Annotated in this window: 48 protein-coding genes and 1 other RNA gene (2 of these 49 running past the window's edge); 20 read left to right on the top strand and 29 right to left on the bottom strand. The window is 48.3% G+C overall.

All coding sequences use genetic code 11. The features are described 5' to 3' along the window. The 9 genes from ACYVF1_RS25470 to ACYVF1_RS25430 all read right to left on the bottom strand — a co-directional run. Nucleotides 1-506, bottom strand: partial view of a SanA/YdcF family protein gene (locus ACYVF1_RS25470; RefSeq protein ID WP_461084245.1) — the 5' portion only. The gene continues 196 nt to the left of window position 1, outside the view; 506 of the gene's 702 nt are visible here — the first part of the coding sequence; its start codon is at nucleotides 504-506; its stop codon lies off the left edge, out of view. Beyond that, nucleotides 507-872 carry a VOC family protein gene (locus ACYVF1_RS25465; RefSeq protein WP_461084243.1) on the bottom strand — a complete coding sequence of 122 codons (366 nt, stop codon included), beginning with the start codon at nucleotides 870-872 and terminating at the stop codon, nucleotides 507-509. A gap of 71 nt (nucleotides 873-943) precedes the next feature. Further along, complete coding sequence (locus tag ACYVF1_RS25460) at nucleotides 944-3,658, bottom strand: DNA gyrase/topoisomerase IV subunit A (protein WP_461084241.1); 2,715 nt, start codon at nucleotides 3,656-3,658, stop codon at nucleotides 944-946. Between the two features lie 177 nt (nucleotides 3,659-3,835). Further along, entirely contained in the window at nucleotides 3,836-5,236 is a 1,401-nt protein-coding gene (locus ACYVF1_RS25455; RefSeq protein ID WP_461084239.1) for an enolase C-terminal domain-like protein, read from the bottom strand. Nucleotides 5,237-5,243: 7 nt separating this feature from the next. After that, nucleotides 5,244-6,176, bottom strand: coding sequence for a D-2-hydroxyacid dehydrogenase (locus ACYVF1_RS25450; protein WP_461084237.1), 933 nt, complete (start codon nucleotides 6,174-6,176; stop codon nucleotides 5,244-5,246). A gap of 120 nt (nucleotides 6,177-6,296) precedes the next feature. Then, a complete protein-coding gene (locus ACYVF1_RS25445) occupies nucleotides 6,297-7,589 on the bottom strand; it encodes an acetylxylan esterase (RefSeq protein ID WP_461084235.1) in 1,293 nt (430 codons plus the stop codon). 96 nt (nucleotides 7,590-7,685) lie between these two features. Further along, nucleotides 7,686-8,813, bottom strand: a complete 1,128-nt coding sequence (locus ACYVF1_RS25440; RefSeq protein ID WP_461084233.1) for a lipoprotein N-acyltransferase Lnb domain-containing protein — start codon at nucleotides 8,811-8,813, stop codon at nucleotides 7,686-7,688. A 115-nt stretch (nucleotides 8,814-8,928) separates the two neighbouring features. Beyond that, entirely contained in the window at nucleotides 8,929-9,651 is a 723-nt protein-coding gene (rsmI, locus tag ACYVF1_RS25435; RefSeq protein ID WP_461084231.1) for a 16S rRNA (cytidine(1402)-2'-O)-methyltransferase, read from the bottom strand. A gap of 57 nt (nucleotides 9,652-9,708) precedes the next feature. After that, the gene (locus ACYVF1_RS25430; protein ID WP_461084229.1) at nucleotides 9,709-9,960 is read right to left on the bottom strand and encodes a 4a-hydroxytetrahydrobiopterin dehydratase; all 252 of its coding nucleotides are present in this window, start codon (nucleotides 9,958-9,960) and stop codon (nucleotides 9,709-9,711) included. Between the two features lie 164 nt (nucleotides 9,961-10,124). Between ACYVF1_RS25430 and ACYVF1_RS25425 the strand changes: the two genes are divergently transcribed. Beyond that, nucleotides 10,125-13,058: a YncE family protein gene (locus ACYVF1_RS25425; protein ID WP_461084227.1), complete on the top strand. Its 2,934-nt coding sequence runs from the start codon at nucleotides 10,125-10,127 to the stop codon at nucleotides 13,056-13,058. 104 nt (nucleotides 13,059-13,162) lie between these two features. Here the strand turns inward: ACYVF1_RS25425 and ACYVF1_RS25420 are convergent, their stop codons facing one another. The 7 genes from ACYVF1_RS25420 to ACYVF1_RS25390 form a co-directional block, all read right to left on the bottom strand. Continuing rightward, nucleotides 13,163-14,485, bottom strand: a complete 1,323-nt coding sequence (locus ACYVF1_RS25420; protein ID WP_461084225.1) for an ABC transporter permease — start codon at nucleotides 14,483-14,485, stop codon at nucleotides 13,163-13,165. Nucleotides 14,486-14,591: 106 nt separating this feature from the next. Continuing rightward, a complete protein-coding gene (locus ACYVF1_RS25415; RefSeq protein WP_461084223.1) occupies nucleotides 14,592-15,506 on the bottom strand; it encodes an ABC transporter ATP-binding protein in 915 nt (304 codons plus the stop codon). Nucleotides 15,507-15,782: 276 nt separating this feature from the next. After that, the gene (locus ACYVF1_RS25410; protein WP_461084221.1) at nucleotides 15,783-16,220 is read right to left on the bottom strand and encodes a chromate transporter; all 438 of its coding nucleotides are present in this window, start codon (nucleotides 16,218-16,220) and stop codon (nucleotides 15,783-15,785) included. A gap of 94 nt (nucleotides 16,221-16,314) precedes the next feature. Continuing rightward, nucleotides 16,315-17,559: a dicarboxylate/amino acid:cation symporter gene (locus ACYVF1_RS25405; RefSeq protein WP_461084219.1), complete on the bottom strand. Its 1,245-nt coding sequence runs from the start codon at nucleotides 17,557-17,559 to the stop codon at nucleotides 16,315-16,317. A gap of 132 nt (nucleotides 17,560-17,691) precedes the next feature. Further along, nucleotides 17,692-18,207 (bottom strand): hypothetical protein, encoded by a 516-nt coding sequence (locus ACYVF1_RS25400; RefSeq protein WP_461084217.1) that lies wholly within the window; start codon nucleotides 18,205-18,207, stop codon nucleotides 17,692-17,694. Then, nucleotides 18,204-19,199 carry a sulfotransferase family protein gene (locus tag ACYVF1_RS25395; RefSeq protein ID WP_461084215.1) on the bottom strand — a complete coding sequence of 332 codons (996 nt, stop codon included), beginning with the start codon at nucleotides 19,197-19,199 and terminating at the stop codon, nucleotides 18,204-18,206. The genes ACYVF1_RS25400 and ACYVF1_RS25395 overlap by 4 nt, the downstream gene beginning before the upstream one ends. A gap of 120 nt (nucleotides 19,200-19,319) precedes the next feature. Beyond that, on the bottom strand, nucleotides 19,320-20,024 hold the full coding sequence (locus ACYVF1_RS25390) for an aspartyl/asparaginyl beta-hydroxylase domain-containing protein (protein ID WP_461084213.1): 705 nt from the start codon (nucleotides 20,022-20,024) through the stop codon (nucleotides 19,320-19,322). A gap of 35 nt (nucleotides 20,025-20,059) precedes the next feature. Between ACYVF1_RS25390 and cysC the strand changes: the two genes are divergently transcribed. Further along, a complete protein-coding gene (gene cysC, locus ACYVF1_RS25385) occupies nucleotides 20,060-20,587 on the top strand; it encodes an adenylyl-sulfate kinase (RefSeq protein WP_461084211.1) in 528 nt (175 codons plus the stop codon). A gap of 192 nt (nucleotides 20,588-20,779) precedes the next feature. On the opposite strand, the gene ACYVF1_RS25380 is transcribed toward cysC, so the two are convergent. Then, nucleotides 20,780-21,235 carry an SRPBCC family protein gene (locus tag ACYVF1_RS25380; protein ID WP_461084209.1) on the bottom strand — a complete coding sequence of 152 codons (456 nt, stop codon included), beginning with the start codon at nucleotides 21,233-21,235 and terminating at the stop codon, nucleotides 20,780-20,782. On the opposite strand from ACYVF1_RS25380, the gene ACYVF1_RS25375 reads away from it, so the two are divergent. Beyond that, on the top strand, nucleotides 21,234-25,373 hold the full coding sequence (locus ACYVF1_RS25375; protein WP_461084207.1) for a hybrid sensor histidine kinase/response regulator transcription factor: 4,140 nt from the start codon (nucleotides 21,234-21,236) through the stop codon (nucleotides 25,371-25,373). The genes ACYVF1_RS25380 and ACYVF1_RS25375 overlap by 2 nt on opposite strands. A gap of 187 nt (nucleotides 25,374-25,560) precedes the next feature. Then, nucleotides 25,561-25,950, top strand: coding sequence for a LytR/AlgR family response regulator transcription factor (locus ACYVF1_RS25370; protein ID WP_461084205.1), 390 nt, complete (start codon nucleotides 25,561-25,563; stop codon nucleotides 25,948-25,950). Between the two features lie 105 nt (nucleotides 25,951-26,055). Here ACYVF1_RS25370 and ACYVF1_RS25365 read toward each other — a convergent pair whose 3' ends face one another. Beyond that, on the bottom strand, nucleotides 26,056-27,549 hold the full coding sequence (locus ACYVF1_RS25365; RefSeq protein ID WP_461084202.1) for a glycine--tRNA ligase: 1,494 nt from the start codon (nucleotides 27,547-27,549) through the stop codon (nucleotides 26,056-26,058). A 130-nt stretch (nucleotides 27,550-27,679) separates the two neighbouring features. On the opposite strand from ACYVF1_RS25365, the gene ACYVF1_RS25360 reads away from it, so the two are divergent. Together ACYVF1_RS25360 and ACYVF1_RS25355 are read left to right on the top strand one after the other, a co-directional pair. After that, a complete protein-coding gene (locus tag ACYVF1_RS25360; protein WP_461084200.1) occupies nucleotides 27,680-28,669 on the top strand; it encodes a ComEA family DNA-binding protein in 990 nt (329 codons plus the stop codon). A gap of 13 nt (nucleotides 28,670-28,682) precedes the next feature. After that, on the top strand, nucleotides 28,683-29,486 hold the full coding sequence (locus ACYVF1_RS25355; RefSeq protein ID WP_461084198.1) for a polysaccharide deacetylase family protein: 804 nt from the start codon (nucleotides 28,683-28,685) through the stop codon (nucleotides 29,484-29,486). 9 nt (nucleotides 29,487-29,495) lie between these two features. Here the strand turns inward: ACYVF1_RS25355 and ACYVF1_RS25350 are convergent, their stop codons facing one another. Continuing rightward, the gene (locus ACYVF1_RS25350) at nucleotides 29,496-30,695 is read right to left on the bottom strand and encodes a PKD domain-containing protein (protein ID WP_461084196.1); all 1,200 of its coding nucleotides are present in this window, start codon (nucleotides 30,693-30,695) and stop codon (nucleotides 29,496-29,498) included. Between the two features lie 149 nt (nucleotides 30,696-30,844). Then, nucleotides 30,845-32,293 carry a 23S rRNA (uracil(1939)-C(5))-methyltransferase RlmD gene (rlmD, locus tag ACYVF1_RS25345; RefSeq protein WP_461084194.1) on the bottom strand — a complete coding sequence of 483 codons (1,449 nt, stop codon included), beginning with the start codon at nucleotides 32,291-32,293 and terminating at the stop codon, nucleotides 30,845-30,847. 68 nt (nucleotides 32,294-32,361) lie between these two features. On the opposite strand from rlmD, the gene ACYVF1_RS25340 reads away from it, so the two are divergent. Then, the gene (locus ACYVF1_RS25340; RefSeq protein WP_461084192.1) at nucleotides 32,362-34,617 is read left to right on the top strand and encodes a gliding motility-associated C-terminal domain-containing protein; all 2,256 of its coding nucleotides are present in this window, start codon (nucleotides 32,362-32,364) and stop codon (nucleotides 34,615-34,617) included. A 36-nt stretch (nucleotides 34,618-34,653) separates the two neighbouring features. On the opposite strand, the gene ACYVF1_RS25335 is transcribed toward ACYVF1_RS25340, so the two are convergent. Further along, a complete protein-coding gene (locus ACYVF1_RS25335; RefSeq protein WP_461084190.1) occupies nucleotides 34,654-35,181 on the bottom strand; it encodes a hypothetical protein in 528 nt (175 codons plus the stop codon). Between the two features lie 153 nt (nucleotides 35,182-35,334). Here ACYVF1_RS25335 and ACYVF1_RS25330 point away from each other — a divergent pair, with 153 nt between their 5' ends. Continuing rightward, nucleotides 35,335-36,009 (top strand): TetR/AcrR family transcriptional regulator, encoded by a 675-nt coding sequence (locus tag ACYVF1_RS25330; RefSeq protein ID WP_461084188.1) that lies wholly within the window; start codon nucleotides 35,335-35,337, stop codon nucleotides 36,007-36,009. A 62-nt stretch (nucleotides 36,010-36,071) separates the two neighbouring features. Beyond that, nucleotides 36,072-37,403: an ABC1 kinase family protein gene (locus ACYVF1_RS25325; protein WP_461084186.1), complete on the top strand. Its 1,332-nt coding sequence runs from the start codon at nucleotides 36,072-36,074 to the stop codon at nucleotides 37,401-37,403. Between the two features lie 42 nt (nucleotides 37,404-37,445). Here the strand turns inward: ACYVF1_RS25325 and ACYVF1_RS25320 are convergent, their stop codons facing one another. Both ACYVF1_RS25320 and ACYVF1_RS25315 read right to left on the bottom strand, forming a co-directional pair. Beyond that, entirely contained in the window at nucleotides 37,446-38,360 is a 915-nt protein-coding gene (locus tag ACYVF1_RS25320) for a pirin family protein (RefSeq protein ID WP_461084184.1), read from the bottom strand. A gap of 54 nt (nucleotides 38,361-38,414) precedes the next feature. Beyond that, nucleotides 38,415-39,437, bottom strand: coding sequence for a Gfo/Idh/MocA family protein (locus ACYVF1_RS25315; protein WP_461084182.1), 1,023 nt, complete (start codon nucleotides 39,435-39,437; stop codon nucleotides 38,415-38,417). 72 nt (nucleotides 39,438-39,509) lie between these two features. Between ACYVF1_RS25315 and ACYVF1_RS25310 the strand changes: the two genes are divergently transcribed. Continuing rightward, complete coding sequence (locus tag ACYVF1_RS25310; protein WP_461084180.1) at nucleotides 39,510-40,634, top strand: glycerate kinase; 1,125 nt, start codon at nucleotides 39,510-39,512, stop codon at nucleotides 40,632-40,634. A gap of 60 nt (nucleotides 40,635-40,694) precedes the next feature. Here the strand turns inward: ACYVF1_RS25310 and ACYVF1_RS25305 are convergent, their stop codons facing one another. Then, nucleotides 40,695-41,507, bottom strand: coding sequence for a LytR/AlgR family response regulator transcription factor (locus tag ACYVF1_RS25305; RefSeq protein WP_461084178.1), 813 nt, complete (start codon nucleotides 41,505-41,507; stop codon nucleotides 40,695-40,697). Between the two features lie 352 nt (nucleotides 41,508-41,859). Here ACYVF1_RS25305 and ACYVF1_RS25300 point away from each other — a divergent pair, with 352 nt between their 5' ends. The 5 genes from ACYVF1_RS25300 (at nucleotide 41,860) to ACYVF1_RS25280 (ending at nucleotide 47,867) form a co-directional block, all read left to right on the top strand. Continuing rightward, the gene (locus tag ACYVF1_RS25300) at nucleotides 41,860-42,840 is read left to right on the top strand and encodes a c-type cytochrome (protein WP_461084176.1); all 981 of its coding nucleotides are present in this window, start codon (nucleotides 41,860-41,862) and stop codon (nucleotides 42,838-42,840) included. A 46-nt stretch (nucleotides 42,841-42,886) separates the two neighbouring features. Continuing rightward, nucleotides 42,887-43,825 (top strand): hypothetical protein, encoded by a 939-nt coding sequence (locus ACYVF1_RS25295; RefSeq protein ID WP_461084174.1) that lies wholly within the window; start codon nucleotides 42,887-42,889, stop codon nucleotides 43,823-43,825. A 128-nt stretch (nucleotides 43,826-43,953) separates the two neighbouring features. After that, a complete protein-coding gene (locus ACYVF1_RS25290; protein WP_461084172.1) occupies nucleotides 43,954-44,505 on the top strand; it encodes a cupin domain-containing protein in 552 nt (183 codons plus the stop codon). A gap of 259 nt (nucleotides 44,506-44,764) precedes the next feature. Then, the gene (locus tag ACYVF1_RS25285; protein WP_461084170.1) at nucleotides 44,765-46,285 is read left to right on the top strand and encodes a PKD domain-containing protein; all 1,521 of its coding nucleotides are present in this window, start codon (nucleotides 44,765-44,767) and stop codon (nucleotides 46,283-46,285) included. 256 nt (nucleotides 46,286-46,541) lie between these two features. Beyond that, entirely contained in the window at nucleotides 46,542-47,867 is a 1,326-nt protein-coding gene (locus ACYVF1_RS25280) for a sensor histidine kinase (RefSeq protein WP_461084168.1), read from the top strand. 28 nt (nucleotides 47,868-47,895) lie between these two features. On the opposite strand, the gene ACYVF1_RS25275 is transcribed toward ACYVF1_RS25280, so the two are convergent. After that, nucleotides 47,896-48,570, bottom strand: a complete 675-nt coding sequence (locus ACYVF1_RS25275; RefSeq protein ID WP_461084166.1) for a hypothetical protein — start codon at nucleotides 48,568-48,570, stop codon at nucleotides 47,896-47,898. Nucleotides 48,571-48,960: 390 nt separating this feature from the next. On the opposite strand from ACYVF1_RS25275, the gene ACYVF1_RS25270 reads away from it, so the two are divergent. The 4 genes from ACYVF1_RS25270 (at nucleotide 48,961) to ACYVF1_RS25255 (ending at nucleotide 52,587) form a co-directional block, all read left to right on the top strand. After that, on the top strand, nucleotides 48,961-50,058 hold the full coding sequence (locus ACYVF1_RS25270; RefSeq protein WP_461084282.1) for a sensor histidine kinase: 1,098 nt from the start codon (nucleotides 48,961-48,963) through the stop codon (nucleotides 50,056-50,058). Nucleotides 50,059-50,131: 73 nt separating this feature from the next. Further along, entirely contained in the window at nucleotides 50,132-51,181 is a 1,050-nt protein-coding gene (locus ACYVF1_RS25265) for a sensor histidine kinase (RefSeq protein WP_461084164.1), read from the top strand. Further along, nucleotides 51,178-52,227, top strand: coding sequence for a sensor histidine kinase (locus ACYVF1_RS25260; protein ID WP_461084162.1), 1,050 nt, complete (start codon nucleotides 51,178-51,180; stop codon nucleotides 52,225-52,227). Before ACYVF1_RS25265 ends, ACYVF1_RS25260 begins: the two co-directional genes overlap by 4 nt. A gap of 15 nt (nucleotides 52,228-52,242) precedes the next feature. After that, nucleotides 52,243-52,587, top strand: coding sequence for a hypothetical protein (locus ACYVF1_RS25255; RefSeq protein WP_461084160.1), 345 nt, complete (start codon nucleotides 52,243-52,245; stop codon nucleotides 52,585-52,587). A 69-nt stretch (nucleotides 52,588-52,656) separates the two neighbouring features. Here the strand turns inward: ACYVF1_RS25255 and ACYVF1_RS25250 are convergent, their stop codons facing one another. Beyond that, nucleotides 52,657-52,806, bottom strand: a complete 150-nt coding sequence (locus ACYVF1_RS25250; protein WP_461084158.1) for a hypothetical protein — start codon at nucleotides 52,804-52,806, stop codon at nucleotides 52,657-52,659. A gap of 29 nt (nucleotides 52,807-52,835) precedes the next feature. Here ACYVF1_RS25250 and ACYVF1_RS25245 point away from each other — a divergent pair, with 29 nt between their 5' ends. Continuing rightward, complete coding sequence (locus tag ACYVF1_RS25245; protein ID WP_461084156.1) at nucleotides 52,836-53,573, top strand: VOC family protein; 738 nt, start codon at nucleotides 52,836-52,838, stop codon at nucleotides 53,571-53,573. 55 nt (nucleotides 53,574-53,628) lie between these two features. On the opposite strand, the gene rnpB is transcribed toward ACYVF1_RS25245, so the two are convergent. The 3 genes from rnpB to ACYVF1_RS25230 form a co-directional block, all read right to left on the bottom strand. Then, an RNA gene (gene rnpB / locus ACYVF1_RS25240) (RNase P RNA component class A) lies at nucleotides 53,629-54,105 on the bottom strand. 129 nt (nucleotides 54,106-54,234) lie between these two features. Beyond that, on the bottom strand, nucleotides 54,235-55,884 hold the full coding sequence (locus tag ACYVF1_RS25235; protein ID WP_461084154.1) for a RagB/SusD family nutrient uptake outer membrane protein: 1,650 nt from the start codon (nucleotides 55,882-55,884) through the stop codon (nucleotides 54,235-54,237). 21 nt (nucleotides 55,885-55,905) lie between these two features. Next, nucleotides 55,906-57,671 carry the 3' portion of a SusC/RagA family TonB-linked outer membrane protein gene (locus ACYVF1_RS25230; RefSeq protein WP_461084152.1) on the bottom strand. 1,426 nt of this gene lie beyond the right edge of the window, so 1,766 of the gene's 3,192 nt are visible here — the last part of the coding sequence; its start codon lies off the right edge, out of view — the gene reads right to left on this strand; the stop codon is at nucleotides 55,906-55,908.

Genomic DNA, 57,671 nt, shown 5'->3' with positions numbered 1-57,671 from the left:
AAATTCTGGGAAATGATGGTAATTTTCTCCTGATTGAAATAATCTTTACATCGTACCACCGAATCGAATGTACGGTAACCAGCGTAATCGAGTGTCATCACTGAGGCTGGAACACCCAATTTCACCAGAGCCCGCTGCATGTCGACGGGCTCGTTGTAGTATTCTGAGTCATTGTTTCCGCTCAGAATCAGGTATTTTACTTTTCCTTCCTTCCACAGCCGGGCAGTTGCTTCCATTCGGTAGCGAAAGAATAGATTTTCCTTACCCGACCTGACAAATTTACTGGTTCCCAAAACCAGACCTACATCATTCGTCGGCAGTTCGTCGATGTCGAAATAAATCTGACTGCGCGTGTTGTACACGACCCACCAATTACTGATTAACACAATGGTAGCACCCAGAAAACTAATGGCAATCAGGGCTTTGATGAAACGCTTGGCTACACGAACACCAGCCGTCTCGGGCGGAGATTCATTGCTGTAGTTGGTAGCCAAGGTTGTGTTCATTTACGCCAGACTAAAATGCGGATTTTCAATCAATCCCACTACGTTATTGAAAGGGTCCAGAACAGTTACTACTTTAATGCCATCACCCACATCCTGAATACTGTCCCGGAGCACAGCACCAGAGTCAAGAAAATGCTGCAAACTCGTTTCAATAGTAGTTACACCCCAATAGGTTATTGTACTACCCTCAGCCGGTTGTGCATTAGGATCGAGTCCCAATTCGTAACCGCCCACGTTGAAACCAACGTAGTAAGGCTCGTCAAAATAAGGCGCAATACCTAATGCCTTGGTATACCATGCCTTGGTAGAAGCCAGATCAGGGGCGGCATAGATCACGGTCCGTAATCCTAATAACGACGCTGCCATATCACTTTCGTGCTGATTTTATTATTTACTTATACGCAATAGTGAGAGTCAATTATCAGACGCTCAGCTACTCACGAAAACAGACCTAACTGTACTGAATCCTTCTCATCAACTTCCTCAGTCTCTATCGCCACCGGATCAGCAGCCACCGTTGGTTTTGCAGCCTCTTTTACAACTTTCGGGGCCAGCAGTTTTACGTCTTTAACTTTTGCAAACGGTAGTTTATTGCCTAGTGCTTTCCAACCGCGCACATCAATGAATCCCTCTGGCTCCAGCACCATCTTTTCCAGCGGCCCACGATCTTTAACTTGATGCACAATTTCGATACGTGGGTAACGGTCGATTGTGATAGCCAGCGCTTTTGACCCTTTAGTGTCACCGATGAAACTAAATTTCTTATCAATCGATGTCGTTTCTACTTTAAACCGCTTAACGTACCACGCCTTTTGATTCGCTTCGTAATACACAGCCGAAACCACTGTTTCCGGATCAAACTTTTGTAACGAGGCTATGTCGTTTGGCTCATACCGATTCGTCAGATCAAAGCTGGTTAGCTCGTACTGACCGTCTTTATAAACGACCAGTATACTATCCTTAGCGTCAAAATTGCCTAGTAGCCGACCACGTTCATCACGATTAAGTCGACCTAAATGCTCGTCGTACCAGATATCGACGCCACCGAGCGTCGACGTACCGGCTGTTTTCTGCGTAATTTTCCGAACTGGATATTTCGTCAGAATATTACCTTGCGCAGCCCGATTCTTAATGGAAATAGACGCAAAGTCAAAATCAAACTGCTTAATTTTCGCCGAACTCTGTGCCGTCAGATTCACCGTAATTACTTCCGCTTCTCCATTATCATTCGCACTGAAATACGTCAGCTTCGACTTCGGATTACCCATCGTCAAATCGTATTCGCGATCACGCGTCACGCCCGTCACCGGGAACCGTTTGGCCATCGAAATGCCGGATTTACCATCCAGATAAATCAGGTTATAAATTTTTCGCTCGTCGGACTTTTTAAACACCGAAACATATACAATATCCTTGCCGACGAATACTTTTTCCTGAATTTTTGTGACAACACATTTGCCATCACGCCGGAAAACGATAACATCATCGATATCAGAACATTCGCTAACGTATTCGTCTTTCTTTAGGCCGTAACCCACAAATCCGCCTTCACGGTCAACGTAGAGCTTCTGATTGGCAGCCGCCACTACGTTCGCAGCAATGGTATTGAACGCCCGAATTTCGGTTTTACGTTCGCGCCCTTTGCCGTACTTTTTCTGCAACTCTTTGTAGTACGCAATGGCGTACCGGGTAATATTCGCCAGATTATCTTCGGTTTCAGCCAATTCCTGCTCCAGTCGGCGCATGAGTTCTTCGGCCTTGAATCCGTCGTATTTCGAGATACGTTTGATTTTGATCTCAGTCAGCCGTATCAGATCATCCTCGGTAATTTCGCGGTAAAACTGCTTTTTAAACGGTTTCAGTGCTTTATCGATCGTCTGAAGCACGGCTTCAAAGGTTTCGCACTCTTCGATTTTCCGATAAATCCGATTTTCAATGAAAATCTTTTCAAGCGAGCTATAGAGCAACCGCTCCATCAACTCACTACGTCGGATTTCGAGCTCGCGCTGCAACAAATGCACCGTCTGGTGCGTGTTAACCCGTAAAATGTCCGTAACACTTACAAAATGCGGCTTATCACCGATGATAACGCAGGCGTTAGGCGAAATACTTACCTCGCAATCGGTAAAGGCGTATAGCGCATCAATCGTTACGTCGGGCGAAACGCCGGGTTGCAGGTGAACCAGAATTTCAACGTCTTTAGCCGTATTGTCGACCACGGCCGCTACGTTCCGACTGGGTGCTTTGATACGTATTTTGCCCAATTCAGCCGCTTTCACAATCGAATCAATCAATTGCGAAGTCGTTACACCAAACGGTACGTCACGAATGGCCAGCGTTTTCTTATCGACTTCTTCAATGCGTGCCCGTACGCGTACTTTACCACCCCGATGGCCGTCATTGTAATTAGTGACATCAATATAGCCACCCGTCTGAAAGTCAGGAAAAAGCGAAACCGGCTTATCCTTCAGCATCAGGATCGAAGCCTCAACCAGTTCGTTGAAGTTATGAGGCAGAATTTTGGTCGACAAACCGACGGCAATCCCTTCCACACCCTGTGCCAGCAGCAGCGGAAACTTCACCGGCAACGTAACGGGTTCTTTTTTGCGGCCGTCGTAGCTTAACTGCCACTCCGTTGTTTTGTCGTTATAAACCGTATCGAGGCCAAACTTCGACAACCGTACTTCGATGTAACGTGGGGCAGCAGCGCCGTCGCCAGTACGCACATCGCCCCAGCTTCCCTGAGTGTCGAACAGCAGTTCCTTCTGCCCAATATTGACCAGCGCTTCACCAATAGAGGCATCACCATGCGGATGGAATTGCATGGTTTGCCCAATCACATTAGCGACTTTATTGAAACGGCCGTCATCCATTTCTTTCAGGGCGTGCAGAATCCGGCGCTGAACAGGTTTCAGCCCATCTTCAACCGCCGGAACGGCCCGTTCCAGAATAACGTAGGAAGCGTAATCGAGAAAGTAATTTTCATAAAGCCCCGACACAACCGTTTGGTCGTGAAGAACTTCTTCTGCATTTTCAATGGGTTGTTCATTCGCATCAGGAACGTCCGTCAGCGCCGTTTCATCGGTCGATGCTTCGGCTTCAGGCTGCTGATTATCGTCGTCCAGGATGGGTTCATTTTCGTCGTTTATCATTGACTTTCGTTCAGGGATATTCCAGTGGATGGGTAGCGGATCCGGTCGGGCAAAGTTATTGCATTCGACTCCTTAAATATACGAAAATTATTTCAAAAAACGGCTCAAAACGTCGTTTTGCGGCAAATTTATGACGAACGTTTCCTCAAAATGACGGTCCAATTGTTTCGATCCAGATTAGGAAAACAAACTTTCGTAATGAGCAGACGGCAGGAAAATTCCACCACTTTCAGCGTAAAATGAACCATCGGTTGGATACACCCCCCGTTGTGTTTTTGTCCAGTTTGCACCGGCTTTTGGATGATACGTCATCAGGCGATCCCAATTTTTGAAATACTGGTGTCCATTCGTTTCCTGCAAGCCGACGCTCATGCCGGGGAAAGGCGGAAGTCGGGCCGCTACGTTCTTGTTCCAGTCGACCAGTATCGGATTCACCGTCAGGTCAGCGCAGAAACAAGGCACTTTTTTCTCATAGGCCAGTTGCGTGATTTTCATGGTCATACTCAGCGTTTTGGCAATCGCTTTGACCGCAATGGCCGAATATCCCTGTTGAATCCGAATGGCGGCATCCTCAACCGTATGCGCACTTTCGTCGGCAGCAACCCGAACACCCAGACCACCGACAAACTCCTCGTTACGTTCTTCAAACGGTTCTTCAATTACCGCAATCTGATCAAATGCGCCAATTTTTTTGGCGTGGTCCAGGAAACGTAGCAGCGTATCTTTTTTCTCGTAGCGGCCGTTAGCGTCGAAATAATACGGGATTTTTCCGTCCTTGGTGTGTGGTGTTTCGTAACTGCCAATTGCCTTATGAACCGCCGTCAAAAAGGCGATGTCTTTTTCCAGCATTTCAGCCTGGGTACCAGGAGCGCCGGTTTTTAGTTTCAGGATAAAATACCCTTCATCCGCAGCCGCTTTGATACGTTCGGCAGTGGTACCTACGCTGAACGACGGAATACTGGCTACGTTCTTGTGGCGGTACGATAAACCGGGTCGGTAGGTTTCCGGGATAATATCATCAAATTTGGTCAGACCGTTTTCCTGGGCATATAACAACCAGGCAGCATTATCGACGCTTACCAGCGCATTTAAAGCGAATGTTTTACGTAGATTGGAGTTACGCGTGATGGTTTTCGCATAGGTATATACGTCGGGTAAAAGCTCGTCCAGCAACGTAACGGGATTGGTGAACGACTGTCCTTTCAGCATCTGCAACGCCCGGTCGCTGATGGCATACATGAGCGCATTACCCACTCCTTCAGAATGGGCCGCAAATACGGTCGCATCTGACCATAACACACCCTGCGTACAAAGTCCGACCTTGCGGATACCTGAATCACTTTCCAGCATCGAAGCTACCTGCCAACTCTCAGTAATAGCACTTCCCTTAAAACGATATGGGTTCAGCGGTTCCCGCTCAAAGTTGGAGTCGACTTGTTTAATACGTATCGTTTTCGCTACGTTCGGTTTGGATATGGCGGGCAAGGACTCTCCTACTCCTAACGCCATCAACGTACCGGCGGTTTGCATAAACGTCCGGCGGTTGATGGGTTCTTCTTGTCTTGGCAGGTTATCCATAGGTACATCAATAGCCCCGGCTCAGCTCTACTACATTTTCAAGTGGTTCACCGGCCATAAAGTGTTTTAGATTGCGTAGAAAATGAACAACTTTCCCAGCATCTTCATTCGGTTGCCCTCCGCCGGTGTGCTGCGTTAGTAATACGTTCGGTAAGGTCCAGAGAGGACTTTCAGTTGGCAGTGGTTCTTTGGCCGTTACGTCCAGTACGGCTCCGCTTAACTTACCCGATTGCAACGCCTGAATCAACGCGGGTTCATCGGTAGTGCTGCCCCGACCGACATTGGCGTAAATGCTTCCCGATTTCATGGACGCAATCACCTCCGCTGATACAAAGCCAGTGGCAGTACCGGGGAGGCAATTGATCAGAATATCCGTTTGCGATAGTTCCTGCACCAGTTCTTCAACTGAGTGTAAATCAGCCTGTGGGTCCGTGCGGGCGAGCATTTTTGTCTGACACTCAAACCCGGTCAGCATCTGCCGAACGGCCTGCCCAATGGTACCGGTTCCTAAAATAACAACGTGCTGACGACGTAGCAATCCGGTTCGGTCACGGATGGGGGCACCTACCCACTCAGAACGATTCTGGAGCGTAACTAATTCGGGAATACGACGGTATAAGGCGAGAATACCTGCCACCATTGTTTCGGCACAGGGCCAGGCAAAATAATCGCCCATGTTAGCCACCTGCGCCGTCAATTGGGCCTGCTTATACCCATCGAATCCAGCCGAATCCAATTGCCAGAATTTCAGATTAGGAAGCGCATCTCCGAACCAGGCCGCCGGGGGATTTCCCATAACCATTTCGGCCGATCGGAAAGCGGCCTCTTGCTCTTCTGTTGGCAAATCGTGCCGAAAAATAGCTGTTACGTCAGCCGGCAACTGTTCCAGAAGTTGTTCCTTAAGTGTATCGTTGAGATTCGTATTGACAAAAAGTTGCATGAGCTATTGGATAATGAATAACCAGGGCCGCCGAGCGGCAAAATGATTCATGAGTATTGAGAAAGTCCACTCATACTATTCAATCTAAAAACCATACATTACTCATTTTATAGTATTCATTTATTTCATCCCTTTCAACTGCCCTAGCAGCCAGGTAGTCATTTTTTCGGTTTGTTCGGGATATGTCCAGTGGCCTGTGTCCTTAAACGACGTATCGAGCATTTTCTGGCCGGGTATTACGTTATAAGCGGCATACATCGACGTTGGCGGGCAGGTTTCGTCGTTGAAACCCCAGGAATAATAACCCGGTACGTTCACCATACGGGCAAAATTCACTACGTCGTAATAACCCGTGGTTTTGATGCGATCGGGTTTGTTATTGTAGGCCAGGTTATCGCCTGTAAACAGGTGCGGCCACCCACCAGCCCGACCGTTTAGGTAGCCGGTTACGTCGGCCAGAGCCGGATAATATGCGCCCAGCCATTTGATACGTGAATCCAGCCCGGCCGTAACGATGCTCAACGCTCCCCCCTGGCTACCACCCGTAACGGCGATATTCTGACCATCATACTGCGGCATGCTTACCAGAAAATCAACCGCCCGCACACAACCCAGATAAACCCGTTTGTAATAGTACCGATCGCGGTCGTCGAGGTTAGCGGCCTGATAACCATTGAGTGCACCACGACTCAAGTCCACATAAACGCCCGGGTCCATAATAACCGGTACGCCGTGAATACCAACTTCGAGTGTAATAAACCCTTTCTCGGCTTCAGCAATCATGCCCGCGTAAGGACGTACACCCGCCCCCGGAACGCGCAGGATGGCCGGATATTTCCCTTCTTTCTTAGGAACGCACAGGATTCCGTAAAACCGGGAACTGTTAATGTTCTGCAAACTTAGTTGATACACATTTGTCAATTCGGTGCAGCGTTCGGGCAGAAGCGTCATTCGGGCATCTATTGGAATCTTGGCCAGATCGGCTTTGGCGTTATCCCAGAATGCTTTAAAATCGGCGGGATTAGCTACGGTCGGTTTGATCGTCAATGGTTCGAAGCCGGCCGTTGTCAGGCCACGATATTCTTTACCATCCGACTCTACGGTTGCAATGCAGCGCAGAAAACCGGCTGTTTTCATTGTACCACCGTCCAGCGCCAACGTTCCATTTGCCAACGTAACGGTTTCTTTCTTTGTCGGTTCCATTTTCTCCGGACCGATTTCGTAACGCATTTTCGCACCCTTTAACAGTACGTTGTTGCGATAGACTGCTACGTTGAATTTTACGGGCTCGCCCACTTTATACAACCAGTCGTCGTGGTCGGGGGTAATGATTACTTTAACAAATTTCTCGGAAGGCTGAGCCACTACGTCAGCAAACCGAATGAGGAAGAGGAGGAGAAATAGCCGTTTCATGAATGGAATATTGCTTTTAGGGCATAAAGGAAAAACGTAGCAGAACTTACCTGAAATATGTAGTACATACTTTACGATTATATCGCTATGGCAAGTCTAAACTTCTTCCACACGTGCAGGCGTATGATACCCTCGACGAACGACCTGGATATTAACCACACACCGAATGAGCAGCATCAGCGGATACACTACGTCTACCCCACCCGGTACGTTCGATAAGGCCATGCCCAAAAGAATCAGAATGGACGTAGCACTAAAATATAACGTCCGCCGACGAGACGTTGATGACGGACGAGTAACCCAATAACTAAGGGGTAAGTGCAACGGCATCAAATAAAGCAATGTTGGGTTCCAGGCCGTTACGCCGTGATCGGTGCCGACCCAGAGCAGGAATAGAAACCATCCCAGAAAGCCCGATACGCCGAACAGCAGCCGGTCAACCCAGCGGTCGACTTTACCAGCCAGCACATAACGACGGATGGTGTACACGGCCACAGTCAAAGCCAGTAACCCAAACACTACATTCGGATCGAGAATAAATGGCAGTTGCTGGCGGAATGTCTGACGGGCTTCAAAAAGCGTTTGGTCGCTGGCTACCAGCGGTACTACTCGTCCGTCGGCCTGACGGAGGGCCGATTTCGCCATCTGATCATGCACGTTATCGGGCAGATACATAGCATGCCAGCCGTCGGTTTGTTCATCAGCCGGATTGCCAATGGCCAGATTCATACCCAGTTTGGCCCAGGTTTTCCCGCTTTTGTCCAGATAGTCGTTCATCCAGTCGCGGTACGACTTTCCGGTCATTTTGGCTTTCGTCGGTATGGTCAAACTGTCACCACAGGCTTCAGCAATTTTGTCGCGGGGGCGGCTGGCACAGTTATCGTAAAAGAATTTGTACTGATACGTCCGGTTTTCGGGCAACATGTTCGTCTGCAACACCGCAAATAATTTCTCTTTCTGGGATTGCGACAGATTCAGTACCTGCTCACGAACAGTTCGGTTTTCGGCCTGATACGCGTACAGAAACGGGTACATGTCGTAGGCGTCGATGTAGTACGGCAAAGTTCCCCGCAAAAACTTCACATAAAAGTTATTTTCCGCAAATCGAAACCCGCCCCAGCCAAACGTTACGTCCAGGTTGCGGGCGGGGTCGTTCACGCGAATAGCCGTATGACCAAACACCGAATAGAGATCTTCACCCGGCCCTACCGTCAGTAAGCTCATTCTGGCCGAAGGGGAAAGGTTTTGGGCGAACGATGAGGGTTGAGCGACGAGTGATGAGGTCAGGATTAGTAACAGAACCAATACCCTCTGCTTTAAGCTCTTAACCCTATGCCAATTATTCATCTTCATCCTCATCTGTCTCGTAACTACGTTTCGCTTTTCCCCGAACGGGTTCCTTTCCCTGTACGCAAACGACAATTTCACCTTTTATAGTTTTTTGGGCAAAATACGTAATAAGTTCGGATAAGGGACCGCGTTGGGTTTCTTCAAACATTTTTGTGAGCTCGCGCGATACGCTGGCCAGCCGATCGCCCCCAAATACGTCGGCAAATTGCTGAAGTGTTTTCAATAAACGGTGGGGCGATTCATAAAAAACCATTGTCCGCTCCTCCCCTGCCAATTCCCCCAGGCGCGTTTGCCGACCTTTTTTGTGCGGTAAAAAGCCTTCGAACGTAAAGCGATCACTCGGAAGCCCCGAATTGACTAAAGCTGGAACAAAGGCGGTAGGCCCAGGCAGGCACTCCACCGGTACGTTGTTTTTGATGCATTCGCGCACTAGCAGAAAACCGGGATCAGAAATGCCCGGCGTTCCGGCGTCTGATACTAACGCCAGCGTTTTACCTTCTTTCAACTGGCTAACCAAACGCTGCACGGTTTGATGCTCGTTGAAAATATGATAGCTATGAAGCGGTTTACTGATGTTGAGGTGACGTAGCAGTACACCCGACGTGCGCGTATCTTCGGCCAGAATCGCGTCGGCGCTTTTCAGTACGTTGATGGCACGTAGCGTAATGTCGTCTAAGTTACCGATGGGCGTCGGCACGAGGTAAAGTTTCATAAAGAGTGAAAGAGCGAAAGAATGAAAGAGCGAATTTCAAACGCTTTATCCACTCTTTCACTCTTTCGCTCTTTCGCTCTTTAAAATTTTATCAATTGCGTCGGCCAGTTTCCGGTCTTTGTCGGTTACTACGTTGCCAGCGTCGTCGGTTGAAAGCTTGATGGTGATTTCGTTATACACGTTCGACCACCAGGGATGATGGTCCATTTTTTCAGCGATGAGTGCCACGCGGGTCATAAAGGCGAAGGCTTCGCTGAAATCGGAGAATTTAAAACTGCGAACCAGCTGATTATCTTTTTCCTGCCACATAAAAGTTGATAGTCGTTATTTTTTAGTCAACAGGAAAGAGTTGAGCACTGTTTATGGCTTCATCCCTAAAAAGTAATCCGCCATGATACGTATCGGTACGTTTACCCCAGACGCCAGCTTCCTACGAATCATTTTTCGGAAAAACTGCGTATCATTGGTATCCTATGTTACGTAGCAAATTTCTTGCGGCTCAATGCCTGCTGATGGCGATTACGGCCACCGCCCAGACACTTCCTATTCTCGACCAAAATCCGCCGAATTTACGGTGGTACCAACTTAAAACACCGCATTTCCGGGTGCTTTATCCGCGCGGCCTCGACTCAACTGCCCAACGTACGGCCCAACGGCTCGAAAGTTTGTATGAACCCGTGAGCGCTTCGTTGGAAAGACGTTCCCGCCCTGTTTCGGTGTTGTTACAAAATCAGACGACCAGCAGCAACGGATTCGTTACGTTGTTTCCGCGAAAGTCGGAGTTTTTCGCGGTGCCTCCGCAAGATCCGGCCTTGCTTGGTACGTTCGACTGGCTCGATTTGCTCTCGGTTCATGAATACCGGCACGTAGTACAGAACGAAAAAGCGTTGCAGGGATACGGGCGCTGGCTATATACGTTACTGGGTAGTGCTGGAATTTCGTTTCCGCTGCTGACAGTTCCCAGTTGGTTTGCCGAAGGCGATGCTGTGAGTACCGAAACGTTACTCAGCTATTCGGGTCGGGGACGTATTCCGAATTTCGGGCTGGGCATGCGGGCGAATCTGCTGGCGGAACCGCCTTTTGAGTATGCCAAAGCCGTCAGCGGATCATACCGCGACAACGTACCAAATCACTACGTATTAGGTTATTTTCTAACGACTTACCTAAAACGCACCTACGGCCCCGACGTCTGGAGCCGCGTACTAAACCGGAATTACCGACGGTTTCCGTGGCCGTTTGCCTTCTCAGCCAGCATCAAGGACGAAACGGGTTTGCGAACCGACGACTTATACCGGAAAACAATGGATGACCTGACCGAAACCTGGCAAAAACAACAGGAAAATCTCAGTGTTACGCCGGCAACGCCATTTCGGGTAAATGCCGAAAAAGCGTCTGCCCGTCATCCTGTTTACACCAATTACCAGCATCCGCAGTTTCTGAACGACTCAACGGTTTTGTGCGTGAAGAGTGGTTTAGGCGATACGCCCCGGCTAGTCATTCTAGGTAAACATCAACCCGAACGCAGTTTGTTTGTGCAGGGATTTCCGAACGATCCGGCCATGTTGTCGGCAACGCCTTCGACGGTCTGCTGGATTGAATATGGATTTGATCCTCGCTGGCGGCAACGCGTCTTTTCAACCATACGACTGCTTGACATACATTCCCGAAAGCTTACACGTCTGACGCATCGGACACGTTATCTGGCCGTTGCGCTATCGCCTGACGGCCAGAAATTGGTTGTGGTTGAAAGCACCGAACGTTATCAGAACAGGCTGGTCGTGCTGGATGCAAAAACAGGTCAACGTTTACGCGAAATTCCGAATCCGTCGCATGAGGTCTTTCAGCACCCGCGCTGGGTCGATAGCAAATCCATCGTGACCGTTACGTTGAAGGATGGCAAGAAAACTATCCAGTTGATCAATACCGACATCGAAAACCGGACGAATTTGCTACCTCGCGTCAACGAGAATATCAGCAATCCCCAGCTCTGGAGTCACTACGTTCTGTACAATTCACCGCGTTCAGGCATCGATAATCTGTACGCCGTAGACGTTCAATCGAAACAGATTTTTCAGGTGACATCGCGACCGCTGGCGGCTTACCACGCGGCCGTTTCGCCGTCGGGAACGCGGCTGGCTTTCGAGGATTTTGCAGCAACGGGATCACGTATTATGGATATGGCGCTCAACCCGTCCGACTGGAAACCCGTTACGTCCGATGCAGAAACCGCAGCCAGTCCGGTGCGTTATTTCGGCAAATTACCTACGCTGGAACCTGGCGCTGCCAACGGCCGCCGTATCCTGGCTGACTCTGTACCAGCTACTACGTATCAACCAAGCCGTTTCCGCCGTTTAGCCAACGCCATCAATATTTATAGCTGGGGGCCAACGATCGGTAGTACCGGGCAAGCCTTATCAGTTGGGCTTAGTTCGCAGAATTTATTGAGTACGACGCAGGTAGAAGTTGGCTACACGTACAACCAGGCTGAGCGGGCGGGTAACGCATATGCTCTGCTCAGTTATCAGGGTCTTTATCCAGTTTTTGACCTAAGTTTTCAACATGGAAACCGCCGAACATCGCTTTATATCGATCGTGTTATTCCCGTCGATAGCTTACGTACCGACGAATGGCAGTATAATCAATTGACGGCCGGTGTACGTATCCCGCTACAATTGACGCATTCGAAATACGCAGAATCGGCTAGTTTGACGGCCTATTACAATTATTTGCAGGTTACGGGTTATGATCTGCCGCTCCGGTCTATCACGGAAGTCGGCTCGTCGGGGGCGCTTCAGGCCATGACCTACAGCTTAAGTTATTCGCGACTGTTGCGCCAGAGCAAACGCGACGTAGCACCACGGTGGGGACAATCTCTTTTGTTCAATTACCGGAACACACCATTTGGTGGTAAACTGACAGCCGAGCAATGGGGTGTTCAGGCAAATCTGTATTTTCCGGGTCTGGGTCGTCACCACTCGCTACGTCTGCGCGGTGGTTATCAGGAGCAGGTCCAGGGAACGTACCGTTTTACTCCCGTCGTATTTTTTCCACGTGGTCAGCTCTATGTCAGCGATGATCAAATTGCGGCAGGAAGTATTGAATATCGCCTGCCGGTAGCTGACATGCACTGGTCAATCGGGCGATTGCTTTACGTTCAACGTATCAAAGCAGCGGGCTTTTACGACCGTGCACAAGGGCAGAGCGTTACGGATATACGGGATATTTACGGGCGGCTACGTGGCACTGAAAATCAGCAACATACGTATCAGTCTACCGGCGTCGACGTATCGTTTGTCTTTAACGTATTACGTCTGCAAACGCCTTTTGAAGCTGGCTTCCGAACAATTTACAACCTCAGCACCCGCGAATGGCTTGTGCAGCCGCTGGTGGTGGATATAGGCTTCTAGCGTTATACAGTTATAAAGTTGTAGGGTTATAAGGTTGTATAGTTGGCTGGCGCATTCAAAGCAACTATACAACCTTATAACCCTACAACTTTATAACGCTAGAACTACCCTTTATAAAACACCCATTTCGACAATTCGCGGTAGGAGACTTTTTTGCCGTACATCAGGATGCCAACGCGGTAAATCCGGGCGGCAACCCAGGCGGTTCCAACAAAGCCCAACACCAGCAACACCATCGACAGAATTAATTGCCATGCCGGCACGCCGAAGGGAACACGTACCATCATTACCACCGGCGATGTGAACGGGAAAATGGACGTCCAGAAGCCGAGTGCGCCGTCGGGTTCTCGAATGACAAACTGGGCAACGGCAATCGCGCCGATGATGGGCAATGTAATTGGAAACATAAATTGCTGCGTCTCGGTCTCGTTGTCGACGGCAGCGCCAATAGCGCCGAAAAGTGCACTATAGAGCAGGTACCCTCCCAGAAAATAAAAGAGAAAACAGGCCACAATCAGCGGTATATTCAACGTATCGACGGCCTGGATGACACTGGCGACAACGCCACTTTTTGCTTTTTTTGTTTCTAAACCCGGTGCAGACTGACTCATGCCGCCCGAAGTCTGCATAGCCTCCCGACCTCGTTCTACTTTATCGCCAACCAACGTACCACCAACGGTAAATAACCCAACTGAAAGCAAAATCCAGAGCATAAACTGCGTAAGACCTACCAGCGCTACGCCCAAAATTTTGCCCAGCATCAGTTGAAATGGTTTCACCGACGAGATAATCACTTCAACGATCCGGTTATTTTTTTCTTCCATTACCCCACGCATCACCTGCGTACCGTAAATGAATACCGAGATGTAAATCATGAAGGCACAAAAGTATCCGATAATGGTCATAGCAATGGAGTTACTGTTCTTTTCACCCTCATCGCCGAGGCTAATCGTCTGTGCATCAACATTCACTTTGGCATCTTCGATGATTTTCTGCGTGATGCCAGCCTGCTGAAGTTTGATGGTCTCGATTTCTTTTGAGATAGCCCGTTCAATGTTGTTTTGCAGTGATAGACTAACTCCTTTCTCCGCAAAAATCTGCACAGTTTTCGGCCTTTCGATTACGTCTTTCGGAACGAATACCAGCGCATCGTAGCCTTGTTTGATAAACTTCTTTTTGGCGTCGGCCAGTGATTCTTTCGGGTACGAAAAAACGGTTTCGTTGTCGCTTTTAAACTGGTTAATGAAGCGGCCGCTCTCATCGATAACGGCTATTTTTTTCTGATTGATTGAGCTAACGGCTGCCCAGCCAATAATAGCATAAAAGCCGAAAATGAGCAGCGGCCCCAGAATCGTCATGATGATGAACGACTTTTTACGCACCCGCACCAGGTACTCGCGCTTGATAATGAGAAAGATAGTATGCATAGTTTAAGTAGATAAAGAGCGAAAGGCTGAAAGAGCGAAAGAGTGGAAAAGGCTTGCGTCAGCCTTTCGCTCTTTTACTTATTCGCTCCGCTTCGGCGGTCCGATTTCACTCATTGTTTTCGCCGACTGTCTGAATAAAAATGTCGTTCATGCTGGGGATATTCTCTCCGAACGATCGGACAGTAACCCGGTCGAGCAGATAACGTATCAAGTCGTTCACGGATGAATCGGGAGGAATCTTGATATCGGCACGACTGAAACCGTCGTCTTGCCGAGTTGTTTTCAGTACCGTAAAGGCTTCGGGCAACGTATCGAGATCGCCTTGGTATTCAATATGATACGTATGCGTTTTAAATTGCTCCTTGATGGCTCGCTTGGGTCCATCGAGTACCTTGTGCGACCGGTTTATCAAGGCAATGTAATCACAGAGCTCTTCAACGGATTCCATCCGGTGTGTTGAGAAGATAACCGTCTTTCCTTTATCGCGCAGTTCCAGAATTTCATCTTTGATCAGATTGGCATTGATGGGATCGAATCCAGAAAAAGGCTCATCCAGAATAATCAGATCCGGTTCATGCATAACGGTCGCTACAAATTGTATCTTCTGCTGCATGCCTTTCGACAGATCTTCGATGTGTTTATTCCACCACGTTTTGATGTCGAATTTAATGAACCAGGTTTTCAGCTTTTCCATCGCCTGCTTTTCGGTCAGCCCCTTGAGTTGGGCCAGATAAAGCAGTTGTTCACCAACCTTCATTTTTTTGTATAATCCTCGCTCTTCGGGCAGGTAGCCGATACGTCGGATGTGGTCGGGTTTGAGGTGTTCCCCCCCCAGAATCACTTCTCCGGCGTCGGGAGCCGTAATCTGATTGATGATACGTATCAGCGATGTTTTGCCCGCTCCGTTCGGCCCTAGCAAACCAAAAATACTGCCTTCTGGCACTGACAGGCTTACATCATCCAACGCCCGATGTTCGGCGTACTGTTTAACAATATGATGGGTTTCGAGAATGTTATTCACAAGTTCTGGTTGTAGACGAACGTTTCACAGAGGTAAATTTAAGCAGATGGCCAAAGTTACAGGCTAGTGGCAAAAGTCGTGTATACTGGGGTAAACTTCAATCGACAAATTCTTATTTTTCAATCAAATGAGGATAATTGGCAGCTTAGCTATATCAATGGCAATAAAAAGCCCCCATCAGCGCTGATGGGGGCTTTTTATTGCCATGTCAACTATATTACAATTATCTTACCTGATATTCATTGACATCTATAATTCCAGGTTCGACACAAATCGCTAATTATAATACTCCCGAACCTGAAATAACAGCATTAGAAATAACAACCCGAGCAAAATGCCAACGAGGTTGAATAACAAAATACTACTCACAATATTAATCAATTGGGCATAGTAGCTAAATACCCAACCGGGCCGTTTGCGATTGAAAAGCCCCGGCAGGGCCATTACGCCGAGTACTAAACCAACTATTGCCAGAATCATGCTGATGGTGTAGCCGAAGCCTACACCTGCCCCCATCATAAAAGAGCCGGGAACAAGCACAGCACCTATTCCTAAAAAGGCCAGAATACCAGGTAATGCAATGACCAGCAGTATGAGTAAAACAATTGGCCAGTATTTTACAAATCCTTCCCGGAAATTAATAGGAATTTGAAACGGCGCTTTTGTTGTAAAATAAGGAGCCAGTTCGGTCTCCAAAACGGCAGGTTGATTCATTGTCAACAGAAATTAAGGTTAAGGAAAAGTAAATTTTACGCCTAAAATTACAGTTTCCAACGGCTCTCCCGCCTAAACAACAACAATCGATTTATTAAACGGCAACTCCGTCTGTTTCAACCGGCTGCGTCCGAAACTCGCCTTCCCATTTCGAGATGACGCAGGTAGCCACAGCATTCCCCGCTACGCTCGTTGCGGAACGGCCCATATCGAGTACCTGATCGATACCCAGCAACAGCGCCAACCCTTCGATAGGCAGGTTAAACAGCGACATGGTTCCGGCAATAACCACCAAAGATGCCCGTGGTACGCCCGCAATACCTTTCGACGTAATCATCAGGGTCAGCATCATCGTAATCTGCTGTTCTACCGAGAGCGGTACGTGGTAAGCTTGGGCAATAAACGCCGTTGCAAAGGTCATGTACAGCATCGACCCGTCGAGATTGAAGGAATAGCCCAGCGGTAATACAAACGAAATGATACGTTCAGAACAGCCAAACCGACGTAGCGCTTCAATCGTCTGCGGAAACGAAGCTTCCGAACTTGCCGTACTGAACGACAGAATAATGGCCGAACGTACTTCCCGTAGCAGCGCAAAATATGGAATCCGAACTACCAGACAAATGGCGAACAGAACTACAAAAATAAAAAACAGCAGTCCGCCGAAGAAGCAGAAAATCAGATAGATATAGCCCGAAAGTATACCTAGACCCTGTTTCGCTACTACGGCTGCAATGGCACCAAGTACGCCAAATGGCGCAAACGACATGACGTAGCTCGTAATTTTAAACATGATGTGCGAGAGCGCGTCGAGGGCTTTAATCATGACTTTGCCCTGTGCCCCAACCGCTCCAACGGCAATTCCAAAGAAAATGCTGAATACAACAATCTGAAGGATTTCGTTCGTGGCCAGCGCATCGATGAAACTCGTCGGTACAATGTGCGTAATGAAGTTTTCAAATGTCAGCTTCTGCACTTCCACGCCCGTATCGGTGCCTTTGGGCGGTAGCGGCAGATTCATCACTTCGCCCGGTTTCATGATGTTGACAACCAGCAGCCCAACTACCAGCGACAGAATGGTTGCGAAATAAAAATAAGCCAGTGTTTTAAGACCGATTCGTCCAACGGTACCAAAGTCACCGAGTTTGGCAATGCCGACGACCAGTGTCGAGAAAACAAGCGGCCCAATGATCATTTTGATGAGCCGAAGGAAGATTTTAGAGAGGATGTTCAGGTCAGTGCCTGAGAAACCGGAGCCAGTGTCGGGAAAAAAGTAACCAAGGGCAATCCCGAGCACCATGCCCAGAAAAATACGTGTAGTCAGGTTGGGTAGCTTCATGCAGTCAGATTAAAAGGACCGTAGTGAACAAATGTAACGGAATCCGACCATATCCGAAAGAGGCAACGCTTAATGAATGATAAGCTGGCTGATGCACTCTATAATTGATAATTGCTACCGTCGGCCAGCTCATCACTCTTCTCTTATCTGTTTTTCCGGGCGAAGCCAGTTGGTCATGATCGGAAAACCATCTTCCGACGTAGTGTTATCTTTCGTCATGTCCATCCAGACCAGCAGCGGCAAGCCGATGTAGGTTTTGTTTTTGAAGTTATCAACCAGCCAATTGCTATCGCCTTTGTAGCCTCCCGCATGAAACACTACGTCGTCGGGCAGGCCAATCAACTGACAGGCGGCATAAGTCCACAATAGTACAGCTAGCTCATCACCCTGTTTATCTGGGCGTCCCTCCGTTATATTACCACCTAGTTGGGGCCGTTCTGAAGGTAACGTAACGGCAATGTGGCCGGCTTCGTGCAGAATATCTCCCGGATACATCAGTTTCGCCCGATCAATCACTAATTTACCCTGTTCGATACGTATACCGGGCAAAAAGGTTGGTTCATCCAGTGTCGATTCTATAACAGAAATACCGATGCTGTCTAGAAACGCATAAATTGGGGCAATCAGGTCGGTTTCGTTGGTTGTCATTGGGCAAAAACAGCGTTATTTTGCTGATGATCCAGCGCATAATACTGATTCATGGCAGGTTGTAAAAAAGATGGAATCGGCTCAATAGGCTTGGATTCTTGAAACGGTTGGTCAGGACGCTTCGCATGGAAACGACTTCGTTCAAACATTCGTTGTTCATCGATTGAACTGACATCCAGTGCCAGCATTTCGACTAGCTCCCGAAATAGTTCAGTACCATTTTCCTGATAGCGCAGCAAATGTACGTTGGCATCAAACGACTTTATATTCAGCATCGAACGGAAATAAAACTCAAGCACCGCAGCCGTGTAACTATCCAGCGACATCGTTTGGATATGGCTGGCGTTCAACCCAAACAATTCGGGCTGAATAACACCAGGAACAGCCTGCATGCCACGGTGTTTCTGGTGCGAACGTAGCACGGCATCGGGTGAGCGGTAAAGGAAAATAAACGGAACTGTCGGGTATAATCGGCGTAACGTATTGTAGAAAGCGAAGTGCCAGCTATCGAGTTTTATGAACAGACGTTTCTCATAACCAGTACGTTGCACACCGAGCATAGTTATGACGGCTTTCAACGTGGCATCCTGCTCTTCGGGCAAGAGTTCAACGGTTGGGTGAGTATAAGGAAGCCGTAATACGTTATCAATCAGCGGCATTTCCGAAATCACACAATGTTCTTCCGGAATGGAAAGCAACTGTGAAAGCAATGTAGAACCACAGCGCGATACGTGAAAAATAAACGCATCCGGCTCTACTGCCTGACTATGTTCGGCAGCGGCCAGCAAGCCCGATAGTTGGGTGGTGGGATGCCACCGGCTCGAATTATAGGAATGACTCTGACAGCGTGCAATTGTTTCGTCAAAAAAAGGCTCCCTAAACCGATGCTCACCGACGTAGAGCCACCGAAAATTAAGCTGGTTGTCCACTACGTTCAGGCGGTAAGGAATCCATCCTTTTAAAACGGGTGATTTAGGATTAAGCGCAGTCATTAGTAAATTCTCCGCGAACTATGTGATTAATAAAAGGCTGTCGAAAGGCTATGCATCATCCAATGTCAACTGATTTACAGTCAACTAACGTACTACGTTGAAAATCTCGTCGTCCGCGTTTTATGACTGACCAGCGAGCTGTTCGATGAGTTGTCGCGCTACGTCGGTATTGTGCCGGGCCAACTCAGCCATAATCTGCGCACGCACCTCAGGAGAAAGTTGATCACTCTTTTTATCGGCAGCAAACGAATAGCCTGCTTTCTCGAACAACGTATCAGACCAGGCATTCCGGTGGCAGTCGATCACCAGATGGATACGGTCGATCGATCCGTCGTTACGTACGCTATGCAGCAAATCGAAGTTCGCATACCAGCACTCTCCGACCTGCATAGGCACCTGGTGATCATCAACGACGAACGCTACTTTTTCGCCGGTTTGAATCGGAACATGGAGCCGAAAAAAACCCCTTTCGTAGCTCGTGTCGCCGTCGCGGTGGGGATGAATAACACTACCGGGTGCCAGCGACAAGAGACGAACAGAATCTTTCGAACAGTCGAGCTGATCCAAAATACGCTGAAAATAAGAACAGCTCATTAGTAGTGACGTATCAGCGTAACTGCCTGGCAGGGCCCTGGCATCCGTTTCCGAACCCGACAATGAACGTAGTGCGATACTGCTCCAGGTTCCCGAAAAATCAGCCTTATTGTAATGCTGCATCCAGTCGCGGGTTTGGCATACGGCTAAATCAGCCTCCAGCAACTGGTTATCGAACTGAAATGGAAGTCGGAGAAAGCGATTCTTGGGGTCAACTGTATCGGTATTCATTGTGTCGTTTATCTTTCGGAAATTATTCTGCTTATATGCTTTTCGTTCAATTTACCGGTCTATCGGGTTCAGGCAAAACAACGCTGGCTTATCGGGTCCAGAATCGCCTGATTCAGCTTGGCTACGCCGTGGAGGTGCTGGATGGCGACGAATATCGTCGGAATCTCTGGCCTGAGTTAACGTATTCAGAGGCCGACCGTGCGGAAAACATCCGGCGTCTTGGGTTTATTGGTCGAAAATTCATTCGTCACAATGTTCTGGTGCTCATGGCGGCAATCAACCCGATTCAGCGCATTCGTGACGAACTCAATCGGGAAAACCAACCCGCCAAAACGGTTTTTGTATCCTGCGCGCTCCCCACGCTTATCGCCCGTGATACAAAAGGGTTATACGCCCGCGCCCTACTCCCAGCCAGCCACTCCGACAAATTGACCAACCTGACGGGTGTCAATTCTCCGTATGAGGTTCCTCTCCTTCCTGACTTAACGGTTCCTACCGACCAACTCTCTGAAGAAGAATGCGAAGAACTTCTGGTTCAATTTATTCTTAACTCTTTGCCCTAAAAATCTTTTCGGTTATTGTTCATGTAAAAATCTAATAACCATAAACAAGTATAGCAAATATTTAAAGTTGATAATTTGTGAATGCGGAATGTGAGCGCTATACAGACGAAATGAAGTTATTTCTTTGTAAATTACACAAATCCAACGTAGTATAGAGTTAAAATCAATAAACGTAGTGAATTGAGCAGGCCTTTACTTTCGTTTAAAAGCGCGCCTGTAAACCGGTTTCCGGCACGCAAATTGTAACCAGAGAATCGGGTAAATTAAATAGTCTGTAAATCGGAAAGGAGTTCGGAACGTAATGTCGTCTACGATAAGCGTCTGATAACCTGACGCATCGTTCGGAAGCGCAATTAATCGGTGACGGTGATGCCAGTACGTCAGGAAGAACGGAAGTTTAGTCCCATGATCGACGAAGTAAATTTCCTGGTCGGTAGTATTTTGGTCGACAATATCGCTTATCCAGTCCTGATGAAACAGGAAGAAATTTAACTGGAGGTGAACCACATCGCCCCGTAAGCATCCATCGAAACGTACTACGTTGACAGGCGGAAACGTAGGCGTCAGTTGCTCAAAAAGACTACGGTTGAACCCTGTCCAGACTTGAGTCAATGCCTGCTCAACGGGAGTTTTAAGAATAAGGTGCATGAACGGTGAACGAATGGGAGAGCGAAGTACGGCAATACAAACATATTCTTTACCAGAAAGCGGTTTTACTACGCTGGTACAGAGAGCTAAACGTAGTGTTCAGCCATTTCGTTACCAATTTCCTGAGAATTCATCTCACAAAAGCTACAACTATATTTCGCATTTATTCCGAACGGTTTTACTAGTTATCTGGCTGGTTTGCGCCCTGACGCAGGCACGGGCTGCCCTACCTGAACCTGAGTACCTGACCGTACGTAACGGGCTTCCACAAGGGTATATCAGTTCGTTGGTTCAGGATCGCCAGGGTTTTATCTGGCTGGCTACCCGGGATGGGCTTTGCCGATACGATGGGGTTCGGTTCCATATTTACGCACACGATCCACAAGAAGCCAGTTCGTTAGTATTCAGCAGTATAGCTGAAATTAAAGAAGATAAACGGGGGTACCTGTGGATACGTACCGAAAACGAAAATATCGACCGTTTCGACCCGACAACTGGGCAGGCTTTACACGTATCCAATTCTTCGGCATTCAGGAAGGCTTTAGGACAGGACCAACTGGTTGGTATTCAGCCCGATCCGGCGGGTTCGGTTTGGGTTGCTACCCGTACTGGAGGTTTTTTTCATCTACATCCAAACGGTACAGTAACTCATCGACATGCTACACTCCCTGAGAATCAAGGTAAACCACTGATTTACAATTTATTACTCGACCAACGACATCGTTTGTGGCTGGCTACTCAAACCGGCCTTTATTCGTTTGAACCGACATCCGGGCAGTTTACTACGTTCCGTGCCGCGCAGGGATTGCCACGCCCCGATGTGTACCGGCTTCACGAACGGCGGAATGGAGAATTGATGCTGGGGTTTCCGGGCCAATTTGCCTTGTTTGATCCCTTGGGTGGGCGCGTTCGGCGACTAATCAGTTTGGGTAAATCGCCAGGGTTGCCACTGTTTGCCAGTGATTATCGGGGAATAGACTACGTGAATCAGAACCGATTTAATGAGGAAACCGGTCTTGTGCCATTAATAGCTGACCCGGCTGAGGAATCGCCGAAGCTTGCTCGATTTGCGGTTTTATCGCTTCTGGTCGATCGAACCAACGTACTGTGGCTGGGACTAAATGGCGATGGAATTATCAAGTACGATTTAATACCTCGGCCTTTTCAACCCATTCCGTATACAGATAATTTCCAGACAGACTGGTTGACGCAGCAGTTAAGGATACCTCGCGATGCCATTCCAGCCCCGATCCGGCTACAATCGTCGCCTCGAATACGGTACGGATTTGATGGGCAACGAACCCTCTGGATAAGCAGCCCGGATACACCACCTTATCGTTACAATGCTGCCGCACAGACATTTACTACAGTCCTACCAACCGGTATTGAAAGCCGGTGGCTAACGAATGGCCAGTTCCGGCTTTCGGCCTTCTCAACCGGTGCACAGGGTGAAATGTGGGGATTACTCGGCCCAACAAACCAGGCCGTTGTCCGCCATAATCCAGCTCAGGAAACGTTTACTGCTTTCCCGCTACCCCTACCCACCAATCACCCGTATGTAATCACAGCTATGGTGGTTGATGGTGGTCGTGTTTATCTGGCTACGCAAAACAACGGTTTACTACGTGCTGATTTGTCGAACAAACGGCTCATTCACTGGAAAAACGCACCGGGCGACCCCAGATCGTTGCCCGGAAATTCGTTGCTGTGTCTGGCTCAGGATCCTAAACAATACAACTTTCTCTGGATTGGTACGTTCGGAGATGGCCTTTGCCGACTCGATAAAATGACAGGGCGCATTCAGCGGTTTACCATCGGACAGGGTTTATCGAATAACGTTATTTACGCCATCCGTCCCGACCGCAATGGATATCTCTGGCTGAGTACAAACCGAGGTCTGTGCCGCTTCGACGCCCGAAAACAGGAAGTGAGAACGTACATGGCCGACGATGGGCTGCCCAGCGAAGAATTTCGGCAGTTTCACGACGTAACACTACCCGACGGACGGCTGATTTTTGGCGGCATCGGCGGCTATACGGCTTTTAATCCGTTACGTATCCGCGAAGACGTAGTGAAGCCTACCATCGCTTTGACGGCGCTACGTATAAATAATCAGGTTGTTCGCCCAAATACACCCGAATCGCCCCTTCAAAAAGACATTAATGAAACGCGGGAAATCATTCTGAATCATCAGCAGAACTTTTTGTCTATCGATTTTACGGCGCTGGAGTTTAATCAGAATTATAAAAATCAGTATCGTTATAAGTTAACCGGGCTTGAAGATGACTGGGTGTATAGTCAGAATCTGTCGACTGCTACCTATACAAATCTGCCGCCTGCTACGTATACGTTTCATGTTAATGCTTCCAATACGTCGGGGGTCTGGAGCCCGCATACACATACCTTACGAATTGTTATTGAACCACCGCTCTGGGCAACCTGGTGGGCCTATACGGCATATGTATTGCTCGTTCTATGCGGTTTGATACTGTTTTTCCGGATTCGAATCAATCGGATACGCCTGAAAAGCCGGATGGAACTACGGGAACAGGAATCTCGGCAGCTTAAGCATCTGGATGAGGTAAAATCGCGGTTCTTTTCCAACATTACCCACGAATTTAGAACGCCACTCACGCTAATTCTAACACCGTTAGAAGAAGTCCTCAACGACAGTGTCAACTCGCCTTACCACGGCCGACTCCGACTTATCTATCAGAATGCCAACCGATTACTACGTTTAATTAATGAATTACTTGATTTAGCGAAACTCGATGCCGGTAGTCTAGTCGTGACACCGGCCCCCGCCGATTTGCCCGAATTCATTAAACGAACGTTAGGAGTTTTTTCGGAAGAGGCTCAGCGTAAACGGATTCAGTTGCGGCTTAACCAACAATTTGATCAGCCCTATTACTGGTTTGACCCCGATAAGCTGGAAAAAATACTGACAAATTTATTATCTAATGCACTGAAATTCACCGATGAAACAGGCCTGATAGACGTATCAATACAAGTTGATCCAATTGATGGCAATTCGGCTAATACCGATCTCATCCAGCTGACGGTTCACAATACGGGGACGAGTATTCCTGGAGACAAATTACCGCACATTTTCAACCGGTTTTATCAGGCCGATTCAATAGCCAGTACCATGGTGAACGGTTCGGGGATTGGATTGGCGCTGGTGAAAGAATTAGTAGAATTGCTCAAAGGCAAAATTTCGGTGGAGAGTCACCGCACCATGGGTACTACGTTCCAGGTCGAATTACCCTTCCGACAGGCTCATCCCCAGTTGGCGAATAATGCCAACTCGCTAACTTCGCCCGAATCGTTAGTAACGACGGAAGCGCAACAGGCCACGTTTACGGAAAATGCGCCCCGGCTCCTGCTCGTGGAAGACAACGATGGTATCGCCGACTACATCATGTCTATTCTGACGCCCGAATGGCGGATTCGGCGGGTAAATAACGGTCAGGCCGGTTTAGATGCGGCCATTGCCGATGGGCCCGATTTTATCATCAGCGACGTATTAATGCCCGAAATGGACGGCCTGATGCTATGCCGACAACTTAAACAGAATCCGGTAACGAGTCATATTCCAATTTTACTGCTTACTGCCAAAGCTTCGGTCGAGAGTCGGCTGGAGGGTATTGCTGCGGGAGCAGATGATTACGTAGCGAAGCCTTTTCAGGTAGACGAACTGCGGGGACGTATCCGGAACCGGCTCGATCAGCAGCAACGGATTCGGCAACACCACCGCACACAGCTTGTACGGGAAGGTTACCTCCCTGTTGCGGGCGAGAATCCAGAGGATGACTTCATGAATCGAATTTATGCCGTGCTCGAAGCTCGCCTTGATGATCCTACGTTTGGTGTTGAACCTCTGGCCGATGCAATTGGGATGAGTCGGATGCACCTGAACCGAAAAGTAAAGGCCATGACTGACATGACGCCCAATGAATTGATACGTATCGTGCGATTAAATCGGGCGGCTGCTCTACTGGTTACGGGCGTTTCGGTGTCGGAAGTAGCCGATCGGGTGGGTTTCGATACGCCCGCTTACTTCTCCAAAGTTTTTAAAGACCATTACCACGTAACACCTTCTGAATACGTCGACAAAAATCGGCATGAACTGGCTTAACCGAATTTTAAATACACGAATCTACCCCACCTGACTACATGACGTACTATTGATTTGAAAAACATCTGAACATGTTACAAATTTTATAGTGCTTGTTACGAATGAGCAAGAGCAAAGAAAGTAACGGCTATAGTATTGTGTCATTAATGCTTAGCCAACTTTTTAAAAATCGCCTACTCAGATGCTCATGTCTTCCTTTTCTTCGTCGACGCGCACCACTACCACAGAATGGCCTCCGCTCAAACTTTATCTACGTGATGCCGGACGGCAGTCTTTTTCCGTCACCGATTTGGTTTATCTCCAGGCCGTTGCTAATTATAGCTGGTTAAATTGGGTTGACGGCAGCCGCATGCTGATGCCCCGAACGCTCAAATATTACTCGCCTAAATTACCCTCCGAACTGTTTATCCGGCTCCATCGCAACTGCGTAGTGAACCGTCGATTTGTAGAGCGGCTGGAACGTACCGAAACTGGTGGTCTGGTTCATTTAAGTACGGGTGAAACTTTACCCGTATCGCGCCGACGCTGGAGCACGGTTCGTCGACAGTTGGCCAGCGCCCGTCCTTTTATGAATTAATTGTTGGTTTGGTTTATACTTCTATCTATACAAGTCAGTAAAGAAAATGCCCCGATCAGGCTGACGGGGCATTTTCTTTACTGACTTGTATAGTTTTAACTTGCCTTACATTTTTTCCAAAACCCGTTCCATCGATACTTCCTGGCCGATGTGCGCTTTGAGGTCGCGGATGGGAATACGGATTTGCTCGGTTGTATCGCGGTGGCGGATTGTCACCGTATCATCTTCAAGCGTCTGGTAATCAACAGCAATGCAGAATGGCGTACCGATCAAATCCTGACGGGTGTAGCGTTTCCCGATGGCGTCGCGCTCCTCATAAATAACCCGGAATTCCGAACGTAGACTCTTTACAATTTCTTCCGCTTTTTCGGGCAGACCATCCTTACGTACCAGTGGGAATACGGCTGCTTTCACCGGGGCTATCGCAGGGTGTAATTTCAGGTAGGTACGTTCCTTCTGCTGATCGCCTTCTCCTACCGTCTCCTTGGTAAATGCATTACAAAAAACTGCCAGAAATAGTCGGTCGGCACCAACAGACGTTTCTACTACGTAAGGAATGTAATTTCCGTACGGTTTTCCAGTAGCTTCGTCGATTTCGTTATCAAAATACTGTTGCTTCTTTTTGCTGTATTCCTGGTGGCTTTTCAGGTCGAAATCAGAGCGAGAGTGTATGCCTTCGATCTCCCGGAAGCCAAATGGGAACTTATATTCAATATCCACGGCGGCTTTGGCGTAGTGAGCCAACTTTTCATGATCGTGGAATTTGAGACTGTCAGCAGGTAAACCGATGGCCTGATGGAATACCATACGGGTTTCTTTCCAACGGTTGTACCATTCCTGTTCAGTGCCAGGGCGCACAAAGTACTGCATTTCCATCTGTTCAAATTCGCGCATACGGAACGTAAACTGCCGCGCCACAATCTCATTCCGGAAAGCTTTCCCGATTTGAGCGATACCAAACGGAACCTTCATCCGGCCGGTTTTTTGTACGTTCAGGAAGTTGACAAAAATACCCTGGGCCGTTTCGGGGCGGAGGTAGATGGTGCTGGCATCGTCGGCCAGCGATCCGATCTGAGTCGAGAACATCAGGTTGAATTGCCGCACCTCCGTCCAGTTGGCATTGCCAGAAACCGGATCTTTTATGCCCTCGGCAATAATAAGGTTACGAACACCCTCCAGATCTTCGGCACCGAGCAGACGGGCCAATTCGTCGCGTAAAGCCTGACCGCGTTCTTTGTCGCCTGAATTTTCGTATTCTTCCGCTTTCAGTTCAAGCAGTTGGTCAGCGCGATACCGTTTTTTCGAATCACGATTGTCGATCATCGGATCATTAAACGAATCGACGTGTCCCGACGCTTTCCAGGTAAGCGGATGCATAAATATGGCGGCATCAATACCTACTACGTTGTCGTGGAGTTGGGTCATAGCCTTCCACCACAGCGTTTTGAGGTTATTTTTCAGTTCGACGCCATTCTGCCCATAATCGTAAACGGCCTGTAGACCATCGTAAATTTCGGACGACGGAAAAACGAAGCCATATTCTTTGGCGTGGGCAATAATATCTTGTAAGGACGTAGCAGGAGCTTGTGTAGTATTCATACGTGAGCGCAAAAATACGTTTTTATGCGCAAGTGCCTAGTTCTTTGGCCTAATTCATGAATCTGCCCTGTTTATTTAGATACTTAGCCAGTCTAGGGTTACTTCCTCACGTACTGTGCGTCTTAGACGCATGTTTACCCGCTTCCAAGCCTTTATACGAGATTATTTTGGATTTTCTCACAAGGAAACTCGAGGATTTTTAGTCCTACTTTTCCTGACAACGCTGTGTCTGCTGGCACCTTTTCTGTATCGGCTTATTGCCCGATCCGATGTTTCTGATACGTCGGCATCCGACCAGCGAAAGCTCGACAGTTTAGTAACGCTTATGAAGGCAGAAGAAGCCAGGCAACCCCAATTCAACCACCGGGCTGACAACGACAAAACCACTGCCGAACGATTTAGTGAACCAAAACTTTTTCCGTTTGATCCCAACACCATTAACGTAGCAGGCTGGCAACAGTTGGGGCTTCCGCGCTGGCTGGCCGAACGTATCGATAAGTATCGAAGCAAAGGCGGTCAGTTTCGCAAAAAAGAAGACCTGTTACGTATCTACGACTTTCCGCCCGATTTATATGACCAGTTGGAGCCTTACATTACGTTGCATGAACAAGTAGAAACGAAGAACGTAACGGGTAATTTTAATCGCAATGAACGTACTGAATTTAATAATAAACAGCCCACTATTAACGAACGCTACGTTACCGAACGTCCAGCCAAGCCAGCCCTACAACCATTCGACATTAATACAGCCGATACGTCCCAATTAATCGCATTAAAAGGTATTGGCGCTACGTTGGCCGGACGAATCATTAAGTTTCGGGATGCGCTGGGTGGGTTTGTTTCCCCCGATCAGTTTCGCGACATTTATGGCCTCGATTCGCTGGCACTGGACGAATTGCAGAAGTTCGGCAAAATCCGCTCGGGCGTTCGTAAGATTCCTGTTAATACGGCTTCGGTTGAGGAACTTGATCGCTTGCCATTTTTGTCGCGTCGGCAGGCGCAAGTGATTGTGAACTACCGCGAACAGCACGGAGCATATACCTCCGCCGAGTCGTTGAAACCGATTCGAATTCTGGATGCTCAAACTATTGAGAAAATCGCGCCTTATCTCGAATTTTAATTACTGACTATACATGGTTTCTTTCCTCTACCGATACGTATTCTCGATTCTATTTCTACTTTTCATAGGCATTTCCAGTCATGCGCAACGTGTCACTTGGCCCAACGGAGCTAAGGCCGCTATTATTCTGACGTATGACGATGGGATGTATAGCCAGGTCGAGCAGGCTGTTCCGGTGCTGAATGCGTCGGGATTACACGGGACCTTCTTTCTCAATTCCATCACCGAAACCCGCCTGGCCGATCAGTGGCGACAAGCAGCAAAGCAAGGACATGAACTGGCCAATCATACTTTATTCCACCCATGTTTAGCGGCTAAAGGCTGGAAAGGCGAATGGGCACTTGAGAATTATACCATGAGCCGGATGTTACGGGAAATTCAGTCGATGAACAGCCAGCTTTACTTACTCGATGGCCGAACCGATGTTCGCACGTTTGCCTTTCCCTGCGTTGACGTACTGGTTGGTGGTGTTTCCTGCGTTGATACGCTTCGCAAGTCGGGGCTGGTCAGTTTTGCCCGGATGGGTGGCGACGCCAACGCCATTGTCACGGATTTTTCCACCCTCGACCCAATGCAGGTACCAGCTTGGGGTGTGCAACCCAGCAATACCGCTGCCGACCTGATTGCCTTTGCCGAGAAAGCGGCTCAGCAGGGCGGTATGGGCGTTTATATGTTTCACGGCATCGGCAGCCAATGGATTGCCGTACCAACTGCGGAGCACAAAAAATTAGTTGAGTACCTCGCCAAAAACAAGCAAAAATTCTGGGTCACTACATTCCGGGAGGCAATGACGTATTTGAGCCAACGTAGTAAGTAACTAAACAAATTATTTACAAGTGTACTTTATATCAATAAAGCTGTCTCCTCTATTTTCAACCTTGCGATAAATACGTGTTGGAAAATTATTGTTAAAAGATATTATCTTCTGTTCAATATTAAACTTATCCTGGCGTATTTCAATGAAATTATTTCTTGAAAATAGTAGTATTGGTTTAATAGTAAGAATTGGACTTGATGCAAAGAAGTTTCTTGTAAGCACATATATTTTTACTTCTACTGGCAGTTGGCTATATGGATTGATAGTATCGTCAAAAGAAGCACTTGAAACTTCTATCTCTTTTTCATTTAATCCGTAAAATTTTTCACTTGAATATATTTTATTCAGATTCGAATTAGCATTATATTCAAATCTGTAATACTGACTATATTTAGTATTAATTTGAGATACTTTCGATACTCTATTTACAGTATCATAATCGATATAAATATCTTGAAATCTAATAATTCTTTTATTTGCATCATAGTCAAAATCTTGATAGTTCCCAAATTGAACTAGTTTGCCGTCTTTAAATACTGGCGATTCTATCGGACCGGAAGAAATACTTACTTTATAAATATCATTAGTTTCAGTATAGTTAATATTCGTAAATATACTACTGTCATTTAGTAAACTTACAATACACTTTGGTTTAACACTTTCTATTCTAATTTCTTTCTCAACTACATTTTTCCCTGATCGATTTTCTACGAGTAGATTTATTTTATAGTTTCCGTTTTGCTTGTATTGGTGTTTGGGGTTACTTTCTGTAGATGTTTGTGCATCGCCAAAATTCCACAAATAGGTTTCGGCATATTTGGATTCGTTAAAAAATAGTATTTCTCCATCGCTATTTTCTCTGTACGAAAATTTAGCCTCAGGATTAATATTATTTACATCCATTTCTTTTTCCTGTTCACTTGTCAAGTCCGTCTTAGACTTTGCTATTAATTTAGTTATATATTTTTTGGGGATTTTATAAATATGAACAGGATTAATTTCTTCAGAAAATTCTCCATCGCCAAACGTCCATCGATATCCAATGGCATTCTTCGAATTGTTAACAAACTTAACTTCCCCATTAGCTTGTAACTGAAAGTTGAACGAAGCAACTGGATCTGATTCAGGTTCTGGGTTATCTTTTCTTCCGCAAAAATCAGCAGAGCATAGTATAAAAATAAATAACAAATAAACTAAATGCTTTTTCATAATTTCTAAAAAAATCTATCAATTCTAATAGAAGTAATTAAACAATAATAAACTGATAGTTATTTACCAACTATTTCAAATAAAATAGTTGGTAAATAATCTCCTCAGAAAGTTGTAAATAACAAAGTCGAAATTAAGGTTATTGTTAATCATCGCCTAACCAGCAACGCTACGTTCTCGACGTGGTGCGTGTGCGGAAACATATCAACAGGTTGCACATCGGCCACTCGATAGCCTTCGTCCAGAATTCCCAGATCACGTGCTTGCGTAGCGGTATTGCAGCTTACGTAAACGATACGTTCGGGGGCGGCTTTGAGTAATTGCCGCGTAACGGCTTCATCCATACCGGCACGTGGTGGGTCGGTAATCACTACGTCGGGGCGGCCGTGTTCGTCGAAGAAATTATCGGTCAGGATGTCGCGCATATCACCGGCAAAAAAGCTAGCGTTGGTAATGCCATTTACTTCTGCGTTGATACGTGCATCGGCCACCGACGTTTCAACATACTCAACGCCAATGACTTCGCGAGCCTGTCGAGCTACAAAAAGTGCAATTGTACCCGTGCCAGTATACAGGTCATAAATACGTTCATTACCCGTCAACCCTGCCCAGTCGCGAGCTACTTTATAGAGGTTATGCGCTTGTTCGGCATTCGTCTGATAAAATGATTTAGGACCAATCCGGAAGGTTAATGGGGGAAAATCCCCACCTGTCTCCATACGCTCTTCAATGTATGGTTTGCCTGACCAATTAATTACGGTCTGGTCCTGATAGCTATCGTTCTTCTTGGTATTCAGTATATAATTCAATGAGGTAATTTGCGGAAACTGCTGCATGAGATGACGCAGCAGCCCGTCACGCAGTTCAGGGTTGTCCTGCGCCACCTGCAACGTTACCATTAGCTGCTGCGTAGTATCGGCAGTACGTATAATGAGCGTCCGCAGAAAACCGGTGTGCAGTTTCAGGTTATACAACGTCAAATCGTGTTCATAAACGTAGTCAGTTATGGCTTTCCGAATAGCGTTGGAGGGGTCAGGCTGAAGGTAGCAATGACGAATGGGAAGCACCTTATCGAATCGTCCGGGAACGTGAAACCCGACGGCGCGCTGGTCCATTGGTGCGTCAGTACGTACTTCGGCCTGGGTAAGCCAGCGCCCTTCGGCGCAGGTAAATTCGAGCTTGTTTCGATAGTATTGCGTTGGATGAGCCGCCAGAATTGGGCGGATGGGCGGCAAATCTACTTTGCCGATACGTGTCAGGTGATCGATCACCTGCTGTTGTTTAAAGTTCAGTTGTTCTGCATAATCGATATGTTGCCATTTGCAGCCACCACACGTACCAAAATGTTCGCAGAAAGGCTCGGTACGTACTGCCGATCGTTCATGTACCTGTTCGGCCACGGCCTCACGATACTGCTTTTTGCGGTTGGTGATACGTAGGTCCACTACGTCGCCCGGGGCTACTCCAGGCCCGCCCGTTGGGTTGTCGACAAAAATTACGCCCTCGTCGGTACGTACCACACATTTTCCCTCGGCGGCAACGGCATCAATACGAACGCGCTCCAACCGTTCGGGTATTTTATGAATCTTCCTACGCATAAGTCCTAAAAAGGCGCTAATTTAAGCATCCGTTTTCGGACGGTCTTTATACCGAACTGTTTCAGTGTATGTGGAATGTGTACCGGACGTGGTGGAATAGCTTATTTTTAACGGGTCTATTGCTGGTTCTGAGTCAGTTGGCTGTCGCCACGCACATTGTTGGTGGCGAATTGGAACTTCGTTATCTGGGAGCGCAGAGCCGCTATACCCACCGCATCAATTTAAATCTGTATTTCGACGATATCAACGGAGACCCCGGCGCCAATGATGGGCTGGTCTCGGTTGGCATTTTTTCCAAACGCACGAACCAGTTAATCGGCTTTGTGGCGCTTCAACGTATCAGCGAGCAATTGGTTACGTATACAAACCAAACCTGTTCGAGCGGTAATCTGCGCACTCGCCTGATTCGGCATAGTCTCGATTTGACACTTGATCCCAACATGTTTAATGACCCTGGTGGCTATTACATGTCGTGGGAACGCTGTTGTCGAAATGGTACTATCGCCAACATTCAGGGTCCGGGAGCCGCTGGTTCGACTTTTTATCTGGAATTCCCCGCGCTCATTAACGGCTCAACCCGCGTCAATAATTCGTCGCCGGTGTTTGCCATACCCAAAGGTGACTACGCCTGTATTGGTCAGCCGTTTACGCTCGACTTCAGCGCTACCGACCCCGATGGTGACAGCCTTTCGTACCAGATGGTTACGCCTTACAATGGGTATAGTACCTCTTCCGTACCAAATCCAGGCGCGATAAATCGCCCTGTGGACCCCGTATTTTACGCTGGCCCTTACCCCGAAATCCGCTGGAATACTGGTATTTCTGTGAACAATCAGATACCCGGTTCAGACCCACTGCGCGTAAATCCCAAAACGGGGCTTCTGAGCGTAATTCCCAATCGGCAGGGGTTATATGTGTTTTCGGTGGAGGTGAGTGAATACCGGGCAGGTAAAGTTATTGGAAAAGTCCGGCGCGATTATCAGGTGCTGGTCATTGACTGCCCACGTAACGATCCTCCTCAACTTCTGTTTCGACCCGCCGGGCAACCGACTTTCTATAAGGAGGGTACGGTGATAACGATTGCTGAAAAAGACACGAATTGCCTCAATTTATACATCACCGACATCAACCCGAATCAACGTATCACGGTTACCAACATGAGTGGTTCGCTTCCCGGACTTACCCTTGCTCCTACCGATCTTTTCACCCGAACCGCTCGTGATACGTTGCAGGCTAAGTTCTGTTTCGGGCGATGCGTTGGAGGTGACGGCAAACCCGTTACACTCATCATTCGCGCGACGGACGATGGTTGTCCGCAAGGGCTTAGCGACACGATCACCGTTCGGTTGAACATCATTCCTTCAGATAACAATAAACCAGCGGCAAGCACGAATCTACCTAATAATAAGGCCAGCATTACGGTCGGTACGTCGATGTCGTTCACAGCTTTCGGCAATGATGTCGATAACGATAACATTACTATTCAGGCAGTTGGCCGTGGGTTTACGCTCGCTCAGGCAGGCATGACATTTGGTTCTGCGTCGGGCGTGGGAAAAGTAGCACAGCCTTTTACGTGGAAGCCCACCTGCGCCCAGGCAACCCAGCAAGACTACGTTGTTGATTTCATCGTGACCGATACACGCTGTAGCCGGAACCTACGCGATACAGTCACGGTCAGGCTGGCGGCTACAGGCATACCCAGCCAACCACCCAACATTCGAACGACCCTGACTCAACCCATCGTTGAACTGATCGTTGGGCCTGGAGAATCGGGCGGTCAGGCCATTTTCGACGTACTGGGAAATGACCCAGACCGTGATACGTTACGTATGACCGGTACGGGTCGAGGTTTCGATATGAAGGCCGCTGGCATGAGCTTTACCGACAAGAATGGGTTACCTACACTCCAGTCGCCGTTTACCTGGAAGCCGACCTGCGAGCTGATGGCCGGAAAAACGGAAGCGACGTTTGTGGTTGATTTTGTAGTTGATGACCGGTCGTGCCAGCCGCAACATACGGATATGACTACCGTTACGTTCGTGCTTAAAAATCCGACGGCCAACGCAGAAATCAAGATTCCGAACGTATTTACCCCCAATGGCGATGGTTTCAACGATTATTTCGCCATCAGCGATTTCCCGGAAAATTCGTGTGATGAGCAGTTTGTCTCTATGGAAATCACAAATCGCTGGGGGCAGGTAGTTTACAAGTCCAATGATCCGAAGTTCCGTTGGTACGGTACAGAAGCTTCGGTCGGTACGTATTATTATCTTCTACAAACAACAAAGCGGACCTTAAAGGGCCCGCTTACACTGATTCGGTAAATGAAGTCCCGACAGGTTCTGGCTGTCGGGGCCGCTTTAAGGCTGGCTTTTGCTTAGCGAATCTTTTTTAGGCGCCGGTGGTCGGAAACCGCCTACTTCTTTCTGCATATCTTCTTTCTTCGACTGATACGTTGTCCACTGTTCAGGCGTAAGAATAGTTTTAAGCTTATCTTCTTTTTCTTCGTTCAGCATCAGCATCATATCCTGAATTTGCTTGCGCGTTTCAGGGCCGGGCTTGCCGCTGGAACCGACAATATCCTTTATAGCATCCTGCTGCTGGCTGGCGTATTCATTGTTCAGCGTTTTGACCGCTTTCAACTGATCTTTCGAAAGCGAAAGGTTTTCTTTGAGCCACTTAGTTTCTTTCTGGGCTATCTCACCGGCAATGTTGGGTATGTTGGCCCGAGGACTGCTCGACATGGTCGGATCCATGCCTCCCATCCGGCGCCCGTAACCGCCACCATAACCCATACCACCTCCCGGATAGTACTGACTGAATACCTGATTGGCAGACAACAGCCATAAAATGGCAAAAAAGAACGTACTGGTTAAAATCGATTTCATGATGTACGACGGGTCAGTATACTTGCTGAACGTAACGAAGACAAAGGTACGTATAAACAACGTTTTCCTGAAGTCGTCTTTGTGTCGAAATGTTTCCGTTGCTACGTTGCCAAAAACCAAACTTTTCAGTCATACAGACCGTTAGCTGAGTATATGGAAACGCTCGAAAAAATCCGCAAAGCCTACACGGAATACGTTCTTGAACACGGAAAACAACCCGTTTCTGTTTTCCAGTTTGCCAAAAAGCTTAAACTTTCTGAAACCGAATTTTATAGCCATTACCCTTCGTTCGACGGTATCGAAGCCGACATCTGGCTGACTTTTTTTGAAGAAGCCAAAAACACCGTTGAAACCGATCCTACGTCGCAGAATTACTCGGTGCGGGAGAAACTGCTGGCTTTTTATTACACATGGATCGAATTGCTGAAGTCGCAGCGGAGTTTTGTTGTCTACAGCCTTGGGCGCTTAGAGAGCATCGGTCATGGGGCAAGGGGCATGGGGGCTCACTCAGCCTTGCGTTCTATCCAGAGTTCATCGGTGTTTAAACCGTTTAAGGAAGCGTTTTTCGATTATGCCCGTGACTTACTGGCCGAAGGTCGGGAAAGTAAGGAAGTAGAACCCCGGCCATTTATCACTGACCGATACCCGAATGCGCTCTGGGGACAGACGCTCTATCTGCTTGATTTCTGGGTACGCGATGTGAGTAAGAATTTCGAGAAAACCGATACGGCCATTGAGAAATCCGTCAACACCGCATTCGACCTCATCGGCCGTTCTCCGCTGGATACGCTATTCGATTTCGCCAAATTTATGTACCAAAATAAATGAGTGAAAGAGCGAAAACCTACCGGACGGCTTCGCTCTTTCACTCATTCGCTCTTTGAACTCGCATGAAAACGCAAACCTCCGTTCCGACCAGTAAAGTTGCCCGCGCCAGCCAGTTTGTGAAGGCGGGGGTGAAAGTTGGTGGAAATTATATAAAGCATTACAGCAAAAAACTCATCGATCCCGATTTGTCGAAAGAGGAGTTGCACAAGGATAACGCGGCCGATATCTACGATGCGCTAAGTGAATTGAAGGGTTCGGCGCTGAAAATGGCGCAGATGCTCAGCATGGACCGTGGGCTTTTGCCGGTTGCCTATTCCGATAAGTTCACGATGGCACAGTATTCGGCGCCACCACTGTCGGGGCCGCTTGTTGTGAAGACGTTTAAGACGTATTTCGGGAAATCGCCGGCGCAGCTGTTCGATACGTTCGACATGGAGGCTGTCAATGCGGCCAGCATCGGTCAGGTTCACCAGGCCTGGAAAGATGGTAAGAGGCTGGCGGTGAAGGTGCAGTATCCCGGTGTGGCGGATGCCGTTAGCTCAGACCTAAAAATTGCCAAACCGCTGGCGGTACGTCTGCTGAACCTGAACGAACGCGACATTGACCGCTACATGGGTGAAGTAGAATCGAAACTGCTGGAAGAGACTGACTATGAACTTGAACTACGGCGGTCGATTGAGATTTCGCAGGCCTGCGCCCATCTGGACGGGTTGGTTTTTCCGAAATATTACCCGGAATATTCTTCCAAGCGTATCCTGACGATGGACTGGCTCGACGGGCTGCATTTGCGGGAGTTTCTGAAGACAAATCCTTCACAGGACGTACGCGACCGTATCGGGCAGTCGCTCTGGGACTTTTATGATTTTCAGATACATACGCTACGTCAGGTTCACGCCGATCCGCATCCTGGCAATTTCCTGATGCGAGCCGATGGCACCATGGGCGTTATTGATTTTGGCTGCGTGAAAGTGATTCCCGATTTTTATTATGACAATTACTTCCAGCTTGTCAATCCCGATACGTTGGATGACCCAAAGCTAACGGCTGAAATCTTTAATAATCTGGAGTTTTTAACGCCCGAGGACTCGACAAAAGACCGGGTATTTTTCACCGATTTGTTCAAGGAAATGACGCTGATGCTCGCTGAACCGTTCGCCGTCGATACGTTCGATTTTGGCGATGATACCTACTTCACGAAGGTATACGCTTTTGCCGAAAACCTCTCGGCTCTTCCCGAACTGAAAAACTCGAAAGTTGCGCGCGGCTCGCAGGACGGGCTTTACGTAAATCGAACGTATTATGGCCTTTACGCCATGCTCAATGAACTAAAGGCTAAGGTTGTGACGACCAAACCGGAGTGGCTACGTTCTAAGAAACTGGCTGCAGCAACGTAGTACGAACTGTGGATGGTCGAAGCCCTGAGCGGCAGCAACGTATCACGAGAGCGGCTGGGGCGGTGGTGTCCCGGCCGGTTTTGATTTATCCTGAGGTAGCGGTACAAATTCCTCGTTATCGTTCGGCGGCAAAGCAATACGTCCGGCCTCCCAATCGGCTTTGGCCTGTTCGATACGTTCCTTTCTTGACGAAACGAAGTTCCACCAGATGAATCGTTCGCCCAGCGGTTCGCCACCAAGCAGCATGATGGTGGATGTTTCAACAGCAGATATAACCGGGTCAATACCGGGTGTAAAAACGAGCAGTTGTCCGGAACCGTATCGATTGCCATTTACTTCCACGCTTCCTTTTGCTACGTAGGCACCCCGCTCAGTATAGCCCAGCGGTAAACCAAAACGAGTACCCGCCTGCAACACCACGTGTGCATAAAACAAAGGCGAATGCGTTTTCACCTCATTTCGCAAGCCAAACGCATTACCAGCAATGAGCCTCATCCAGACACCTTTATCCGTAAAAATGGGAAGTTCGTGCGGTTGATAGTTATCAAATGTCGGAGCCGATTCTTCGTCGGCTTCGGGTAGCGCTACCCAGGTCTGAATCATTTCCAACGTACCACCTGCCAACGTAGCGGGATCTTCGAAGCGTTCGGAGTGGGCAATACCGCTGCCAGCAGTCATCCAGTTCACTTCGCCGGGCCGAATAATCTGCTGAACACCCAGACTATCGCGATGGGTTACCTGTCCGTCAAAAAGATAACTCACCGTCGAAAGTCCGATGTGTGGATGCGGTAATACGTCCATGCTGGAGATTCGCTCGGGCACCAAACTGACCGGCCCACCATGATCCATGAAGATAAACGGTCCCAGCATCCGGCGTAATCGGTACGGCAAAATCCGTCGGACATTAAATCCATTACCCAATGAAGCTGGTCGTGCATCAATAACGAGGTCTAACATAATAAGTCTTTCATGGGGTTTCACTTGATGAAATATCCCTAATTTACAAACTAATTAACGCTCAGCGGATTGGTAAATCTGTTCCACGATAGCCTGTAGCTTAGCGCCTTGCTCGGCCGTACAAACATTCGACGGTTTGCCATCGCAGGCATCCAGAAAAGCAGCTGTATTTTTAAGTTGACTATCAATTTCTTCCAGAAATGGAAACTGAATATCGGCCAGTTCGCCCGCCAGTTCGGTATGCAACGAAAATGGGAACAACGTAGCACCGCCTTTGCTGCCAAAAATTTCCAGATTTCGCTCTTTTTCGGCCTGCATATTCAGTGCAAATGAAGCCGACAGCATAATTGATGCTTTATTCGGAAACGAAAGGTAAGCCGTTGCGCCATCTTCTACCTCGAACGTAGCAGGATTCCAGTCGCCCAACAACCCTTTACCGCCGGTTTTTCCAATGAAATCATACGTATTACCCACTACCTGACTTGGTGTAGCGTAATCGAGCGCATGGAGAGCCAGATCCAGTACGTGTACGCCAATATCCATAAGCGCTCCCCCACCCTGCATGGATTTGTTCGTAAAATAACCCCAGCCCGGAATTCCCCGCCGACGCAAAAAATTCGCTTTGATATGATAAATATCTCCCAACAGACCATCAGCTTTACAGCGCATAAGCAGCGTCCACTCGCTGGCTTGACGTAGCTGAAAATTGTAGGCAAGCATTAACCCTTTCTGAGCGGCTAAGTCGGCCATTTCCCGTGCGTTCTGGGCATTCAGAGCCGGTGGTTTTTCACAGAAAACGTGACAACCATTCGACAGGGCTTCCATAGTTTGCGGATAATGCAGGTTGTTGGGCGTGCAGATAACCACTACGTCGGGAGAACATTCCTGGTACATTTTGCCGGTATTGTCGAAAGCATGGACAATACCATGTTTATCGGCCAACGCCATGGTTTTGGCAAGATCACGGCCGCAAACGGCAACAAGGTCAACCTGTTCGGTGAGTTGTTTGAGAGCGGGAATGTGGTTTTTATCGGCGATATTGCCTCCGCCAATGATGGCTACTTTGCGTTTAGACATGCCGTAAAGAAAGCGAAAATTTATGTTCTGCTGACTACCTCAGCGATACAATTGCTTACTTGCAGCGTCACTATGAAAATTTTACTTGCTCCCGATAAATTTAAAGGTTCGCTGACGGCTTCTGAGGTTTGTGCCGCTATGAACCGTGGCATCCTGCGAGCCGATCCAACCATCCAGACGGTAGCCGTTCCAATGGCCGACGGGGGCGAAGGCACGGCTGACGTATTAACAAGGGCTACTCAGGGCCAGTGGCAGACAATACGTGTTCAGGACCCGCTGGGAAGGCCCATTGAAGCCGGTTATGGGGTTTCCGGTGATGGAGAAACGGCATTCATCGAAATGGCGCAGGCTTCCGGTTTAAGGCTGTTGAAAACGTCTGAATATGACCCATATCAGGCCAACACGCATGGCACTGGCGAACTGATTCGCCATGCAATACAAACGGGAGTTCGACGGATAGTGCTGGGAATTGGCGGCAGTGCTACCAACGATGCGGGCACCGGCATGGCTTCCGCATTAGGTTGGGAGTTTCGCGACGAAGCTGGTCAGTCGCTACGTCCCTGCGGAGGTAATCTGGGGCAGATACACACCATTATTCCGCCTAACGATTCCTGGAAATGGCCCGTAGACGTAGCCTGCGACGTAACCAATCCGCTGGTAGGGCCGCAGGGCGCTACGTATATCTATGGCCCGCAAAAGGGCGCGCAACCTGACGATTTGCCGGTATTAGACGCGGGAATGAAGCACTTTGCTAACGTAGTAAAAAGCTCGTTCGGCGTCGATCTGGCGCATGTGCCCGGCGCTGGCGCAGCTGGTGGACTAGGCGCAGGTGCCCTATTTTTTTTAGGTGGGAAACTTACCGAAGGTGTCAATCTTATCATTCGCCACACTCGCTTAGCCGAGCTGGTAGCCGATGTAAATCTGGTGATAACCGGCGAGGGACGTATTGATAACCAGACGCTTCAGGGAAAATTGATTGCGGGTATCGTGCAATTGGCTCGGTCGCGACAAATTCCAGTCGTAGCCTTATGCGGTTCGTTGCAACTTACGCCTGACGAACTGGATGAGCTTGGACTAACCAGCGCTTTTTCTATTATGCCCAGCCCTGTTCCGTTAGACGACGCACTAGCCAATGCAGCTACGTATCTCGAACGTACTACGTTTCAGGTAATGCGGCTTTTCAATGGCAAATTCTAATATTTTTTCTCATTGATTTTCAGTGCGATAATATCAAAAAGGATTATCGCACTGAAAAATCTATTTCCCCATCCACTTCTTAAACTCGGTGGCCCGTTCGCGGCTCACCAGTACTTCTTCATCGGCGGCTGGTTTCAGGGTCAGTTTTAGTTTGTTGTTGAAATAGGGGTGAATCTGCTGCACAGCGTTAATGTGTACGATAAACTGCCGGTTAGCCCGGAAAAACTGGCTGGGGTCCAGCATGTTTTCCAGTTCGTCGAGGGGGTAATCGAGCGAGAATTTCTGATTCGTGGTGGTGCGGAACAGACTAACACCTTCTTCAGAATAGAAAAACGCAATGTCGCTCACTTCAACCGGCACCCATTGTTGCAGGTGTTTCACCAGAAAACGACGCCGGTAGTCGGCGGGCTGGATTTGCTGACGAAGTTGTTGCACTAGCGCATCAATATCGACTGGCCCAACGTCGTTACTACGTGTTTCCACCGAATCGCCATTACTATTCCCTTTTGTCCGCTTGTATTTCGCCAGACTGGCTTCGAGTTCATGTCGCTTGATGGGTTTCAGCAGGTAGTCGATACTGTTTACCTTAAAGGCTTTCAGTGCGTACTCATCGTAGGACGTAGTAAAAATCACCGGAGCGCCAACGGTGGTCTGCTCAAAAATTTCAAAGCTCTGCCCATCCGCTAATTCTATATCCATCAAAATAAGATCAGGCGCCAGCGGTTTTCCGGGACCATTGGCCGTAAGCCAGGCCACTGATCCCCGTACACTGGCCTCCGTCCCAACAATCTGAACGGTTGGATCGACATCCTGCAGGAGTTTTGTCAGTTTACGAACCGCCAGTTCTTCATCTTCAATCAGTAATACGTTCATCGGGGCAAGAGGTTAAGGCCAGTAGTTGATTTCAATTATCAAATTAATACGTAGGAGGGCGTATCTGCAATGCCCAACCAAGATAGATCGTCAAAATATATAGTCGAAACGGTAGGAACAGCGGATGAATTGTCATTCGACTTCTTCCATTTATAGGCTTGAAATCCGCTAAAGGGCCTAAAATGAGCGAATTGTGCAGCTAATATCCTCATCCGGTTGATAGCGCACTTTATTCATTTCAACAGTTCAGAATGCCGCTTCAACCACAACACAACTGGTGTAGGAGCCATCGATTATCAGTTTTGTGCCGGTTAGTACACGCAACCATTCTCTTTCAAAACCAACAAATACCATGAAAAAAATTGCTAAAATTACGGGTCTCGTACTTGCCGGCGTCGTACTGCTGCTGGCGGGTTTCTGTACCTATGTGGCTATTGTCGGAGCCCCGACTTACGACCCTCCTACCATTCCTGAAGTGACGGTCGAACGTACCCCCGCCCGCGTGGCACGGGGTGAAGTGATTGCCCAGATTCAGTGTATGTCGTGCCACGCCAACAAAGACAACCGCCTGACCGGCAAATATCTGGCGGAGGTTCCGGCCATGTTCGGGAAATTGTATTCCAAAAATATCACCCAGGACAAAGAAAAAGGCATTGGTAATTGGACCGACGGCGAACTGATGTACTTTCTACGTACCGGCCTTCGCCGTGATGGTACGGCGGGCGGTATCATGCCGCAGTATCCTAACATGGCCGACGAAGATTTAAAATCAGTCATTGCGTGGCTCCGTTCTGATCGCTTGCCTGTTCAGCCTACCAAGGAAGAAGCGCCCGCTTCTGAACTCAGTTTTGTATCGAAACTGCTGATGAACACCCTGATAAAGCCCATCCCATTTCCTGCAAAAATGATTCCCCTACCTGATAGCGCCGATCAGATCGCGTTGGGACGTTATACGGCGAATGCCATTGGCGATTGCTACGCGTGTCACTCCGCCGACCTTATTGACCAGGACAAAATAACTCCCGAAAAAACGAAAGGATTTTACGGAGGTGGCATCGAGATGGTCGGTGAAGGCGGAGAGAAAATCTTAACGGCCAACCTGACTTTCGACGATAAAACTGGCCTTGGCCACAAATACACAAAAGAGCAGTTTATCAAGGCTGTGAAAGGGGGCGTACGGCCGGATGGCAGCATTTTGAAGTACCCGATGGAGCCTAAGCTATCGCTGTCGGACCAGGAAGTGGGGGCTATTTACGAATACCTGAAAACGGTGCCTAAGATTCAAAACGACATCGATCAGAAAAAAGCCGCCCTTCAATTGGCTGAAAAGTAACCCATTATTCGTCATTCATCACTTCCAGATTCAACCTCCTTTTCTCATGAAAACGATATTTCCTACGTTCCTCGCAGTGGCTACGTTGCTTTGGCTGGCCGCCCGCCCAACCGACGTAATGACAGATCTGCAACTATCTACCGAACATTTGCAGAATCAGGTCATGTATCAGCTTACTACCCAAAACGCTACGTTCGACCTGCCGTATAAAACCCGCCGGATTGGTCGGCAGTTATCTGCCGAAGCGCGGACCTCGGCGGTGCGGGCAATGGTTGCAGTGCTACGTACCTATGTAAAATCGCAGGATTTCCGGGCCCGCTACGATCAGCAGATGCGTAGCAAATACCAGGTCAGCGACCAGCAAACGCAGGATGCTAAACTGGCCGAAAAAACGACAATGAACGACGTACAGTCAGTTGCTAACCAGCAGGTTGCGCAAACAAACGCTATGTTCGCTCAGATGCCCGCTTCTACGTTGGCAATGATGCTTCAGCAACAGATGATGCAGTTTCAGCAACAGATGGCTACGGTTAGTGCTCCCGAAAAAGCAGCCATCGCCCGTGATCTGGCCGTATTACGTCAATTACAGCCAATGGCCAGCGCAAAACCCGCCGAATTTAAAACGCAGTATCTGGCGTTCATGAATCGCTACATGGCTCAGCAAATGAATAAAGGGCTTGAGAATGAGGAAGAAAAGCTGGCCGAGCATAAAGCCAATGCGGCCGACTATCGTACTCGCCTGGCGGAGTACAACGCGAATTCAAACCCGGATTTAGCAATAAAAAAACGACTTCAGGCTTTCGTTACGTTGGCAGAATCCGTTGATTTTGACGCTAAAGTATTGCCGCAGGGCAGTAAGATGGAGTTCGCGCGGGCCGATTACCGCAACCAATCGGACGAGTGGAAATTATTATATCGTATTGGCCGTGAACCCGTTATGGCTGCCCACGACCTAGCACGTACCTGGCTGAGCGAGTTGAAATAATTTCCTCCACTAAAAACACTACGGTTTTCGTCGCCTGGCGACTTAATGTTTGTAGTAGAATGAGCTTTTCGACTACAGGCATTAAGTCGCCAGGCGACGATCATCTTAACCCTTATAGATCTCAAACGATGGCATTTGCTACTAAAATTATTCAGAATCCGAAAACCGGACAACGATTACGATTCATACGAACTAGTAAGGATACAAACGGTCAATTACTTGAGATGGAGTCCTTGTACCGGGCGCATAGCACAGAACCTGTTCCTCATTACCACCCAAATCAGACAGAAGATTTTACGGTTTTGGCGGGTGAATTAACGGTACGTATGGATGGACAGACGAGCGTACTACGTCCGGGTGATACGCTGCACGTTCCGGAAAATACCGTTCATTCGATGTGGAATGCGTCAGATGCCGATACCGTTGTAAACTGGCAGGTTCGTCCGGCATTAAACACCGAAGCGTTTTTCGAAACAACATTCGGTTTGGCTGCTGATGGAAAAGTCGGCGAAAACGGAATGCCGCCGTTTTTGCAGACGGTTGCACTGGCTCGCCATTTTTCGAACGTATTTCGATTGGCAAAACCACCCCAAGCAGTTCAGCAACTAGTATTTGGGCTACTGTCGCCCGTAGCGCGTCTGGTGGGTTATAAGCCCGTATACCCAAAATATTTGGACTAACTTCTACCAATTCAGTACATTTTGCGAGTCAAGAATCGGCCCGGCTTTTCCCACTTATAGCGAAAGGCCGGGCTTTTATACATCATAGTTCAGACTTCATACATCAACTCGCATCTAGTTTCTGACACAATTGCCCAACCAGAAAAGCCACTTCATCGGTGGCTTTTACCGTTTCAGGCACTATGCCCTTCATGGCCTGTATCGGAGCTAATAATTTTGTCAGCGTAAACAACAAACCCCGCGGCAGCGGCCTCTTTTCATGAAACCAACAACACAAATCCTCAATCTCCGCGTACAACCCGTTATCGATGTTGTCATTACCAAATGGCTTATTGTACTCGCAATGGCAAGCCTGTTTTTTCTGACGGGATGTAAAAAAGAAAATGACGTAACACCCGTCGGCACCATTACGGCTAATGCCGGCCCTGACCAGCAAGTACAAGTCGGTCAACAAGTTACGCTCGATGGCTCGGCCTCGATCGACAATCAGGGCAAGCCACTCTCCTACCAGTGGAACATGCTACGTAAACCCGCCAAAAGTACGGTTACGCTCACTGGATCAACTACCTTTAAGCCGACGTTTAAACCCGATGAAGTGGGCGAATACGAAATGGAACTGACGGTAACGAGTGCCACCGGCAAAAGCACTGATAAAGTTATCGTAGCCGCATCTGTTGCCGAACCGCTCGCCATTACAGCCAGCATCACCGTTAAAACCAACCTGGTTGATCGAGTGCTGAATCCTGAACTACCCGATTACATTGTCACAAAAAACATCGACGTTAACAACGAACTCACCATCAACCCCGGTGTGGTCATTGCCTTCGAGCGCGACGTACGTATCAACGTGAACGACAATGGCGGTATCCTCATCGCCAAAGGTACCCCTGAGCAGAAAATCAAGTTTGTCGGTGTGCAAAAAACCAAAGGCTACTGGGTTGGGATGGCGCTGTACTCGGGTAGTAACGTCAACGTACTGGAAAATGTTGAGGTGATGCATGCAGGCAGCCGTACCATTTATAGCACCACCAAATCTGCCTTGTTTGTCAGCGGCAGTAAAGCACAGATATCATTGAAAAACACACTGTTTGCGCAGAACGATGGCTATGGTCTATACGTTTATGACGGCGGTTTGCTGAGTGAATTTTCGAAAAATGCCTTTACCAACAATACCGAAGCTGGTCTGATGATCGACGCGGCAAACGTACCGAAGCTGGACGAAGCCTCTACATTCGGTGGTGGCAACGGGCGTAACGTAGTGGAAGTAACGGCGTCGGCCATTGCCAAAAGCGCCAACGAAATTGTCTGGACTAATTTCGCCGACAAAACGCCTTATCGCATCAATGGTGAGCTGACCGTAAACGCGGGCTGGAAACTTAATCCGGGTGTTACGCTGGAAATGAACCGCGACGCCGTGATACGTATCAACACCGATGGCTACATCAGCGCAAAAGGTACTGCTACCGAGAAAGTTGTCTTTACTGGAGCAACCCGTTCGGCCGGTTTCTGGCGTGGTCTGATCTGCTACTCGCAGGATAGCAAAAACCTACTGGAAAATGCAGAAGTGAGTTATGCAGGCAGCAACGCCATTGTTTCGGGCAAAAAAGCGAACGTAGCGATCTACGGCACGCGGGCTGCCATGACCATCAAAAACACACGTATCAGCGGCAGCGGTGGCTACGGAGTTTATGTCGCTTACGGCGCTTCGGCCAACACCGACATCAACACAACCAATACCTTCGACGCCAACGCGCAAACTAACGTAATGATTGAGAAGTAGTTGCATAGGCATTCTGTCGTGCTGACGAAGCCGGGCCGCCGAATCAAAAGTATCTTAAAGTATCCTAACTGAAGCGTTTGGAAATCTTAAGGTGCTTTTGATTCGGCGGACCAGTCAGCACGACAGAATGCTCATGTTAGGTAGGATAACGTTCTGTAGTTGAGTTTTTAACAAATTTATTTTTCAGATTCCGCCGACGATAAGCTATCCCAGCTGCATTAAAATGTCCGTAGAATCTTGATTTCTCGTTACGCCAATGACGTTCCAGTTATGGGGAGCCGTTTTTACAGGTATGGTCCTGTCTATCATGCTGCTGAACGTAGTGCAGTGGACAACGTACCGCGACCGTAGCCACGGCCTGTACACGCTCTACATGCTCGCCTGGCTCTTTTATTTTGGCTTACGGGTATCGGTTTTCCGGGAGTGGTTTTCCGATGAAACCAATTATTTCGTTCGGGGAGCTGCGCCAATGGGCGCTTATTACGTCTATTTCGATTTTGCCGACGCCATTCTGGACCTGCGTCGTCGGCTGCCCCGTTTCTTTAAACACTTGCAGTACGTAAAAATTGGCCTCGTTGCCTATGTACTTTGGCAAATAGCCCTTTGCTACGTATTACCCTGGTCGCCAGTCGTTTATGAGTTCTGGTTTATCGTTATGCGGCTGGCTATGGCTGTGGTGGGTGTTTATGGCATCCGGCAGATGATGAGTCTGGGCGACCCTGTTTCCCGCGCTTTTGCAACCGGTACTATTTTTCTGCTTACCGGTGGACTGGCATCCATGTTTATGTCGTTTATTAATTCCGATGGCAACTGGGAAGGTCCATTCTGGAAAGTTTCACCCACCTACATGCAGATTGGTATCATTGCGGAACTAGTCTGTTTTTCGCTGGGACTGAGCTACCGACAGCGGCAGGCGGCCGTACGTAGCGCAATGGTTGAGCAGGAACTCACCCACGAACGCGCCCAACACCATCGCAACCAGCTCGAAGCAGAACTGGCGATGCAACGACTCGAAAAAGAAAAAACCGAAGTACAGATTCGGGCGCTACAAGCCCAGGTAAATCCTCATTTTCTGTTCAATAGCCTCAATTCGCTCAGTGCGCTAATCGACGACGACCGTCAGCAGGCCAGCCTGTTTCTCGACGAATTGAGTTCGGTGTACCGCTATTTGCTACGTGCCAACGACCAGGTACTGACCACGTTGGGCACCGAACTGGCCTTCATACAATCGTACTGCCATCTTTTAAAAACCCGTCATGGCGAAGCGCTACGTATTCTCCTTCACGTTTCCCCGGAGATGCTAAATCGGCAACTTCCTCCCCTTAGCTTGCAACTACTGGTTGAAAACGCCGTCAAACATAACGTAGCATTACCGAATCAACCGCTTACTATAGCTATTGGCACGAACTGCAACAATCAGTTACTGGTACGTAATAACGTCCAGCGGAAAGTGGTTCGGGTAAATTCACCGGGGGTCGGGCTTGCCAACATTTGGTCAAAATATGAGATGCTCAATCAGCTTTCGCCCAGCATCAGCGAGGAAAATGGGCAGTTTGTAGTAACGCTACCGCTGATTGGCTAACCTTGTCAATCAGCGTTTTATTCAAATACTAGTCAACCGTTTGCAATTCAAAGCGCTGAACGGGTCTATCGATAAGCAGTCGATAAGCAAATGAGTGAGTCGGGTGATTGATCTTGAGGTAATAGATTCCACTTTTCAACTCCTGAAGATTCAGCGCGCATTTGTAATTCAAATTGGCAAATGCGCCTTGAAAATACGTCTTTCTGTCGTCGTCTTCCAGTGTTATGTTACTGATACATTTCTTTGACTGTGCACAGTGAATTACTAGTTTACCAGCCTGATCGACATATGGGTCGACAAAAAATACGGCTTCACCCCGCTTTATGTAGGACTGTTTAAGGCTTTTTCCGCTCGCAGGTATTACATAGGTCATCGGGCCTTCCGACAAATCGATCTGATTTTCTGGCAGATAAGCAGTAGCGAGAATGCGATTGTTAACCAGATTCGCCAACAGTACGTCCAAAGCCCGCTGCGTCTGTCGGTTCAAATGCCAAACGTTCTGTGGAAGTGGTTCCTGGTAAAGTAACTGGTGGCGGGCATTGTAAAACTGGACTATTGGCGTTTGATCGGCAAAGTCGGCACGTAGTTTCCAATAGGCGCGCGCCGAGTCAGGTTGGGCATAAGTCTCTGTCGACTGTGCCTTTGCGGAGTAACATAGCGTCAGAGGATTGACCATCGATACCACAAGCAGGATAATTCTCATCGATTTGTTGTTTACAGCGTGTGAATGCTTTTGCTGCTACGTTCAACTGCTGTGCCATCTTCTAAAATCAGGCTCTAGAGCCTGCAATAAGCCTTTTCACTACGTAACGCTGTCCAGAATCGGACGTAGTGGTGTCCGGTTTAACGACATCCTTATGTTGTTTCAACCCCGTTTTTTACCGTTTCAAGGATTTCCCAGCTGGCTACTTTACTTTCTATTGCTTTCTTCGGGGTTTCTCGCATGACTACCTAAAATCGGTACGAAGCCGACCGGTAAGCATAGGACAAGGTCATTTTTTGAACGTATCAGATTTTATAAGCTGCTTTTCATATATAATTCGCTGACGCTTATCTTTACTAAAAATGCCCAACCTTCCTCGTCTTGACTAACGTGAATGATAAATGGCTGCGCATCGTTGGCATTACGATGCTGCTGATGGTTAGCGTTGTCAGCAATGGTTTTCATAGAAAGCCGCTGACGAGTGAAATTCTGTTGCGGATTCTCATCAGCTTTATTTCCATTACCATTACCTGGCACATCATCCGAGCCCTCATTTTTCATTTTCGGCAGAAGTATTTTTCCCGCCGGCATGTTTTTAAACGGCTCATTCTCACGTTCATAACAGGTAGCATCGCCACCACAATAATCATCTGGATTACAGCCGCTCTTCGATACCTGGTTATATACGGGGATCTGGCTAATTTTCGAAGTACCGGACAAAGTGCCAGCGTTACGGTCAATAACATGACCATTTCCTTCAATATGTTCGGCTTCGACTTTGTACAGGCCGCCACCAATTTTATTTTCTTTCAAGTCATTTACGAAGCCCTATTTTTTGCCCGTGATTCAAGGCAGTACCAGCAAAAACTGAAACAGGCCGAACAGGAACAGGAAAAGTTACGTGTGGCCAATCTGCAGAGCCAGCTCGATACGCTCAAGCAGCAGGTAAATCCGCATTTTCTGTTCAACAGCCTCAACGTACTGGATTCGCTCATTGAAGATGACCCCAGGCAGGCACGCGTTTTTCTGGAAGAACTAAGTACGGTTTATCGATACTTACTACGTGCCAATGAACAGCACCTGACCGACCTCGGCACCGAGCTTGATTTTATTCACTCGTATTATCATTTGCTGCGAACCCGCCATGGACCGGCGCTTCAGCTCAACGTAATGATCGATGAACGGTATCAGTCCTACCGACTGCCGCCTTTAACGTTGCAGTTACTCATTGAAAACGCCGTGAAACATAACATCATTCTGCCGGATCAACCGCTGCACATCGATATTTTTACCGACGAAGAATCCCGATTACAGATACGTAATAATGTGCAGCGTAAAACGATGCGGGTAGTATCAAACGGCGTGGGGCTGACGAACATTCTGACCAAATACAAGATGCTGGACCAACCAGCACCCATCATCAGTGAAAAAGACGGCCAGTTTTTGGTAACCTTATCATTGATTGAAACGGTCGTTCACCAGACGTAACTCGCCCTCGGCCGCTGCTGTGGAGTACCTTACCAAATCTGACTTTACCATTATAATTACCTGACGCTGTGCTGTGAGAACCTTTAACGATAGGACGTTACGTATCATAGGCCCGTTCATTCTGTTTCTGGTGGGTACCCTGTTTTTTCGCATGAACTGGTACCTGGAGCTTTCGTCGCATAGCCTGGTACGTTCCGATATTATTGCGTTAGCGGCTGGCTACACCTGCTGGAACCTAACCCGATGGGTTACGCTACGTTTACAGAAACAGTTTCCAGGACTGGCTAATACTCGCTACCGAATTATCTGGATGGGCGCTTTGCTACCGGTGCTGGTCAACTTTGCGTGGTCTATTCGGCAGCTCGGGCATTTGGCGCTCAACAATACACCTCAACTTTCGGAGTCCATTTCCGGTTACACCTATGCAATTGGCATCCAGATTTTTTACCATTGTGTATATTTTGTGATTTACGAGGGTAGCTACGATCTCCGGGCCTGGCAATATGCCTACGAGCAAAATGAGCAACTCAAAAAGAACAAACTCAAACACCAGCTCGATACATTAAAGGCGCAGATCAACCCGCATTTTCTGTTCAACAGTCTCAACTCGCTATCGATGCTGATTCACGATAACCCGAAACAGGCCGAAGCGTTTGTCGATGAAATCAGTAGTGTGTACCGGTATCTGCTACGTGCCAACGACCAGGCGCTCACTACGTTGGCGCAGGAAATTCAGTTCATTAAATCGTATTTCCAACTGCTGAAAACCCGTTATGGCACCAGCATAAATCTCCGGATCGACGTAGCAGATGGTTGTTTAGATTGTCTTATTCCGCCCTTAACTCTGCAACTGCTGGTCGAAAATGCAGTGAAGCATAACATCATGTTGCCCAGTAGCCCATTAGTCGTTGAGATTACCATACAGGGCAGGTCGCTGGTGGTTCAGAACAACTTACAGCGAAAAAATACGCCTGTGTTGTCGAATCAGGTGGGTTTGGCCAATATTTCGACAAAATACCGACTACTGGGTCAGACCAACATTAGTATTCGGGAAGATAATGGTCAATTTACGGTTGTGCTTCCCCTCCTGAGCGCTAAACCCGAAACGAACGTACTATCATGAAGCCCATAAATGACACCAAATTGCGGGTGCTGGGGCCGATTGGTCTCTATATGTTTGTGAGCTTTTTTTTCCGGCTTGAGCTTTATCAGGAACTCCCGTTACGTGCCCTGCTCGTGAATTTTCTGGTAGCCCTGCCTTCCGGAATTCTTTGCTGGAACCTTGCTCGCTGGGTGGTGCTACGTTTGCAGAAACAACATCCGGGCTTAGCCAATACGCGTGTGCGACTGTTGTGGCTATCGGCCCTGTTGCCCGTTTTGGTTGGGTTTGCCTGGCTGCTTCGGCATGTTGTCCGCTACGTTATTTCTGGTACGTTTGTTCCCTACACTACCCCCGTTGAACTGAGCCGCAACCTCGGCATCCAGATTTTTTACCATTTCATTTATTTCGTGGTTTATGAGGGGTGGTACATTATGCGGCACTGGCAGCAGGAAACTATCGAAACGAGCGCTCTGGAAAAAATATCGCTGCAAAGCCAGCTTACGTCCCTTCAGCATCAGGTAAATCCACATTTTCTGTTCAACAGCCTCAATTCGCTGTCGTCGCTGATTGGTGAAAATCCGGTACGTGCCGACGAGTTTCTGGACGAACTGACGGCCGTTTTCCGTTACCTGCTTCAGGCCAGCGAACATCAGCTGGTTCCGCTACGTAATGAAGTGAGTTTTATTCAGTCGTACTTTCACCTACTCCAGACCCGGTATCAGTCCGGACTGAAACTGGAATTAAGCATTGATAAGACGCTGGAATCGCTGCTGGTGCCGCCCCTAGCTCTTCAGGTACTAGTTGAAAATGCGGTACGTTATAACATCATTCTGGCCGACCAGCCTTTACACATACATATTTACACGACTCCCGACCAGCGGTTGTACGTAGCGAATACGTTGCAGCGTAAAAACCTCCGTGTAGAAGTAGACGGTGCCGGTCTCACTAATCTGGCTGCCCGCTACAAACTGCTGAATGAAGGGGACGTACAGATTGAGGAAACCGACAACTGGTTTATTATCAGCCTGCCGCTGCTGAGTGAAGGAAAACTAGCCGAAGTGGTTTAAACCAATTAATTAGCCATGATGAAACGAATGCTCTTAGCGCTTACCTTGATGGCATTACAGGCTGGTTGTGGCGATACAAGTTGTGAAAACGAAGCAGACAGTTATCGTGATCGTGAATGTGCCATTAAAGTGGCAACAAGCGAGTTTAGCGGGCGCTGGTTTATGATTGAAGGTACGAACGTACGGAATGGTCATCAGAATAAATTTGCTGGAATGGGAAGTTGGTATCCTGAGTTTAGCAAATTCATCAAAACCGGCGATACGGTGATCAAGCATAAGAACGAGCTTGTGTTCTACGTCCACAAAAAAGATACGCTTCTGACATTCCCGTATAAATGCAATGGTCAGATTATTGAGTAACGTAGCGGTTTTCTCATCCTGACGAAGAAAGGATTCTAATGTTCCTACTAGGAGTGTCAGGGTATCTTACTATTCTTCCATCGTCTGGATGCTAACATTACGTACCACAGACGATAAGCGCACTTCATCCCCCGCTTTTGACAGTTCAACGGATTTACCTTGATTGTCGATACGTATTCCCCGAATTTTGGCTTCGTAAACAACAACACTATCAGACATATTGGGGCCCGATAAACTCTTTTTTACTAATGAAAATCCTTGACATTGAACTCCACACCACTAACCTCGACGCCACACGTCTTTTCTACGTTCGCCGACTGGGTTTGCCGATGTTGTCACAATCGACCAATCACCTGACGGTGCTAATTGGCTGGACCCGCCTGACGTTTCGATTGGTTAATCATCCGGTGGCGCCATACCATCTGGCAATCAACGTACCGCGCGAGTCGCTTGAAGTGGTGATGTACTATTTCGATTTGGCTTATTTATCGACGCAGGCCCCCGGCAAAACCATCGCTGATTTTACCGACTGGCGAGCCAAAGCCTGTTATTTCTACGACAGCACTGGCAACCTCCTCGAATTTATCGCCCGCACGGATTTAAGTCTTGACGACCCCAATCTGACGTTTACGGATCTGTTTCAGGGCGTGAGTGAAGTAGGTTTAGCCTCGGAGGACGTAACGCACACGTCCGAGCAAATCCGCAATCGGTTTGGGGTTTTGCAGTTTACTAAATCGACACCGCAAGCTGAATTTAACGCACTGGGCGATGATAACGGTCTCTTTATTCTGTCGAAGGTTGGCCGAAAATGGCTCTTTACGGATACGGCTGCCGGCCTGAATCACTGCCGGGTTCAGTTCATCAGCAAGCCAGGTGGAGCGATACAGGAATTGTATTCCTACGAAGTCAATCGGCTTCCAATGCGTAAATCGGCGGCTGGTTTTGCCTCCACTACGTCCAATCGCGCCGGAACCGTTACGTACTGATTTAACGAATAACGTCTGACAATCAGCCAGTATCCATTATTCGTTAAAAATCCCTAATCAACTCAGGCCTATAAGCCGGGTTCTGTCCTCCCGTCACTACGACGGAATGGCTTATCATTTATCTGGGATGCCGGTCACCCGACACCTCGTTCGACCTACCCGCGTTGGGTCCACCTTTCGGTTTGTGGCGACGAGCAGCCGCGCGCCAACGCTTATTTGGTCTTTCAGCCCCTAAGGGTTACCGTGCCCCGTTGGTCGCCCAACGAGCGGTAGGCTCTTACCCCACCGGTTCGCCCTTACCAGATTTAAAGGCGAAAGAGTGAATGAGTGAAAGAGTGAAAGGCTAGCACAGCCAATTCACTCTTTCACTCTTTCGCCCTTTCACTCTTTAATTTTGGCGGTATATTTTCTGTTGCCCTGTCTGTCGAACGGCCGTTCCCAGCCGTCCGCCTTCCCGTTAGGAAGTAGGGTGCTCTGCGCTGCCCGGACTTTCCTCATCCGATTACTCGGACGCGATAAGCCAGCCTGAGTTGTTTAGGGACATCAAAGATACGTCTGTCAACGCGTTTTATCGCTTTTCTAGGAATGTGTACCAATAAAAAACTCCCGGAATCAGTAGTAGGGTTACGTCAACCGGGAGTTTAACTGTCAATTCAGGCTGTTATTGTTTTGGATTTTTGGTTGGTGCACTACCGGCGGCCGGTGCGTTGTACGCGATCTCGTTATCAGGCACATCCCAGTAATCCAGGTAGCCATAAGTGATAGTCGCATTCCGGCTCACAACACCCGTCCGACTTAACGCAACGGCACCCGTCCGACCCGTTTCTAGCAAGCCCCAGCGACGGGCATCGTAGAACGGCAAGCCACGGAATAACAAGCCAATACGCCGTTCGCGACGGAGTTCCTCTTTAGCGGCATCAAGTGTCAGGCTCGTTCCGGCAACGGCTGCCAAACCAGCGCCCTGCGCCTTACGTACTTCATCGATCAGCGCCAGACCATCTTCGATTTTACCAGTGTAAAAAGACGCTTCGGCCTTCATCAACTGGTTTTCTTCGTAGGAGCTGGCCAGGAATAATTCGTAGCCACCTGCGTTTGTGTTCGAGAACGTAATGACTGACGCACTCCCTTCCGAACCAGCCGCTCCACGATTAACCAGGTCAAAACGGGTAAAGAATGCATTCCCCCGCGACGTTTCGCCGATGTAAGCCGAGGTACGCTGTTTGAAGTTATTGGTAAAACGCAGGTCGCCCGCTTTGAAATCCTGGATCAGTCGTTCCGAGATTTTGTAGGTGTTATTGGCACCCGTCGTTTTCGCCGAAACCGTTCCGGTCGTTGGCGCCAGGAAGTCGCCGGTAGCGTTCGAGCGGCCTGTAAATACAAAATCCGCTGCCTGAATACCGGCATTAGTAAGCGTCAGAATGTCCGCCCATTGAGCTGCGGTCATGGCACTAACTCGTGTGTTTACCAGGATATTACGAGCTTTCATCGTGTTGATATTGCGTATCCACATAGCTGGCGTAATCACACCGCCTTTGCCCACCCGGTTAAAGCTCGGAATCAGCCCCTGCATGGACGCCGTATAATCGGCATTGGCTGTCAGCCCACCCAGAATTTTAGAAGCTGCGTCGAAGTTTTTGTTAGCTTCGGCAATCATAGCTTCTTTCGTTACGTAGTTTCCGTTGGTGCCACTCAGGACTTCGCCGTTCGCTTTGTCGTTGATGATCCCCGCGTAATACATAGACCCAATATGTGAATACGCATAGCCTTTCCACCAATAGGCCCAGGCTTTCAGCACACCCTTTTTCGTCTCCGCATCACCGGTGAACGTAACACCGTCAACGTTGGTCAAAATGGTATTAGCCGCGTTGTTCAGGTTATACATATACGCCCACTCGTAATACGTCGAATTCTGAAAACCAGTAGAGTTGACATTGGCCGTGATACGTAGGAAATCAATCTGTTTGTTCGGCGAATTTGGATTGAGCAGAACAGTACCATCATCGAGCGTAACCTGATTGGGTGCCCCAATCTGATTGATAAACACGTTGGCAATGTCTGTTCCGATTACGTCGCCCATCAATTCGTGGTTAGCAATGGTACCCGACCAGAAATAGCCCGGAACGCCATCGTAGTATTTTACATCTTTAAAGCCCGTGAGGTAAAACCCCTGGCCAAAGGAGATCAATCCACTCTCCGTTTTCAGCGCCGGAGACGAAGGCTGGTTGGGGTTCTGAACCTCTAACTGCTCTTTACAGGAGGCCATCAACCCACTGAAAACCAGCGTTAATGCATATATTTTTAACTTATTCATGTTGTCTGTTTTGAAGTACGGTTAAAACCCAATGTTTAAAGCAGCCTGATACGATTTGAAATTCGGCATCGTGCTGTGGTCAGTGCCGCGGTCCCAGGCCGAGTTAGCTGTACCTGAGCTGATTTCTGGATCGAAGCCCGTGTATTTAGTCAGTGTCCAGATGTTACGTCCCGACAAAACAAGCTGAAGCCGTTTCACACCCGGAATTTTGAACATACGTCCGAAATCAAGGCCAACTGAGATGTTACGTAGGCGCAGGAAGGAAGCATCTTCGTAGAAATAATCTTTTGTACCATTGGCCGTACGTTGCGCGTAAACACCCCGGTAGAAAGCCGTCCAGGCACCCGTTTGTCCGTCAATCGTGAATGGATTGGCGTAATCGCTATGAATACCGTCCCGATACATCCACTCTTTTGTCTGATTGTAGAGGTGGTTACCATTTACCCAGTCGAGTTGAACGTTGAACGTCAGGAAGTTCTTGTAGCTAAAGTCGTTGATGAACGACATGTTGAATTTCGGGTTCGGATCGCCGAAGCTGAACTTATCCGCTGTGAAATAGGGCTGTTTGGTGGCTTTGTTTACTACGTATCCATTGCTGGCAACCGTGTATAACTCCTGATCAGCCTGCGCAATAAAGGGGTTACCGTTCGCATCTTTCGCATCGACCGCATGAATGGTTTTGTAACCATAAAGCTGCCCGATTTTCTCACCAGCTTTCAGTACGTAGTTGGTGCTACCGGCATTCGACGTAACGACAATCGGCGCATCGCCCCGCACGGATATGATTTTAGACGATTGCTTCCCGAAATTGACCGTCGTATTCCACTTAAAATTTGAACCGCTATACACCGTCGAATTCAACGACATCTGTATGCCGTTGGACCCCAGCGTAAAGGCGTTGTCCGTCAGTTTGCCTAAGCCGACCGATGGTGCTACGTCGACCTGGTAAATGGCATCTTTCGTTTTCCGGTCCCAGTACGTAGCAGATAGGGCAACAGCGTTCAACCAACTTGATCCTTTTAGCAGGCTGAATACCATGTCGGTACCTATCTCCAGTTCTTCCGATACCTCTACACCCAGCGCCGGGTTGCTTTGCTGGTTAGCGTAGTAGAAAGCTGTAGTCGTACCAACGGTTGTTGGCGTGATCGTTACGTAGCGGTCAAAGGGTTGTGGCTGAATACCGGCCTGACCATAGGCAGCCCGTAATTTCAGCTCAGGCAGGAACCCGTTAACCGTACTGTTCTGCCAGAAACCGAGCGACGACAGACGTACATAAGCGTCTCCGCGTGGGAACGTAAAGGGCTTAGATCCCTGTCCAAATGCCGACGAATAATCACTACGGAAACCGCCAGATATTCCCAGCCATTCCCCATACTCAAGCCGTTGGTTTACCAGATATCCGTACGTAATGAATGGTTCAGCGTAATCGCGATAGACCCGCCACGACGATGCGTTCGTTGAATTGTAAGGCGAGAAAGCGGCTGGCAAACCAAGTGCTACGTTGGTGTATTCAGTGTTTCTACTGTTCCGATAATCAAAGCCAACCTGCGTAACTGCCTTGATTGGAAGGTTTGAGGCAAAATCCTGCTTAAAATCAAAAACTGCCGTTGCCGTGGCCAGAAAATTCTGGAACAGTTTCGTATTCAGGTACTTTGTCAGATCACCGTTCGCATTGGTGTTGTAGTTCGATATATAGTTTGTTGAACCCTGCGTCAGCCAATACTTGATATTGGCATTGTTCGACTGGTTAAAGAATTCCAGATCCCGGTTCTGAAACTGGTAGTTCA

The sequence above is a fragment of the Spirosoma flavus genome (assembly GCF_054778555.1).
Note: the sequence above shows the minus strand (reverse complement) of the source record. Positions and strands in the feature narration are given on the sequence as shown.

Bases quoted from the DNA above. Each gene is read 5' to 3' on its own strand.
- ACYVF1_RS25250 (WP_461084158.1), bottom strand. From the start codon at position 52,806: ATGTCTGATAGTGTTGTTGTTTACGAAGCCAAAATTCGGGGAATACGT.
- ACYVF1_RS25295 (WP_461084174.1), top strand. From the start codon at position 42,887: ATGAAAACGATATTTCCTACGTTCCTCGCAGTGGCTACGTTGCTTTGG.
- ACYVF1_RS25235 (WP_461084154.1), bottom strand. From the start codon at position 55,884: ATGAATAAGTTAAAAATATATGCATTAACGCTGGTTTTCAGTGGGTTG.
- ACYVF1_RS25340 (WP_461084192.1), top strand. From the start codon at position 32,362: ATGTGGAATGTGTACCGGACGTGGTGGAATAGCTTATTTTTAACGGGT.
- ACYVF1_RS25300 (WP_461084176.1), top strand. From the start codon at position 41,860: ATGAAAAAAATTGCTAAAATTACGGGTCTCGTACTTGCCGGCGTCGTA.
- ACYVF1_RS25325 (WP_461084186.1), top strand. From the start codon at position 36,072: ATGAAAACGCAAACCTCCGTTCCGACCAGTAAAGTTGCCCGCGCCAGC.
- ACYVF1_RS25465 (WP_461084243.1), bottom strand. From the start codon at position 872: ATGGCAGCGTCGTTATTAGGATTACGGACCGTGATCTATGCCGCCCCT.
- ACYVF1_RS25380 (WP_461084209.1), bottom strand. From the start codon at position 21,235: ATGCACCTTATTCTTAAAACTCCCGTTGAGCAGGCATTGACTCAAGTC.
- ACYVF1_RS25370 (WP_461084205.1), top strand. From the start codon at position 25,561: ATGTCTTCCTTTTCTTCGTCGACGCGCACCACTACCACAGAATGGCCT.
- ACYVF1_RS25450 (WP_461084237.1), bottom strand. From the start codon at position 6,176: ATGCAACTTTTTGTCAATACGAATCTCAACGATACACTTAAGGAACAA.
- ACYVF1_RS25455 (WP_461084239.1), bottom strand. From the start codon at position 5,236: ATGGATAACCTGCCAAGACAAGAAGAACCCATCAACCGCCGGACGTTT.
- ACYVF1_RS25440 (WP_461084233.1), bottom strand. From the start codon at position 8,813: ATGAGCTTACTGACGGTAGGGCCGGGTGAAGATCTCTATTCGGTGTTT.
- ACYVF1_RS25375 (WP_461084207.1), top strand. From the start codon at position 21,234: ATGAACGGTGAACGAATGGGAGAGCGAAGTACGGCAATACAAACATAT.
- ACYVF1_RS25460 (WP_461084241.1), bottom strand. From the start codon at position 3,658: ATGATAAACGACGAAAATGAACCCATCCTGGACGACGATAATCAGCAG.
- ACYVF1_RS25260 (WP_461084162.1), top strand. From the start codon at position 51,178: ATGAAGCCCATAAATGACACCAAATTGCGGGTGCTGGGGCCGATTGGT.
- ACYVF1_RS25400 (WP_461084217.1), bottom strand. From the start codon at position 18,207: ATGACAACCAACGAAACCGACCTGATTGCCCCAATTTATGCGTTTCTA.
- ACYVF1_RS25395 (WP_461084215.1), bottom strand. From the start codon at position 19,199: ATGACTGCGCTTAATCCTAAATCACCCGTTTTAAAAGGATGGATTCCT.
- ACYVF1_RS25310 (WP_461084180.1), top strand. From the start codon at position 39,510: ATGAAAATTTTACTTGCTCCCGATAAATTTAAAGGTTCGCTGACGGCT.
- ACYVF1_RS25290 (WP_461084172.1), top strand. From the start codon at position 43,954: ATGGCATTTGCTACTAAAATTATTCAGAATCCGAAAACCGGACAACGA.
- rsmI (WP_461084231.1), bottom strand. From the start codon at position 9,651: ATGAAACTTTACCTCGTGCCGACGCCCATCGGTAACTTAGACGACATT.
- rlmD (WP_461084194.1), bottom strand. From the start codon at position 32,293: ATGCGTAGGAAGATTCATAAAATACCCGAACGGTTGGAGCGCGTTCGT.
- ACYVF1_RS25320 (WP_461084184.1), bottom strand. From the start codon at position 38,360: ATGTTAGACCTCGTTATTGATGCACGACCAGCTTCATTGGGTAATGGA.
- ACYVF1_RS25410 (WP_461084221.1), bottom strand. From the start codon at position 16,220: ATGAATCAACCTGCCGTTTTGGAGACCGAACTGGCTCCTTATTTTACA.
- ACYVF1_RS25245 (WP_461084156.1), top strand. From the start codon at position 52,836: ATGAAAATCCTTGACATTGAACTCCACACCACTAACCTCGACGCCACA.
- ACYVF1_RS25280 (WP_461084168.1), top strand. From the start codon at position 46,542: ATGACGTTCCAGTTATGGGGAGCCGTTTTTACAGGTATGGTCCTGTCT.
- ACYVF1_RS25350 (WP_461084196.1), bottom strand. From the start codon at position 30,695: ATGAAAAAGCATTTAGTTTATTTGTTATTTATTTTTATACTATGCTCT.
- ACYVF1_RS25390 (WP_461084213.1), bottom strand. From the start codon at position 20,024: ATGAATACCGATACAGTTGACCCCAAGAATCGCTTTCTCCGACTTCCA.
- ACYVF1_RS25285 (WP_461084170.1), top strand. From the start codon at position 44,765: ATGAAACCAACAACACAAATCCTCAATCTCCGCGTACAACCCGTTATC.
- ACYVF1_RS25355 (WP_461084198.1), top strand. From the start codon at position 28,683: ATGGTTTCTTTCCTCTACCGATACGTATTCTCGATTCTATTTCTACTT.
- ACYVF1_RS25335 (WP_461084190.1), bottom strand. From the start codon at position 35,181: ATGAAATCGATTTTAACCAGTACGTTCTTTTTTGCCATTTTATGGCTG.
- ACYVF1_RS25425 (WP_461084227.1), top strand. From the start codon at position 10,125: ATGTTACGTAGCAAATTTCTTGCGGCTCAATGCCTGCTGATGGCGATT.
- ACYVF1_RS25275 (WP_461084166.1), bottom strand. From the start codon at position 48,570: ATGAGAATTATCCTGCTTGTGGTATCGATGGTCAATCCTCTGACGCTA.
- ACYVF1_RS25445 (WP_461084235.1), bottom strand. From the start codon at position 7,589: ATGAAACGGCTATTTCTCCTCCTCTTCCTCATTCGGTTTGCTGACGTA.
- ACYVF1_RS25365 (WP_461084202.1), bottom strand. From the start codon at position 27,549: ATGAATACTACACAAGCTCCTGCTACGTCCTTACAAGATATTATTGCC.
- ACYVF1_RS25255 (WP_461084160.1), top strand. From the start codon at position 52,243: ATGATGAAACGAATGCTCTTAGCGCTTACCTTGATGGCATTACAGGCT.
- ACYVF1_RS25430 (WP_461084229.1), bottom strand. From the start codon at position 9,960: ATGTGGCAGGAAAAAGATAATCAGCTGGTTCGCAGTTTTAAATTCTCC.
- ACYVF1_RS25420 (WP_461084225.1), bottom strand. From the start codon at position 14,485: ATGCATACTATCTTTCTCATTATCAAGCGCGAGTACCTGGTGCGGGTG.
- ACYVF1_RS25405 (WP_461084219.1), bottom strand. From the start codon at position 17,559: ATGAAGCTACCCAACCTGACTACACGTATTTTTCTGGGCATGGTGCTC.
- ACYVF1_RS25360 (WP_461084200.1), top strand. From the start codon at position 27,680: ATGTTTACCCGCTTCCAAGCCTTTATACGAGATTATTTTGGATTTTCT.
- ACYVF1_RS25315 (WP_461084182.1), bottom strand. From the start codon at position 39,437: ATGTCTAAACGCAAAGTAGCCATCATTGGCGGAGGCAATATCGCCGAT.
- ACYVF1_RS25330 (WP_461084188.1), top strand. From the start codon at position 35,335: ATGGAAACGCTCGAAAAAATCCGCAAAGCCTACACGGAATACGTTCTT.
- cysC (WP_461084211.1), top strand. From the start codon at position 20,060: ATGCTTTTCGTTCAATTTACCGGTCTATCGGGTTCAGGCAAAACAACG.
- ACYVF1_RS25305 (WP_461084178.1), bottom strand. From the start codon at position 41,507: ATGAACGTATTACTGATTGAAGATGAAGAACTGGCGGTTCGTAAACTG.